Origin of the sequence: Bradyrhizobium sp. ERR14, assembly GCF_014198235.1 — a bacterium.
Classification (GTDB): Bacteria; Pseudomonadota; Alphaproteobacteria; order Rhizobiales; family Xanthobacteraceae; genus Bradyrhizobium.
In genome coordinates this window covers 1-56,152 of the sequence record NZ_JACIHD010000018.1, presented here as the reverse complement: position 1 = coordinate 56,152, position 56,152 = coordinate 1, and the positions used below count along the sequence as shown (strand labels likewise).

General features: G+C 65.3%; 55 protein-coding genes (1 of these 55 cut by a window edge). 43 read left to right on the top strand and 12 right to left on the bottom strand.

Annotated elements, in window-relative coordinates; translation table 11 throughout:
• From GGD62_RS31975 to GGD62_RS31940, 8 genes are all read left to right on the top strand, one after another.
• Positions 1–143, top strand: partial view of an acetolactate synthase 3 large subunit gene (locus GGD62_RS31975; RefSeq protein WP_018319720.1) — the 3' end only. 1,633 nt of this gene lie to the left of the window's left edge; 143 of the gene's 1,776 nt are visible here — the last part of the coding sequence; its start codon lies beyond the left edge, outside the window; it ends in the stop codon at positions 141–143.
• A gap of 4 nt (positions 144–147) precedes the next feature.
• A complete protein-coding gene (locus GGD62_RS31970; protein WP_092253331.1) occupies positions 148–1,119 on the top strand; it encodes a threonine dehydratase in 972 nt (323 codons plus the stop codon).
• 23 nt (positions 1,120–1,142) lie between these two features.
• A complete protein-coding gene (gene ilvN, locus GGD62_RS31965; RefSeq protein ID WP_011089241.1) occupies positions 1,143–1,685 on the top strand; it encodes an acetolactate synthase small subunit in 543 nt (180 codons plus the stop codon).
• Between the two features lie 3 nt (positions 1,686–1,688).
• Positions 1,689–2,384 carry a class I SAM-dependent methyltransferase gene (locus tag GGD62_RS31960; protein ID WP_091961418.1) on the top strand — a complete coding sequence of 232 codons (696 nt, stop codon included), beginning with the start codon at positions 1,689–1,691 and terminating at the stop codon, positions 2,382–2,384.
• Positions 2,385–2,429: 45 nt separating this feature from the next.
• Positions 2,430–3,320 carry an EamA family transporter gene (locus tag GGD62_RS31955; RefSeq protein ID WP_183712153.1) on the top strand — a complete coding sequence of 297 codons (891 nt, stop codon included), beginning with the start codon at positions 2,430–2,432 and terminating at the stop codon, positions 3,318–3,320.
• A 7-nt stretch (positions 3,321–3,327) separates the two neighbouring features.
• Entirely contained in the window at positions 3,328–3,930 is a 603-nt protein-coding gene (locus GGD62_RS31950; protein WP_183712152.1) for a LysE family translocator, read from the top strand.
• A 147-nt stretch (positions 3,931–4,077) separates the two neighbouring features.
• Positions 4,078–5,097 carry a ketol-acid reductoisomerase gene (gene ilvC / locus GGD62_RS31945; RefSeq protein WP_018319725.1) on the top strand — a complete coding sequence of 340 codons (1,020 nt, stop codon included), beginning with the start codon at positions 4,078–4,080 and terminating at the stop codon, positions 5,095–5,097.
• A 161-nt stretch (positions 5,098–5,258) separates the two neighbouring features.
• Complete coding sequence (locus tag GGD62_RS31940) at positions 5,259–6,107, top strand: SDR family oxidoreductase (protein ID WP_183712151.1); 849 nt, start codon at positions 5,259–5,261, stop codon at positions 6,105–6,107.
• 11 nt (positions 6,108–6,118) lie between these two features.
• Here the strand turns inward: GGD62_RS31940 and GGD62_RS31935 are convergent, their stop codons facing one another.
• Positions 6,119–6,739 carry a hypothetical protein gene (locus tag GGD62_RS31935; RefSeq protein ID WP_183712150.1) on the bottom strand — a complete coding sequence of 207 codons (621 nt, stop codon included), beginning with the start codon at positions 6,737–6,739 and terminating at the stop codon, positions 6,119–6,121.
• A gap of 107 nt (positions 6,740–6,846) precedes the next feature.
• On the opposite strand from GGD62_RS31935, the gene GGD62_RS31930 reads away from it, so the two are divergent.
• Complete coding sequence (locus GGD62_RS31930) at positions 6,847–7,500, top strand: TetR/AcrR family transcriptional regulator (protein ID WP_246783244.1); 654 nt, start codon at positions 6,847–6,849, stop codon at positions 7,498–7,500.
• Between the two features lie 215 nt (positions 7,501–7,715).
• Positions 7,716–9,428: a sulfatase-like hydrolase/transferase gene (locus tag GGD62_RS31925; protein ID WP_183712148.1), complete on the top strand. Its 1,713-nt coding sequence runs from the start codon at positions 7,716–7,718 to the stop codon at positions 9,426–9,428.
• A 147-nt stretch (positions 9,429–9,575) separates the two neighbouring features.
• Here GGD62_RS31925 and GGD62_RS31920 read toward each other — a convergent pair whose 3' ends face one another.
• Both GGD62_RS31920 and GGD62_RS31915 read right to left on the bottom strand, forming a co-directional pair.
• Positions 9,576–11,135, bottom strand: a complete 1,560-nt coding sequence (locus GGD62_RS31920) for a glycine betaine ABC transporter substrate-binding protein (protein WP_183712147.1) — start codon at positions 11,133–11,135, stop codon at positions 9,576–9,578.
• Positions 11,132–11,914: an ABC transporter ATP-binding protein gene (locus GGD62_RS31915; RefSeq protein ID WP_183712146.1), complete on the bottom strand. Its 783-nt coding sequence runs from the start codon at positions 11,912–11,914 to the stop codon at positions 11,132–11,134. The genes GGD62_RS31920 and GGD62_RS31915 overlap by 4 nt, the downstream gene beginning before the upstream one ends.
• 280 nt (positions 11,915–12,194) lie before the next feature.
• On the opposite strand from GGD62_RS31915, the gene GGD62_RS31910 reads away from it, so the two are divergent.
• Both GGD62_RS31910 and GGD62_RS31905 read left to right on the top strand, forming a co-directional pair.
• Complete coding sequence (locus tag GGD62_RS31910) at positions 12,195–13,013, top strand: ABC transporter ATP-binding protein (protein ID WP_018319733.1); 819 nt, start codon at positions 12,195–12,197, stop codon at positions 13,011–13,013.
• Positions 13,013–13,801 carry an ABC transporter permease gene (locus tag GGD62_RS31905; RefSeq protein WP_018319734.1) on the top strand — a complete coding sequence of 263 codons (789 nt, stop codon included), beginning with the start codon at positions 13,013–13,015 and terminating at the stop codon, positions 13,799–13,801. Before GGD62_RS31910 ends, GGD62_RS31905 begins: the two co-directional genes overlap by 1 nt.
• A 47-nt stretch (positions 13,802–13,848) precedes the next feature.
• Here the strand turns inward: GGD62_RS31905 and GGD62_RS31900 are convergent, their stop codons facing one another.
• A complete protein-coding gene (locus GGD62_RS31900; protein WP_183712145.1) occupies positions 13,849–14,298 on the bottom strand; it encodes a cupin domain-containing protein in 450 nt (149 codons plus the stop codon).
• A gap of 138 nt (positions 14,299–14,436) precedes the next feature.
• On the opposite strand from GGD62_RS31900, the gene GGD62_RS31895 reads away from it, so the two are divergent.
• From GGD62_RS31895 to GGD62_RS31805, 19 genes are all read left to right on the top strand, one after another.
• Positions 14,437–15,462, top strand: a complete 1,026-nt coding sequence (locus GGD62_RS31895; RefSeq protein ID WP_183257510.1) for an ABC transporter substrate-binding protein — start codon at positions 14,437–14,439, stop codon at positions 15,460–15,462.
• Positions 15,463–15,492: 30 nt separating this feature from the next.
• Positions 15,493–16,197: an NUDIX hydrolase gene (locus tag GGD62_RS31890; protein WP_179736073.1), complete on the top strand. Its 705-nt coding sequence runs from the start codon at positions 15,493–15,495 to the stop codon at positions 16,195–16,197.
• A gap of 93 nt (positions 16,198–16,290) precedes the next feature.
• Positions 16,291–17,601, top strand: a complete 1,311-nt coding sequence (locus GGD62_RS31885) for an ABC transporter substrate-binding protein (RefSeq protein WP_092253307.1) — start codon at positions 16,291–16,293, stop codon at positions 17,599–17,601.
• A gap of 14 nt (positions 17,602–17,615) precedes the next feature.
• Positions 17,616–18,383 carry an ABC transporter ATP-binding protein gene (locus GGD62_RS31880; protein WP_018319739.1) on the top strand — a complete coding sequence of 256 codons (768 nt, stop codon included), beginning with the start codon at positions 17,616–17,618 and terminating at the stop codon, positions 18,381–18,383.
• A gap of 3 nt (positions 18,384–18,386) precedes the next feature.
• On the top strand, positions 18,387–19,091 hold the full coding sequence (locus tag GGD62_RS31875; protein WP_183712143.1) for an ABC transporter ATP-binding protein: 705 nt from the start codon (positions 18,387–18,389) through the stop codon (positions 19,089–19,091).
• Between the two features lie 5 nt (positions 19,092–19,096).
• Positions 19,097–19,978, top strand: coding sequence for a branched-chain amino acid ABC transporter permease (locus GGD62_RS31870; RefSeq protein WP_018319741.1), 882 nt, complete (start codon positions 19,097–19,099; stop codon positions 19,976–19,978).
• The gene (locus GGD62_RS31865) at positions 19,975–20,994 is read left to right on the top strand and encodes a branched-chain amino acid ABC transporter permease (protein ID WP_183257508.1); all 1,020 of its coding nucleotides are present in this window, start codon (positions 19,975–19,977) and stop codon (positions 20,992–20,994) included. Before GGD62_RS31870 ends, GGD62_RS31865 begins: the two co-directional genes overlap by 4 nt.
• Positions 20,954–21,883 (top strand): polyphosphate kinase 2 family protein, encoded by a 930-nt coding sequence (locus tag GGD62_RS31860; protein ID WP_018319743.1) that lies wholly within the window; start codon positions 20,954–20,956, stop codon positions 21,881–21,883. Before GGD62_RS31865 ends, GGD62_RS31860 begins: the two co-directional genes overlap by 41 nt.
• Positions 21,880–22,917, top strand: coding sequence for a patatin-like phospholipase family protein (locus GGD62_RS31855; protein ID WP_183712141.1), 1,038 nt, complete (start codon positions 21,880–21,882; stop codon positions 22,915–22,917). The genes GGD62_RS31860 and GGD62_RS31855 overlap by 4 nt, the downstream gene beginning before the upstream one ends.
• 810 nt (positions 22,918–23,727) lie before the next feature.
• The gene (locus GGD62_RS31850; RefSeq protein WP_183712139.1) at positions 23,728–26,067 is read left to right on the top strand and encodes a mechanosensitive ion channel domain-containing protein; all 2,340 of its coding nucleotides are present in this window, start codon (positions 23,728–23,730) and stop codon (positions 26,065–26,067) included.
• A gap of 97 nt (positions 26,068–26,164) precedes the next feature.
• Positions 26,165–27,157 (top strand): tripartite tricarboxylate transporter substrate binding protein, encoded by a 993-nt coding sequence (locus GGD62_RS31845; RefSeq protein WP_183712137.1) that lies wholly within the window; start codon positions 26,165–26,167, stop codon positions 27,155–27,157.
• A 161-nt stretch (positions 27,158–27,318) separates the two neighbouring features.
• A complete protein-coding gene (locus GGD62_RS31840) occupies positions 27,319–28,971 on the top strand; it encodes an NAD-dependent malic enzyme (protein ID WP_312014315.1) in 1,653 nt (550 codons plus the stop codon).
• Positions 28,972–29,257: 286 nt separating this feature from the next.
• Positions 29,258–29,650 carry a BlaI/MecI/CopY family transcriptional regulator gene (locus tag GGD62_RS31835; RefSeq protein ID WP_018319749.1) on the top strand — a complete coding sequence of 131 codons (393 nt, stop codon included), beginning with the start codon at positions 29,258–29,260 and terminating at the stop codon, positions 29,648–29,650.
• Positions 29,647–30,402: a hypothetical protein gene (locus GGD62_RS31830; protein ID WP_183712135.1), complete on the top strand. Its 756-nt coding sequence runs from the start codon at positions 29,647–29,649 to the stop codon at positions 30,400–30,402. Before GGD62_RS31835 ends, GGD62_RS31830 begins: the two co-directional genes overlap by 4 nt.
• Positions 30,403–30,546: 144 nt before the next feature.
• Positions 30,547–32,019: a DUF1800 family protein gene (locus GGD62_RS31825; protein ID WP_183712133.1), complete on the top strand. Its 1,473-nt coding sequence runs from the start codon at positions 30,547–30,549 to the stop codon at positions 32,017–32,019.
• Positions 32,020–32,021: 2 nt separating this feature from the next.
• A complete protein-coding gene (locus GGD62_RS31820; RefSeq protein ID WP_183712131.1) occupies positions 32,022–33,272 on the top strand; it encodes a DUF1501 domain-containing protein in 1,251 nt (416 codons plus the stop codon).
• Between the two features lie 170 nt (positions 33,273–33,442).
• The gene (locus tag GGD62_RS31815) at positions 33,443–34,606 is read left to right on the top strand and encodes a serine hydrolase (protein WP_183712129.1); all 1,164 of its coding nucleotides are present in this window, start codon (positions 33,443–33,445) and stop codon (positions 34,604–34,606) included.
• Between the two features lie 167 nt (positions 34,607–34,773).
• Positions 34,774–35,292, top strand: a complete 519-nt coding sequence (locus GGD62_RS31810) for a septal ring lytic transglycosylase RlpA family protein (RefSeq protein WP_183235183.1) — start codon at positions 34,774–34,776, stop codon at positions 35,290–35,292.
• Between the two features lie 115 nt (positions 35,293–35,407).
• Positions 35,408–35,563, top strand: a complete 156-nt coding sequence (locus GGD62_RS31805) for a hypothetical protein (protein WP_018319756.1) — start codon at positions 35,408–35,410, stop codon at positions 35,561–35,563.
• Here the strand turns inward: GGD62_RS31805 and GGD62_RS31800 are convergent.
• The 3 genes from GGD62_RS31800 to GGD62_RS31790 form a co-directional block, all read right to left on the bottom strand.
• Positions 35,535–35,879, bottom strand: coding sequence for a hypothetical protein (locus GGD62_RS31800; protein ID WP_179736052.1), 345 nt, complete (start codon positions 35,877–35,879; stop codon positions 35,535–35,537). The two genes, GGD62_RS31805 and GGD62_RS31800, sit on opposite strands and share 29 nt — an antisense overlap.
• A gap of 86 nt (positions 35,880–35,965) precedes the next feature.
• Entirely contained in the window at positions 35,966–36,238 is a 273-nt protein-coding gene (locus GGD62_RS31795) for a hypothetical protein (RefSeq protein WP_179736050.1), read from the bottom strand.
• A gap of 131 nt (positions 36,239–36,369) precedes the next feature.
• Positions 36,370–39,057, bottom strand: coding sequence for an alpha/beta hydrolase fold domain-containing protein (locus GGD62_RS31790; protein WP_183712127.1), 2,688 nt, complete (start codon positions 39,055–39,057; stop codon positions 36,370–36,372).
• 228 nt (positions 39,058–39,285) lie between these two features.
• Here GGD62_RS31790 and GGD62_RS31785 point away from each other — a divergent pair, with 228 nt between their 5' ends.
• Together GGD62_RS31785 and GGD62_RS31780 are read left to right on the top strand one after the other, a co-directional pair.
• Positions 39,286–39,495, top strand: coding sequence for a hypothetical protein (locus GGD62_RS31785; RefSeq protein WP_026202245.1), 210 nt, complete (start codon positions 39,286–39,288; stop codon positions 39,493–39,495).
• Positions 39,496–39,576: 81 nt separating this feature from the next.
• Complete coding sequence (locus tag GGD62_RS31780; protein WP_183712125.1) at positions 39,577–41,067, top strand: carboxylesterase/lipase family protein; 1,491 nt, start codon at positions 39,577–39,579, stop codon at positions 41,065–41,067.
• Between the two features lie 21 nt (positions 41,068–41,088).
• Here GGD62_RS31780 and GGD62_RS31775 read toward each other — a convergent pair whose 3' ends face one another.
• On the bottom strand, positions 41,089–41,268 hold the full coding sequence (locus tag GGD62_RS31775) for a hypothetical protein (protein ID WP_028145412.1): 180 nt from the start codon (positions 41,266–41,268) through the stop codon (positions 41,089–41,091).
• 149 nt (positions 41,269–41,417) lie between these two features.
• Between GGD62_RS31775 and GGD62_RS31770 the strand changes: the two genes are divergently transcribed.
• Positions 41,418–42,212 carry a class III extradiol ring-cleavage dioxygenase gene (locus tag GGD62_RS31770; protein WP_179736044.1) on the top strand — a complete coding sequence of 265 codons (795 nt, stop codon included), beginning with the start codon at positions 41,418–41,420 and terminating at the stop codon, positions 42,210–42,212.
• Between the two features lie 118 nt (positions 42,213–42,330).
• Here GGD62_RS31770 and GGD62_RS31765 read toward each other — a convergent pair whose 3' ends face one another.
• From GGD62_RS31765 to glgC, 3 genes are read right to left on the bottom strand one after another with little or no spacing between them, the layout of a single operon-like run.
• Entirely contained in the window at positions 42,331–42,591 is a 261-nt protein-coding gene (locus GGD62_RS31765) for a SemiSWEET transporter (RefSeq protein ID WP_183235187.1), read from the bottom strand.
• A 38-nt stretch (positions 42,592–42,629) separates the two neighbouring features.
• Positions 42,630–44,084, bottom strand: a complete 1,455-nt coding sequence (gene glgA, locus GGD62_RS31760) for a glycogen synthase GlgA (RefSeq protein WP_183712123.1) — start codon at positions 44,082–44,084, stop codon at positions 42,630–42,632.
• A complete protein-coding gene (gene glgC / locus GGD62_RS31755) occupies positions 44,081–45,343 on the bottom strand; it encodes a glucose-1-phosphate adenylyltransferase (RefSeq protein ID WP_018319764.1) in 1,263 nt (420 codons plus the stop codon). The genes glgA and glgC overlap by 4 nt, the downstream gene beginning before the upstream one ends.
• A 367-nt stretch (positions 45,344–45,710) precedes the next feature.
• Here glgC and GGD62_RS31750 point away from each other — a divergent pair, with 367 nt between their 5' ends.
• A complete protein-coding gene (locus tag GGD62_RS31750; protein ID WP_183235189.1) occupies positions 45,711–46,151 on the top strand; it encodes a hypothetical protein in 441 nt (146 codons plus the stop codon).
• Between the two features lie 341 nt (positions 46,152–46,492).
• Here the strand turns inward: GGD62_RS31750 and GGD62_RS31745 are convergent, their stop codons facing one another.
• On the bottom strand, positions 46,493–47,473 hold the full coding sequence (locus GGD62_RS31745) for an ABC transporter substrate-binding protein (protein WP_183712121.1): 981 nt from the start codon (positions 47,471–47,473) through the stop codon (positions 46,493–46,495).
• Between the two features lie 488 nt (positions 47,474–47,961).
• Here GGD62_RS31745 and GGD62_RS31740 point away from each other — a divergent pair, with 488 nt between their 5' ends.
• The 8 genes from GGD62_RS31740 to GGD62_RS31705 all read left to right on the top strand — a co-directional run bounded on the left by GGD62_RS31740 (position 47,962) and on the right by GGD62_RS31705 (position 55,873).
• Positions 47,962–49,062, top strand: a complete 1,101-nt coding sequence (locus GGD62_RS31740; RefSeq protein WP_183712119.1) for an ABC transporter substrate-binding protein — start codon at positions 47,962–47,964, stop codon at positions 49,060–49,062.
• A complete protein-coding gene (locus GGD62_RS31735) occupies positions 49,040–50,062 on the top strand; it encodes an ABC transporter permease (RefSeq protein ID WP_183712117.1) in 1,023 nt (340 codons plus the stop codon). The genes GGD62_RS31740 and GGD62_RS31735 overlap by 23 nt, the downstream gene beginning before the upstream one ends.
• Positions 50,056–50,853: an ABC transporter ATP-binding protein gene (locus GGD62_RS31730; protein ID WP_183712115.1), complete on the top strand. Its 798-nt coding sequence runs from the start codon at positions 50,056–50,058 to the stop codon at positions 50,851–50,853. Before GGD62_RS31735 ends, GGD62_RS31730 begins: the two co-directional genes overlap by 7 nt.
• A complete protein-coding gene (locus tag GGD62_RS31725) occupies positions 50,847–52,019 on the top strand; it encodes an acyl-CoA dehydrogenase family protein (protein ID WP_183712113.1) in 1,173 nt (390 codons plus the stop codon). The genes GGD62_RS31730 and GGD62_RS31725 overlap by 7 nt, the downstream gene beginning before the upstream one ends.
• A 23-nt stretch (positions 52,020–52,042) precedes the next feature.
• Positions 52,043–53,143, top strand: a complete 1,101-nt coding sequence (locus GGD62_RS31720) for an LLM class flavin-dependent oxidoreductase (RefSeq protein WP_018319773.1) — start codon at positions 52,043–52,045, stop codon at positions 53,141–53,143.
• A gap of 254 nt (positions 53,144–53,397) precedes the next feature.
• Positions 53,398–54,252 (top strand): CmcJ/NvfI family oxidoreductase, encoded by an 855-nt coding sequence (locus GGD62_RS31715; RefSeq protein WP_183712111.1) that lies wholly within the window; start codon positions 53,398–53,400, stop codon positions 54,250–54,252.
• A gap of 93 nt (positions 54,253–54,345) precedes the next feature.
• Positions 54,346–54,660 carry a septal ring lytic transglycosylase RlpA family protein gene (locus GGD62_RS31710; protein WP_179736024.1) on the top strand — a complete coding sequence of 105 codons (315 nt, stop codon included), beginning with the start codon at positions 54,346–54,348 and terminating at the stop codon, positions 54,658–54,660.
• A 43-nt stretch (positions 54,661–54,703) separates the two neighbouring features.
• Positions 54,704–55,873, top strand: a complete 1,170-nt coding sequence (locus tag GGD62_RS31705) for a Gfo/Idh/MocA family protein (protein WP_183712110.1) — start codon at positions 54,704–54,706, stop codon at positions 55,871–55,873.
• The last annotated feature ends 279 nt before the right edge of the window (positions 55,874–56,152 follow it).

Below are 56,152 nucleotides of genomic sequence, written 5' to 3'. Positions count from 1 at the left end.
TGTTCGACTGTCGCGTCGCCGCGCTCGAAAACTGCTTCCCGATGATCCCCTCGGGCAAGGCGCACAACGAGATGCTGTTGCCGGAGCAGGCCAACGACGAGGCCACCGCCAAGGCGTTCGCCGGCGGCAAGGCGCTGGTGTGAGACCATGTTCGACCTGACCGAGCTCGAGCGCGCACATGCGATCGTGGGGCAGGCGGTGCCGGCAACGCCGGCACACGCCTGGCCTTTGCTCGCCGAGCGGCTCGGCGCGCAGGTCGTGGTCAAGCACGAGAACCACACGCCGATCGGGGCTTTCAAGGTGCGCGGCGGGCTGGTCTATCTCGAGCGGCTGAAGCGCGAGCGGCCGAAGACATCCGGCATCATCTCGGCGACGCGCGGCAATCACGGCCAGAGCCTGGCGTTCGCGGCGAGCCGCCACGGCGTGCCCGCAGTGATCTACGTGCCGCGCGGCAATTCGGCCGAGAAGAATCGCGCGATGAAGGCCTTTGGCGCCGAGCTCGTCGAGCATGGCGAGGATTTCCAGGCCGCGCGTGAGGAAGCCGAGCGCCGCGCGCAGTTTGCCGGGCTCCATATGGTGCCGTCATTCCACCCCGACCTTGTGCTCGGCGTCGCCACTTATGCGCTTGAGCTGTTCAAGGCCGCGGCGGACCTCGACATGCTCTATGTGCCGATCGGGCAGGGCTCCGGCATCTGCGGCTGCATCATGGCGCGCGACCTGCTCGGCCTGAAGACCGAGATCGTCGGCGTGCAGTCGACCGAAGCTCCGTCCTACGCGCTGTCGTTTGCGGCCGGCAAGATCGTGACGACCGAAACCAGCAACACGCTCGCCGACGGCATGGCGACGCGCATTCCGGACGCCGAGGCATTCACGCTGATCCGCAAGGGTGCCTCACGCATCGTAGAGGTCACCGACGCTGAGGTCGCGGCCGCGATCCGTGCGCTCTGGACCGACACGCATAATCTCGCCGAAGGCGCGGGAGCAGCCGCACTCGCCGCGGCGCTGCAGGAAAAGAGCAAGCTGAAGGGCAAGCGCGTCGGTCTCGTGCTGTCCGGCGGCAATATCGATTTCGATCTGTTCCGCCGCTGGGTCGGGACAGACGCGTCAGCGATGGCGTGAGGAAGAGACAAGAGGGGACGACAATGAACCAGCCCGCATCCGCCTACTTCATCGAGGATCGCCACGATCCCAACGAGACGCATACGCTCTCGGTGCTCGTGCAGAACGAACCTGGCGTGCTCGCGCGCGTCATCGGCCTGTTCTCGGGCCGCGGCTACAACATCGAGAGCCTCACGGTCTCGGAGACCGAGGCCCAGAAGCACCTGTCGCGCATCACCATCGTCACGACGGGTACGCCGATGGTGATCGAGCAGATCAAGCACCAGCTCGACCGCATGATCCCTGTCTACCGGGTCGTCGACATGACCCAGACCAAGCGCTCGATCGAGCGCGAGCTGGCGATGGTGAAGGTGCGCGGGCAGGGCGAGCATCGGGTCGAGGCGCTCAGGCTCGCGGATGCGTTCCGCGCCCGGGTGATCGACGCCACGACCGAGAGCTTTGTGTTCGAGATCACAGGCAATACGGACAAGATCAATCAATATATCGACCTGATGCGCCCGCTCGGCCTCGTCGAGGTGTCGCGCACCGGCGTTGCCGCGATCGGACGCGGGCCCGAAGGGATGTGAACCATGCTGGCGCGCGACTGGTACTATAACGAGCGGAACCGGATGGGGATCGAGCCCGCGGTCGCCTCGATCTACGACGCCCACGACGATGCCGATCTGCGGGCGCGCGCCGCGCTGAAAATGCTGGGAGTCCAGCGGGGCTGGCGCATCGCCGACATCGGCTGCGGCAACGGCGTGCTGGCGACCGAAGCCGCACTGCTGGGCGCGGAGGTGGACGCCATCGATATCTCGCCGGCAATGCTGGCGCTTGCCGAGATCTACGCGCGTGATCGCAAGGCGCCCGTGCGCACACAGTCCGCCGGCCTGCTCAGCTTCGCCTATCGGCCGGAATCCTACGACCTGATCGTCAGCGAATTCACGCTGCACCACCTGCCGGATTTCTGGAAGGCGGTGGCGATGTCGCGGATCTATCGTGCGCTGAAGCCGGGCGCGAGCTTCTATCTGCGCGACATCGTCTATGCCTCCATGCCCGACGCGATCGAGCGCGACGTCGAGCAATGGGCCGACTACCAGATCAAGAACCACGATTTTTCGCGCGAAGGCGTCGTCACGCATATGCGCGACGAATACTCCACCTTCGGCTGGGTGATGGAGCGGATGCTGACCGACGTCGGCTTCGCGCTGGTCTCGGCCGATTACCACGCACCGATGCACGGCACCTATCTGCTGCGCAAACCAAGAGCCGGCGAGCAAGGCTAGACGACAACAACAGGGCTGCACGACAGGGCAGAACCGAGAACAACAATGAAGCCGGCCGATATCCTCATCGCCATCCTGGTGGCGATCATCTGGGGACTTGCCTTCGTGGCGAGCCGGATCGCGCTCGACGAGCTTTCGCCGGAGCTGATGACGGCGCTGCGTTTTTCCATCGCCGCGTTGCCGTGCCTGTTCATCCGCAAGCCCAAAATCGCCTGGTCGCTGCTGATCGCGATCAGCTTTACGTTGTTCCTCGGTCAATTCCTGAGCCAGGCCTATGGTATCGCCCATGGCGTGCCGGTGGGGCTGACCAGCGTCGTCGTGCAGAGCCAGGCGCTGTTCACGATCGGCTTTGCCGCGATCGCTTTTGGCGAGCGGCCGACGCCGATGCAGGCGCTCGGCGTTGGTATCGCTGCGATCGGCCTTCTGATGATCTGCGGTACGGTCGGCTATGATTTCAGCGTCGCCGCGTTCGCGGTGCTGATGATCTCGCCGATCAGCTTTGCCGTCGGCAACCTGCTGCTGCGCGGCGCCCGCGGCGTGCCGATGTTCGATCTGTTCGCGTGGTTGTGCCTTGCCGCGGCCGTGCCGCTGTTCGTGCTGGCGCTGATCGCCAATGGCCCTGCGCCGACATGGACATCGCTGAGCGACATAACGCTGACAGCGGCTCTCTGCATGCTGGCGCTTGGCGGCATCTCGACCAGCATCGCCTATTGGCTCTGGGGCCGGCTGCTGCGCGACTATCCCGCCGCGCAAGTGGTGCCGTTTGCGCTGCTGGTGCCGTTCGTCGGCTCGGCCGCCTCCAGCATCGTGTTCGGCGAGCGGTTCGGACCCTCGCGGCTCGCCGGCATGCTGACCGTGATCGGTGGTATCGCGGTGATGGTGCTGGCGAAGCGGCCCAAGGCGTTACCCGAAGAACCGTTGCCGAAAACGGCGTGAGGTGAGCATGTCCCAGTCGCTGCTCTATGCCTTCCTGATCTTCATGGTCGTGATGTACTTCACGCCCGGGCCGAACAACATCATGCTGCTGTCCTCGGGCCTGACCTACGGCTTCCGGCGCACCGTTCCTCACATCGTCGGCATCGTCCTCGGCTTCGCCTTCATGGTCGCCGCCGTCGGCCTCGGGCTCGGCTCCGTGTTCCTGGCCTATCCGATCCTCCAGACCATCCTGAAATATGCCGGTGCCGCCTACCTGATCTATCTTGCCGTCGCGATCGCCATGTCCCGCCCGGCCAAGCCGGGCGAGGGGGATGGCCGCGGTCCGATGACCTTCTGGAGCGCGGCGATGTTCCAATGGATCAATGCCAAGGGCTGGGTGATCGTGATCGGCACCATCACCGCCTATGCGGCGATCGCCCAATTTCCGCTCAACATCGCGATCCAGACCCTGATCAGCCTGCTCGTCGGCACCGTCTCGACCGTGGTCTGGGCCCTGTTCGGCTCGGCATTGCGGCCGGTCCTGACCTCGGAGCGGCTGGTCCGCGCCTTCAATATCCTGATGGCGATCCTGCTGCTGGCCTCCCTCTACCCCGTTTTCATGGATGCATGATGTCGCGGATTTCCATGCAGAAACGGGTTTCCCAGCCGGCTGAAAATGCTCTAGACAGCCCCCGAAATCCGCAAATTTCACCGTCCAAGACTTGAGCAGTCGGACCTGACCAACGGCCGATTCTGGCCCCTAACGAGGAAACGACCCATGCGTGTTTATTACGATCGCGACGCCGACCTGAACCTGATCAAGGGCAAGAAGGTCGCCATCGTGGGCTATGGCAGCCAGGGCCACGCCCATGCGCTCAACCTGAAGGATTCCGGCGTCAAGGACGTTGCCATTGCGCTGCGCAAGGACTCGGGCTCGGTCAAGAAGGCGGAAGCCGCCGGCTTCAAGGTGATGGAAGTCGCCGAAGCCGCCAAATGGGCCGACCTCGTCATGATGCTGACCCCGGACGAGCTCCAGGGCGACATCTATCGCGATCACCTGCACGACAACATGAAGAAGGGCGCCGCCCTCGTGTTCGCGCACGGCCTCAACGTCCACTTCAACCTGCTCGACCCGCGCGCCGATCTCGACGTGCTCATGATCGCGCCGAAGGGCCCCGGCCACACCGTGCGCTCGGAATATCAGCGCGGCGGCGGCGTGCCCTGCCTGATCGCAATCGCCAAGGACGTCTCGGGCAACGCCCATGACCTCGGCCTGTCCTACGCCTCGGCTGTCGGCGGCGGCCGCGCCGGCATCATCGAGACCACCTTCAAGGAAGAGTGCGAGACCGACCTGTTCGGCGAGCAGGTGGTGCTCTGCGGCGGCCTGGTCGAGCTGATCAAGGGCGGCTACGAGACCCTGGTCGAAGCCGGCTACGCCCCGGAGATGGCCTATTTCGAGTGCCTGCACGAAGTGAAGCTGATCGTCGACCTGATTTATGAAGGCGGCATCGCCAACATGAACTACTCGATCTCCAACACCGCGGAGTATGGCGAGTACGTCACCGGCCCGCGCATCGTCACCGCCGAGACCAAGGCGGAGATGAAGCGCGTTCTCGCCGACATCCAGGGCGGCAAGTTCGCCCGCGACTGGATGCTCGAGAACAAGGTCAACCAGACCTCGTTCAAGGCGACCCGCGCCAAGCTCGCTCAGCACCCGATCGAGGAAGTCGGCGCGAAGCTGCGCGATATGATGCCCTGGATCAAGAAGGGCGCGCTGGTCGACAAGTCGAAGAACTAAGTCGTCTCCCGGACGCAGCGCATCACGCAGGTGGTGCGCTGCTGATCCGGGGGCCATTGCGGCTCCTGGGTCTCGGCTTCTGCGCTCCGTTTCGCTGCGCTTGTCCGGGACATGGGCAAAAATCCAAGGCATGATCGCAGGAACTCCAGGGGAGGAAGACCATGCGATCTGTCGTCGTCACCGGTGCGTCCACAGGCATCGGCTGGGCTACTGCCAAATTCCTGATCGGGCGCGGCTATCGCGTGTTCGGCAGCGTCCGCAAGCAGGCCGATGCCGACCGGCTTCAGGGTGAGTTTGGCGCCAATTTCACGCCGCTGCTGTTCGACGTCACCGACGAGGCCGCGGTCCTCGCTGCTGCGCGAAAAGTTCGCGAAGCGCTGAACGGTGAGACGCTGGCCGGCCTCGTCAACAATGCGGGCATCGCCGTCGCCGGTCCCGTGCTCGAATTGTCGGCGGATGATTTCCGCCGCCAGATGGACATCAACGTCATCGGCCCTGTCATCGCGACGCAGGCGTTCGGGCCGCTGCTCGGGGCCGACCCGTCGCTGAAGGGGCCGAAGGGGCGGATCGTGATGATCAGCTCGGTCGCAGGAAAGAACGGCAATCCGCTGTCGGCGCCCTACTGCACCTCCAAGCACGCCGTCGAGGGACTGTCGGAAAGCCTGCGCCGCGAATTGATGCTGTTCGGCATCGACGTCATTATCGTCGCCCCCGGCGCGGTGAAGACGCCGATCTGGAGCAAGGCCGAGCAGATCGATCTCTCCGTCTACCAGAACTCGCCCTATCTCCCGGCGCTCAACAAGGTCATGGCCTTCATGATGGACCTCGGCGCGAAGGGCCTGCCGGCCGAGCGGATCGCCGAGATCGTGTTCGAGGCGCTGACGGCGGTAAGCCCCAAGGTGCGCTATCAGATCACGCCGGACCCGCTGCGCCATCTGATCGGCGCCGTACTGCCGAAACGGACGATCGACCGGATCATCGCCAAGCGGCTCGGGCTGTTGCCGCAGTAAAGGCGGGCGCTTCAGCCCGCCGCAACGGTCTGCCCGCGCGGGTGGCGGGCCATCGCGATCATGCGCAGCGTCATCACGATCAGCAGCGGAATGAGGAACGCGGCATAGAGCGGCATCGCCGGCACGCGCTTGCCGAACGACACCATGAACTGAAACCAGAGATAATAGCCGCCGACCAGGTGCAGCGTACGCCAGGCGCGGCGCCCGATCAGCGCGGCGGCGCGGTCGAACGAGGTTGCGCTCATCGCGACGATGAAGCCATAGCCGATGCCGCCGAAAATGTAGGAGACGGCCGAGGTCGCCTCGGCAAAACTGGCAGGATCCATCCAGGCGAAAACAACGATCGCAACCGCGTGGATGGCGTGGGAGGCGGCAAAACTGAGGCCGAGATACCGGCGGTTGCGGCGCTGCCAGCGGGTCCATGCGTTGGGCCAGAGCCGCGCCATCGCTGCGGCGCTGAAGGCGAGGCAGAACAGCAGCAGCGAGCTGCGTGCGGTGAAGCGGATCACCATCCGCACGCCCTCGACCTCGAATTGCCGCATCGAGGCGATCCACGTGCTGAGAAGGATCAGGCTGAGGGCGAGGGCGGCGAGCAGCCGCCAGCCTTCGAACCAGCTTTGACGTTGCGGCATGGTGATCTTCCTCCGTTATGTAATCATCGATTACATTTCGGCGTCGCGCAGCGGTCAATGGTGTAATCACCGCTTACATTCACGTTCGGGTGATGCTAGGAAGCGCCATGTCCGCCCGCCAGCCGTCCAAGCCGCGCGCCCGCCGCCCTGCAGCCCAGGCTAGGCCGTATCACCACGGCGACCTCCGCCGTGTCCTGATCGATGCTGCGCTGCAATTGGCGGCGGAGGGAGCGGAGGTCTCCGTCCGTGAGGCCGCGCGCCGGGCCGCGGTGTCGCCGGGCGCGCCGTTCCGGCACTTTCCAAACCGCGATGCACTGATGGCGGCGGCGGCCGAGGAGGCGCAGCGGCGTTTCCGTGCCGAGATCGAGGCCGCGCTGAGCGAGGCTCCGGCGGCCGGCCCGCTTGCCCGTTTTCGTGCCTTTGGCCTTGCTTACCTGCGCTGGGCGATGCGCAATCCCGCCCATTTCGAGATCATCTCCACCGGGCGCTATTTCGCCCATGGCAGCTCCGCGGAATTGACGCGCGACAATGCCGAGTTGATCGCGCTGACCGAGGGAATCCTGGCCGAGGCGGCGGAGCAGGGCCTGCTGCGGTCGGCGGACCTCAAGCGCATCCAGATCGCCGGCCGCGCCCTGGTCTACGGCTTCGCCCGGATGAATCTCGATGGCCACTTTCCGCGCTGGGGCGTCGAGGAGAGGGCGATCGAGCGGATGGCGGAAGGCGTGCTCGACCTCTTCATCGCCGGCATCGCAAAGCCTTAACCGAGCGAGCGGCTCGGCCCGCCGCCGTGCGGGCTTCGCCGGTCACTAACAATAAGCGAAGGTCGGGTCACCGCATGCGTTGCCTGTCCTTGACCGTTCCGTTACAGTTTTATGACACGGTGCAGGCTTCCGGCTGCTCCGGACGCCCCGTCACCGTCTCGAGGACCAGACGGCCTGGCATCACCGCGCCGGACTTGAAGTATAGCGTGTCGTCGATGGCGTCCGCGCCCAATCCAGGTCCTTCTGCCACGACCGCCGTGCTGGCGAGCGTCGCCGCGCTCGGCATCTGGCGGCTGCTCGCGGTTGCCGCGCCGCATCTGGCCGCGCTCGCGCTGATGTACCAGACCGAGACCGATTTCGGCTCGCGGCTCTCCTTCGCGCTGGCCTGGGGCATCCTCAATTTTTTCTGGATCACCCTGCTGCGGCGGCCGGCGCTATCAGGCGCGCTGTCGCTGACCATGGTCGTCGTGCTGGTGCTGCTGTCGCGGCTCAAGCACGACGTCGTCCAGATGACGGTCAACTTCATCGACCTGATGATGATCGACCGCGACACCGTCGCGTTCCTGTTCACGATCTTCCCGAATTTGCGCTGGTCGGTGATCCTGGCCGGCTTCGTCACGCTGCCGCTGATGTATGCGCTGTGGTGGCTCGATCCGTTCCGCATCCGCCGTCTGCCGGCGTTCGCCTGCAAGCTGGCCTGCCTTGCCGCGCTGGTCGGCTATTCGCTCTATCATCCGGACGAAGCCTGGCGCGGCTATTACGACGACGGCTATCTGTCGAAGTTCTTCCGCTCCGGCGTCAGCTCGGTCTCCGATTTCGTGCAGTACGGCTTCATGGAATCGGCCGCCGCGACCAACGAGCGCCTCAACATGCCGCTGGTCGATTCCTGCCATCCTGCCGGACGCCGGCCGAACATCATCATGATCCATGATGAATCGAGCTTCGACATCCGCGCCGCCCAGGGCATCAAGGTGCCGCAGGGCTATGGCAGCCACTTCAAATCCTGGGACGGCAAGCAACGCACGTTCCTGGCCGAGAGCAATGGCGGGCCGAGCTGGTTCACCGAATACAACGTGCTTGCAGGCCTCTCCTCGCGCTCGTTCGGCCGCTTTGCCTATTTCGTGACGCGCATCGCCTCGAACCGCGTCGAGCGCGGGCTGCCGCTGGCGCTGCGCCGTTGCGGCTACGACACGATGTCGCTCTATCCCGCCCATGGCGGCTTCATGGCCGCGCGCAGCTTCCAGCTGACGACCGGCATCGAACGCTTCCTCGACGCCAAAGACCTCGGTGCCAAGGACGTCGAGCCCGACGGCTTCTTCTACGACAAGGCGCTCCAGCTGATGGGCCAGCAGCCGCCCAACAAGCCGCTGTTCACCTTCATCTATCTCGGTGCCAATCATTTCCCGTGGGAGACGCGCTTCCGTCCCGACCTGCTGCCGACCTGGCGCGCGCCGGGCAATGTGCCGTCCATCGACGAATATCTGCGTCGGCAGGCGATCAGCGCCGAGCAATACAAGGCGTTCGTCGCGGGCCTGAAGAAGACGTTCCCGGGCGAGCCCTTCCTGATCGTGCGCTATGGCGATCATCAACCCGAGTTCGCGCCTGCTATCCTCGAGCCCGGGCTCGACGAGGGCGCTCTCGGCAAGAAGCTGGACGCCTACGATCCGCGCCTCTACGCGACCTATTACGCGATCGACGCCGTCAATTTCGAGCCGGTGAAGAGTGCTGCCGTGATGGACACGATCGACGGCCCTTATCTGCCGCTGGTGATTCAGGAGGCCGCCGGCATCCCGCTCGATCCGTCCTTCGCCGAGCAGAAGGAGATCATGCTCCGCTGTAAGGGCGTGTTCTACAGCTGCAAGGACGGCATCGAAGCGCGGCGGCTGAACCGCCTGCTGATCAACGCGGGGATCATCAGGGGGCTGTAGGCTCTACCGCCATCCTGAGTGGGCAAAGCGACTTGTCCGCCGTAGCTCGAAGAGCGAAGGCGGAAGCGTGCCCACCACCTCTCACACGCATCCAGCGACCGTGGGCACGGCGCTTGCGCGCCTCTGCCCACCCTACGAAATCTCAACCTACCGCCCGCCCACCTTCTCCCACAGCCACTTCGCCACCGCATCCGGCGAGGAATTCGCGTCATTGCCGCTGGCGCGCAGGTTCGCCTCGCGCATAGTGGCGATGTCGATCTTGCCGAGCAGCGGTTGCAGTGCCGCCTTGAGCCGCTCGTCCCCGGCGCGCTTCGGTGCGAGCAGGAGGATCGCGTCGTAGGGCGGTATCGCGTGCCTGGGATCGTCGAGCGCGACAAGGTCGTATTTCGCGATCAACCCGTCGCTGGTGTAGCCGGCGATCACGTCGACTTCGCCGCTCGCAACCGCTGCATACATGAAATCCGGCTGCATCTGGCGCTGGGCGCGGAACGAAAGGCCATAGGCCTTTTGCAGCGCCGCCCACTCCGGCCGCGAGAAGAACTCGTAGTCGCCGGCAATCGATAGCGTCGATGCGTGCCCCGCGAGATCGGCAATGGTCCGGATGCCAAGCGCTTCGGCGCGCTTCTTCGGAAGCACCAACGCATAGGCGTTCTCGAAGCCGAGCTCGCCGAGCAGGGTGATGTTGTCCTTTGCCAGGCTTGCCTTCAAATCCGTCAACAGCTCTGCGCGCGGCTTGATGTTGGTGCGATGCAGCTGATTGGCCCAGAGCGTGCCGGAATAATCGACATAGAGATCGATGTCGCCGGCCTTCAACGCCCCGAAGATCACGCTGGAGCCGAGACCCGAGCGCGTCGTCGCGGGCAGACCGGCGGCCTGGAGGCGGTCCCTGAGCAGGGCCGACAGCACATATTGCTCGGCGAAGGTCTTGGCGCCGACGACATAGCCCTGCGACGAGCGTCCCATCGTCGGCACCAGCGTTGCAGCGACCAGCGCCGCGATACCGGCTGCGCCGAGCGCGGTGCGGGCGCGGCTGCGTTGGCGCAGGCCGCCCTCGATCAGGCCGAGCAGCTGATCGACGGCGAGCGCCAGCAGCGCCGAGGCAAAGCAGCCGAACAGCACGAACACCCAGTTCTGGGTTTGAAGCCCGGCAAAGATGTAATTGCCGAGGCTGGTCTGCCCGATCGGCGTCGACAGCGTCGCGGTGCCGATCACCCACACCGCGGCGGTGCGGATGCCCGCCATCATCACCGGCAGCGCCAGCGGCAGCTCGACCATGACGAGCGATTGCCGCGCGGTCATGCCGACGCCCTTGGCGGCCTCGATCAGCGCGGGATCGATGCCGTTGAGCCCGGTGATGCCGTTGCGCAGCACCGGCAGCATCGAATAGAGCGCCAGCGCCAGCATCGCCGGCAGGAAGCCGAACGCCGAGAAGGATACGCCGAACCAGGCCAGCGTCACCGAGGCGGCCAGCAGCAGCAGCGGATAGAACAGCGCGAGCAGCGCCAGGCCCGGCACTGTCTGCACGATGCTGGCGATTGCGAGCAGGATGGCTCGCGGCGCCGGGCGATTGCGTGTCAGGATCGCCAGCGGCAGGCTGACGGCAAGGCCAAGCGCGAGCGCGGCGAGACTGACCCGCACATGATTGCCGAGATAATCGGGCAAATGCGCCAGCGCCTCGCCCCAGCGTGGATCGGCGAGGAAGCTCATGCCGCACCGCTTTGTGGCAGCAGCGCGTTCAGCCGCTCGACCTGGCGCCGCGGCGTACGCAGCAGCTCCAGCACGTAAGCGTCGCTGTTGTTCGAGAGCTCGGTGGGGGTGCCCTGCGCGAGCAGCTGTCCGCTGCGCATCACCGCGATGCGGTCGGCGAGCAGGATCGCCTCCGTCATGTCATGCGTGATCATCACGGTGGTCAGGCCGAGCTTGCGATGCAGCGAACGATAGTCGTCGCCGAGCGCATCGCGGGTGATGGGATCGAGCGCGCCGAACGGCTCGTCCATCAGCACGATGCGGGGCCTTGCCGCCAGCGCCCGCGCCACGCCGACGCGCTGGCGCTGGCCGCCGGAGAGCGCCTCCGGCAGACGGCTGCGATGCGCGTCACGGTCGAGCTGCACGAGCTCCAGCAGCTCGTCGACGCGCGCTGCGATATCGGCCGCCGGCTGGCCCAGCAGTTTCGGCGTGATCCCGATATTGTCGGCGACGCTCAGATGCGGAAACAGCCCGCCGCTCTGGAACACGTAGCCGATCCGCCGCCGCAGCGCGACCGGATCGACGTTTTGTACGTCCTCGCCCTCGACCGTGATCGCGCCGACATCGGCCTCGATCAGCCGGTTGGCGAGCCGCAGCAGCGTGGTCTTGCCGGAGCCCGAGCCGCCGACGATCGCCACAAATTCGCCCTCGGCGATGTCGAGCGACAAATCGTCCACGGCCTTGAGCAGGCCGAAGCTCTTGGTGACGTGGGCATAGCTGATGGCTGGCTTGGAAGGCATCGCAGGCGAGCTCGCTTTTCTCTTACCCTGCCCTGGAGGGGGAGGGTCGATCGCGCGCTGCGCGAGCGGGGTGGGGTGGTCTCTCAACCCGGGCAGTGTTGGATGTGGAGAGACCGTCACCCCACCCCGTCTCACATTTCGCTGGCGCTCATGTGAGCCGACCCTCCCCCTCCAGGGAAGGGTAAGAGCGCGGCGACGCCCATCCGTAGCACGCTTGGCGGCTTGATTGAACTTGGCCGCGCGAGCGGCTAAGGCATCGGGCCAGGTTCGGAGGGAATATATGTCAACGCCAACGGCAGTGGCGCTGGAAGATGCCAAGGTTGCGTTCCGGCTCGGGGACGGGCGGGTCTATACAGCGGTGGAAAAGGCCCACCTCACAGTGGCGCAAGGCGAGTTCGTCGCCATCGTCGGGCCCACGGGCTGCGGGAAATCGACGCTGCTCAACGTCGCGGCCGGGCTGCTGAAGCCGGCCGCCGGCAGCGTCAGGATTTTCGACCGGCCGCTCGCGGGACTGAACCGGGATGCCGGCTATCTGTTCCAGGCCGACGCGCTGTTCCCGTGGAAGACCGCGCTCGACAATGTCGCGATCGGGCTGGAGATCAAGGGCACGCCGCGCGCCGAGGCACTGCCGCGCGCGCAGAAATGGCTGACCTCGGTCGGCCTTGGCGCGTTCGCGGGTCGCTATCCGCACATGCTCTCGGGCGGCCAGCGCAAGCGCGTGGCGCTGGCGCAGGTGCTGATCCGCGATCCGAAAATCCTCTTGATGGACGAGCCGTTCGGGCCGCTCGATGCTCAGACCCGCCAGGTGATGGGCAACCTGCTGCTCGACCTCTGGAATGCCGACCGCAAGGCCGTGCTGTTCGTCACCCATGATCTCGAAGAGGCGATCGCGCTCGCCGACCGCGTCGTGATCATGTCGGCGGGGCCGTCCTCGCGTATCATCGGCGACTGGCAGGTGAGCCTGCCGCGGCCGCGCGACATCTTCGAGGTGCGACTGGACAAGGAGTTCCATGCGCTCCACCGCGAGATCTGGAGCGTGCTCAAGGACGAGGTGATGAAGGGCTACGCCCAATCCACCCAAGCGGCGGAGGCGGTCTGATGTCGCGCCCGACGCTGTTTGCGCTGCAAGTCCTGGTCGCGGTCGTCTGCATCGTGCTGTGGCAGGTGCTATCGACCGTTCCCGTGTTCGGCAAGATCCTGCTGCCGCCGTTCTTCTTCTCCAACCCGTTCGACGTCTTCAGCCAGATCGTGAAGTGGTTCTCTTCCGGCGTGATCTGGAAGCACCTCGGCATCACGTTGGCGGAATCGATCCTCGCCTTCGTGATCGGTTCGCTCGGCGGCGTGCTGGTCGGCTTCTGGTTCGCGCGCCAGCCGATTGTAGCGGCAGTGTTCGACCCCTACGTCAAGATGGTCAACGCGCTGCCGCGCGTGGTGCTGGCGCCGATCTTCGCGCTGTGGCTGGGCCTCGGCATCTGGTCCAAGGTCGCGCTCGGCGTGACCCTGGTGTTCTTCATCGTGTTCTTCAACGTCTATCAGGGCGTCAAGGAGGTCAGCCGCACCGTGCTCGACAATGGCCGCATGCTCGGCATGAGCGAGCGGCAGCTGATGCGGCACGTCTATTGGCCCTCGGCGCTGTCCTGGATGTTCTCCTCGCTGCACACCTCGGTCGGCTTTGCCGTGGTCGGCGCGGTCGTCGGCGAATATCTGGGATCGGCAGCGGGCCTCGGCTATCTCATCCAGCAGGCGGAGGGCGTGTTCGACGTCGCCGGCGTGTTCGCCGGCATGTTCGTGCTGTCGGCGTTCGTGATCCTGATCGACTATGGGGTCACGCTGGTGGAGCGGCGCCTGTTGGTGTGGCGGCCGACCGCATCGGATGGGCGCGGCTAGGCGCGAGGCGGGACCCGCGTATCGGCGCGGGCCCCAATCGCGAAGCCTCAATCCAGCAGCTTGGTGTCGTCGGGTGCCTGCGGCGGTGTCTTGATTGCGATCGCCTTGACCTGTCCGCTGATCGGCTTGGTGCCGCCATGCGGCGTGCCCTTCGGGATGATGACGAGGTCGCCCGGCTTGACCGTGACTTCCTTGTCGCCGAGCCAGATCGTGCCGGTGCCGTCCAGGATGTACTGGATCTCGTTGGTGTTGGGATGCATGTGCTTGGGCACATTGCCGACCTGGATCGAGATCGTGGCGCCGTCGGCGCTCGCGAACATTTTTGAGCGGTAGCCGACATTGTTGGCGGCGCCGAGCGCATCGCCTTCCATCTCGCCGGTGTGGATGATCTGCGCGGTGATGTTCTCGGCGGCCAGCGCCGGCCGGAGCAGCTGGTTCGCGCCGCATCCGGCGGCAAAGGCGGCGGCGATCGACAGCCCGGTTGCAAGGCGATTCATGGATGATCCTCCCCATCACGAGTTTGTTGTTGTACCCGCATGCTATTGCGCCAAAAGGCCGAAGGCCAGTGCCTTAGGCCACGCTTCTCAAGCCCGTCGCGCTGCTCTATGGTGCCGCCGGCCGAACGGAGGAAACCAATGAAGAACACGATTGCCAGGCTCGCCGCGGCGCTGCTCGCGCTGACGCTCACCACCGGATTTGCGGCGGCGCAAAGCAAGGTCACCATCGCGGTCGGCGGCGGCTCCTGCCTGTGCTATTTGCCGACGGTGCTGGCCAAGCAGCTCGGCGAATACGAGAAGGCCGGCCTCGATGTCGAGCTGGTCGACCTCAAGGGCGGCTCGGACGCGCTCAAGGCCGTGCTCGGCGGCAGCGCCGACGTCGTGTCCGGCTATTTCGACCATTGCGTCAATCTGGCCGCCAAGAAGCAGGAGCTCCAGGCTTTCGTGGTCTATGACCGCTATCCCGGCCTCGTGCTCGTGGTCGCGCCCTCGCGCACCAACGACATCAAGTCGGTCAAGGATCTCGCCGGCAAGAAGGTCGGGGTCAGCGCGCCCGGTTCCTCGACCGACTTCTTCCTGAAGTACATGCTCAAGAAGAACGGCGTCGATCCGACCAGCGCCGCCGTGATTGGCGTCGGCCTCGGCGCCACCGCGGTCGCCGCGATGGAGCAGGGCCAGATCGACGCGGCCGTGATGCTCGATCCCTCCGTCACCGTGCTGCAGGGCAGCCACAAGGATCTGCGCATCCTCTCCGACACGCGGACGCAGAAGGACACGCTCGAGACCTTCGGCGGCGAATATCCCGGCGGCGCGCTGTACTCGACCGCGGCCTGGGTTGCCAAGCACGAGAAGGAGACACAGGCGCTCACCAACGCGATCCTCGCCACGCTCGCCTGGATCCATTCGCACAGCCCTGAGGAGATCATGGCGAAGATGCCGGAGGAGACAGTCGGCAAGAACAAGGATCTCTATCTCGCCGCGCTGAAGAACACGATCCCGATGTACTCGGAGACCGGCAAGATGGACCCGAAGGGCGCGGATGCCGTGCTCGCGGTGTTCAGCGTCGGCTCGCCCGAGGTGGCGAACGCCAAGATCGACGTCAGCAAGACCTTCACCAACAAGTTCGTCGAGCAGGCCAAGAAGACCACGGGGAACGCCAAATAGCTGACGCGAAGGCGTGATAGTCGCCCCCTCATGACGTCACCGATCATTCATCGCGTCACGACGCTTGCTCTTGCCGTGCGGCCGATCGTCTGGCCGTTCGCCGAGGAGCGTCGGGCCGAGATCGCGGCGCACTTCGCCGAGAAGCAGCGCGAGCGGCCGAAGATCTGGAACGGCCGCGTCCTGATGGGACGCGATCCCGTATTCGCGGACGGTCATTTCACTGCTACCTATTTCGAGACCGACTTCGCAAGCTTCCTTGCCTGGCGCGACTGGGGCTTTCCCGGCGCGCCCGTGTTCAACGGGTTTGGCATGGGCGCGCTGCGCACGTCCGACGGCGCCTTCCTGATGGGCGAGATGGCGCAGCACACCGCGAACGCAGGCCGCATCTATTTCCCGTCGGGCACGCCCGATCTCGACGATGTCAGGGATGGGATGCTGGACATTCCCGGCAGCGTCGTCCGCGAAATCCAGGAAGAGACCGGCTTGACGGCGGCGGACTATCGGGCCGAGCCGGACTGGTATTGCGTCGTCAGCGGCCCCACGATTGCGATGATGCAGGTGCTCAACCTCGATATGCCCGGCGACGAGGCTCGCGCCCGGATCGAAACCAATCTCGCCCGTGAGCACGAGCCGGAATTGTCGGCGATTCATCTCGTGCGCGGGACGGGTGATCTCACGCCGACCATGCCGCGATTTGTCACGGCCTTTATCGAGCAGCAGTTCGCCTCGCGCTGATGCGCGAGGCTTGACATCCCTGCGCTCTGCCCATGTGATGGGGGCAACCAAAAGCAAGACGAATGCAATGCACAATCGTCCAGGGAGGTTTTGATGCGCCTGCGCATGGCTGCCCGATTGGTACGTGGGCTGGTGATCGCGATATCCGCGACGAGCCTGGCGGTGGCCGCCCAGGCTCAGGACAAGAAGATCAAGATCGGCGTCGTTTTTGATTTGACCGGACCTCTGGCCGGCGGCGGTTCCGAACTCGGCTATATCGGCGCGAAGATCATCCTCGACCATTTCGCCAAGACCGGCGTCGAAGGCTACAAGATCGAGGCGGTCTATGCCGATGCGCAGAGCAAGCCCGACATCGCCATCAACGAATCCGTCCGCCTGCTCGAGCAGGAGAAGGTCGACATGGTGCTCGGCTTCTTCTCCTCGGCGCAGTGCGTGCCGGTGGCCGCCCGCGTCGAGCAGCTCAAGAAGTTCATGTGGATGACGACCTGCATCTCGTCCGCCGTGTTCAACGAGAAGGGCTACAAATACGTCTTCCGCCCGCAGGCGAGCGGCGACCAGTTCGGCATGATGACGATGGATTTCATCGCGCAGAACGCCAAGGCGAAGTTCGACAAGGAGCCGAAGGACCTGCGCGTCGCCATCATCCACGAGGACGGCGCCTATGGCGTCGACGTCTCCAAGGGCAACGAGGCAGGCGCGAAGAAAGCCGGCTTCAACGTCGTGATGAAGGAGGGCTATTCGGCGACCGCGCCCGATCTATCGGCGCTGGTGACCAAGCTCAAGCGTGCCAAGCCCGACGTGATCTTCCACACCGGCTACAACCCCGACATCACGCTGCTGCTCCGCCAGGCCCGCGAGCAGGGCCTGAAGTTCGGCGCGCTGATGGGCCATGGTGCGGGCTACGGCGTCTATGAGAAGCTGAAGGAAGGCATGGGGGCCGACGCCACCTACATCTTCAACGCCGACCCGATCTCGATCTGGCTCGCCAACCAGAAGACCATGGATCCGAAGCTCCCGCCCGTGATCAAGATGGTCGGCGAGGAGTTTGACAAGATCAGGCCCGGGGTTGCCATCCGCTCCGCCCATGTCGGCATCGGCGCGTCCAACACTTACGTGTTCATGGCCGACGTGCTGCCGCGCGCGATCAAGAAATATGGTGGCGTCGATCCCGAGGCGCTGCGCAAGGCGGCGCTCGACACCGACATCCCCGAAGGCGGCACCATGCTCGGCTTCGGCGTGAAGTTCTACGGCGAGGGCAGCCCCATGGCCGGGCAGAACGAGCGCTCGTTCCCCGTCGTGATCCAGTACATCGACGACAAATCCTCCGTGGTGTGGCCGAAGAGCCAGGCGCAGCGCGAAGCCGTGCTGCCGCTGCCGAAAGGCACCACCTACAGCAACCAATAGCGGCGGAGTGTCTGGTGCTGGAAGTCAGTGGGCTGGTGAAGCGGTTCGGCGGCTTCACCGCCGTCAACAACGTGTCGTTTCGGGTTGATCAGGGCGAGATCCTCGGCTTGATCGGGCCGAACGGTTCGGGCAAGAGCACGATCTTCAACATGCTCTCCGGCACGCTGGCGCCGACATCGGGCTCGATCGTGTTCGGCGGCTCCGAGATCGCGGGACTCGCACCGCACCGGATCATCAACAGCGGAATCGGCCGCACCTTCCAGATTCCGCGGCCGTTCCGCCGCCTGACCATCTTCGAGAACGTCGCGCTCGCCGGCTTTTACGGCCAGGGTCGCCACAGCCGCATCAAGGCCGAGGAAGCGGCCGAACGGTCACTTGCGATGGTCGGCCTGCCGACCGATCGCCATGCCAGCGTCGATGGCCTCGGCGCAGCGGGGTTGAAGAAGCTCGAGCTTGCGAAAGCGCTCGCCACGGCGCCAAAGCTGCTGCTGGCCGACGAGAGCCTCGGCGGTCTCGACGAAACCGAGATGGATCAGGCCGCCGACATGTTGCGCAACATCCGCGACGAGCTCGGCATCACCATCATCTGGGTCGAGCACATCATGGGCGTGCTGATGCGCGTCGTCGATCGCGTCATGGTGCTTGATCACGGCGAGAAGATCTCGGAAGGCCTGCCGAGCGCGGTTGCGGGCGATCCGCGCGTCATCGAGGTCTATCTCGGCACAGATGCCGAGACCACGCAGGCCGCGGCCGCCGAAGCGCGCCGCCGCGCGGGAGGCTAGACGATGCTGGAGCTCCGCGCGGTCAATGCCGGCTATGGCACGTTCCAGGCGCTGTTCGATGTCAATCTCGACGTGAAGGCCGGCGAAGCCGTCGGCGTCATCGGCCCCAATGGCGCCGGCAAGACCACCCTGATGCGCGTCATCTCCGGCCTGATCCGGCCCTCGCGCGGCTCGATCCGGATGGAGCGGACCGACGTCGTGGCGACTCCGCCGCACAAGATCGTCAGCCTCGGCATTGCGCATGTGCCGGAAAACCGGCGGCTGTTTCCGCAGCTCTCGGTCGACGACAATCTCAAGATGGGCGCCTTCATGAAGGAGGCGCGCAGTCAGTATGCCGAGCGGCTCGAAGTGGTGTTCGACCTGTTTCCACGCCTGAAGGAACGGCGCCACCAGATGGCTGGCACCATGTCCGGCGGCGAGCAGCAGATGTGCGCGATCGGCCGTGCGCTGATGTCCAATCCAAAGCTGCTGCTGCTCGACGAGCCATCGGCCGGCCTCGCGCCGGTCGTGGTGCAGCAGGTGTTCGAGCTGGTGAAGCGGATCCGCGCCAGCGGGCTCACCGTGCTGATCGTGGAGCAGAACGTGCAGCAAGTGCTGAAAGTGGTCGATCGCGCCTATCTGATCGAGGCGGGCACCATTCGCGCATCCGGCACGTCCGCCGAGATGCTGGCGAGCGACACGGTCAAGGAAGCGTATCTCGGGGTGTGAGGGGCATGCAGGCATTCTTGGACGTCTTCGACATCTATCTGCTGGAGGCCGTGATCAACGGCATCCTGCTCGGCGGCGTGCTGGCGCTGCTCGCGCTCGGGCTGAACCTGATCTTCGGCGTGATCGACGTGACCTGGATCTGCTATGCCGAGCTGGTGATGATCGGCATGTACGCCATGTATTTCATGGTGCAGTATTACGGCGTCAGCTATTTCGTCGCCGCGCCCTTCACTATCGTGCTGGTCGCGATCCTCGGCGCGGCGCTGCATTACCTCGTGATCGCGCCGCTGTTGACTGCGCCGCCGATCAACCAGCTGCTTGCGACCGGCGGCGTGCTGTTCGTGCTGCAGAGCTTTGCCACCGTCGCCTTCGGCATCGATTTCCGAAATCTCGGCATCCGCCTGCCGGTGCTCGCCCTCGGCGACATGAATTTCAGCTACGCGCGGCTACTGTCGTTCCTGGCCGCGCTGGTCGGCATGGTCGCCGTCTATCTGTTCATGACGCGCACCTTTACCGGCACCGCGATCCGCGCCATCTCGCAGGACCGGCAGATCATGGCGTTGATGGGCGTCGACACCAAGCGGATCTATCTCATCACCTCCGCGCTCGGCGGCGCGCTCGCGGGGCTCGCCGCCTGCCTGCTGGTGCTGCAATATGACGTGCATCCATTCGTCGGCCTGTCCTTCGGGCCGATCACCTTCCTGATCTGCGTGCTCGGCGGGCTCGGCAATTTCATCGGCGGCTTCATCGCCGCCTTCGTGTTCGCCGAGATCATCTCGCTCGGCGGCCTGTTCTCCGACCTCGAATGGGGTTATGTGCTCGCCTTCGCCTTTTTCATCGTCATGATGTTCATCCGGCCCGCGGGCCTGCTCGCGAGGCGCCGATGATGGGGCAGGGGCGGCTTGCGGCATGGGGGATTGGTCTGGCGGCGCTGGTCGCGCTGCCCTTCGTCTATCGCGATCCCTATCATCTGCACATCCTGGTGCTGATCCTGATCTGGTCGTTCGCCTACACGTCGTGGTCGATGATGGGGCGGTTCGGCCTCGTCTCGCTCGGCCATGGCGGCTTCATGGGGATCGGCGCCTATGTCACCGCGCTGCTCTGGAATCACCTCGGCGTGTCGCCCTGGATCGGCATTCCCGTCAGCATGGTCGCTGCCGGCGCACTGGCGCTGATCGTCGGTTATCCCTGCTTCCGCTTCCGCATCACCGGACACTATTTCGTGCTGGTGACGCTGGCGCTGTCGGGCATCGTGCTCCAGGTTATCACGGCGACGCGCGACTACACCGGCGGCTCGCTGGGCTACACGCCGAATCGAACCTCGGGCAACAAGCTGCTGGCACTGCAGTTCGACGACAAGACGACCTGGTATCTGATTGCGCTCGGGGTCTGGCTGTTCGGCATCGTGGTCTGGCACTGGGTCGACCGCAGCATGAGCCGCTACGCGCTGGAGGCGATCTCGGAGGACGAGGACGCAGCCGCCGCCGCCGGCGTCGACGTCACCGCGGAGAAGCTGAAGATCACGCTGCTCAGTGCCCTGATGACGGCGCTCGCGGGCGCGATCTACTGCCAGTACCAGATGTTCATCACGCCCGACACCGTCAGCGGCATCGCGGTGTCGCTGCAGATGGTGTTCGCGGCCATCGTGGGTGGCCTGTTCGTCTCGCTCGGTCCGACCTTTGGCGCCGTGATCACCATCCTGCTGGCGGAAACCCTTCGCATCGGCTTTGGCACCAAGGCGGTCGGCTGGGACAATCTCGTCTACGGCGTGCTGCTGGTCCTTTTCATCATATTCCTTCCCAAGGGCATCCTTGGTAGCTTGCTCGACCGACTGAAGCCGCAACGCAAGGTGCCCCGCGCTCATGAGCAAGAAGCCGTCCAAATCGCTCGCCCAGGAACTTGACCGCTACATCACGCCGTTCCGCTACGATGGATCGGGCAAGTTTCATCTCAAGGCGCACAAGACCGACGAGAAGGGCGATCTCGACAAGGAGAAGTCGTTGGCGATTCTCGACGCCAACAAGAAGCGGCTGATCGGGTTTCAGGAGAAGCTCTATGCCCAGGACCGCTGGTCGCTCCTGATCGTATTTCAGGCCATGGACGCCGGCGGCAAGGACAGCGCCATCAAGGCGATCTTCGAGGGCATCAACCCGCAGGGCTGCGAGGTGACCGCCTTCAAGGCGCCGAGCAAGAACGAGCTTGACCACGATTTCCTTTGGCGGCACGCGGTCGCGCTGCCCGAACGCGGCCATATCGGCATCTTCAATCGCTCGCACTACGAGGAATGCCTCGTCACGCGCGTTCATCCGCAACTTCTGGCCAACGAGAAGCTGCCGTCAAAGCTCCTCACCAAGAACATCTGGAACGAGCGGTTCGAGGACATTGCCGCCTGGGAGCGGTATCTCTGCCGCAACGGCACCGTGGTGCTGAAGTTCTTCCTCAACGTCTCCAGAGAGGAGCAGCGCAAGCGTTTCCTCGACCGGCTGGAGGAGCCGGCCAAGCAATGGAAGTTCTCGATGGACGACATCAAGGAGCGCGCGCTGTGGCCGCGCTACCAGGCGGTCTACCAGGATATCGTCCGGCACACCTCTACGCCGCATGCGCCGTGGTATGTCGTGCCGGCGGACCACAAATGGTTCGCGCGCGTCGTGATCGGTTCGGTGATCAATGCCGCGCTCGAAAAGCTCGACCTGCGTTTCCCCCGCGCCGACAAGGCCTCGGTGGCGGAGTTCGACGAGGTGCGCAAGGCCTTGGAGAAAGAGGGGACGGGAGGCAAGAAGAAAGCAAAGTGACAGCCAATCGGACCGCCGACCGCAAGACCATCAATTTCGCGCTCCAGGGCGGCGGCGCGCACGGCGCCTTCGTCTGGGGCGTGCTCGACCAGGTGCTCGAAGACGGCAGGCTCGCGATCGAGGCGGTCAGCGCGACCAGTGCCGGCGCCATGAACGCGGTGGCGATGGCTTCCGGCATGGCGCACGGGGGCGCGGAGGCCGCGCGAGAGAGCCTGCACGCATTCTGGTACGAAGTGTCTCGCATGGACATGGCATACGATTTGATGTCGCCGCTGAACCAGTGGATCCAGGCCCTGAAGCTGCCGCCGGAATATCATCCGGTTCACGCCGTCATCCACACGTTGACGCACACGCTGCCGCCGGGTCTGCTCAATCCCTTTCATTTCAATCCGCTCCGGTCGCTCTTGCAGCGGGTCGTCGATTTCGATCGGCTCAATTCCTCGCCCGAGGCACCGCAACTGTTCCTCAACGCGACCAACGTCCGCACCGGCAAGATCAAGGTATTTCAGAGCCCGCATCTCACCGCGGAGACCGTACTGGCCTCGGCCTGCCTGCCGCCCTATTTCCAGGCCGTCGAGATCGACGGCGAGCATTATTGGGACGGCGGCTATCTCGGCAATCCCGCGATCTTCCCGCTGATCTACCGCAAGGGCAGCCACGACGTCGTCGTCGTGCAGGTCACGGCGATCCGGCGCGACGAGCTGCCGACGAGCGCGGCCGACGTCCTCCATCGCATCAACGAGATCAGCTTCAATTCGTCCCTGATGCGTGAGATGCGCGCGATCGCCTTCGCCACACGGCTGATCGACGATGGCGAGCTCGACAGCGGCAAGCACAGCCGCATGTACATGCACTGGATCGGCAACGACCAGCTGATGTCGCAGCTCGGCACGGCCACGCAATTCCATCCCGAATGGAGCCTGTTGTGCCGCCTGCGCGACGAGGGCCGTTCGGCGGCGCGAAGCTGGCTCGCGCGCAACTTCGACCAGGTCGGGATCGCCTCGACAGTGGACCTGGCCGACATGTTTCTCTAGGCCTCAGACAAAAACTACGAAAACAACCCCATGCACAGTAGCCGGGCGCAGCGAAATCAATGGCTTGCCGGCGGGTGTCGTATGAATGCGGATTTTGCGAAATGGAGTTGATGCGTCGGGCAAAACAGACCCTGCGCCAAACCCTGCGGAACTAACGCCTCCAATTGTGATCGCGCGCTTGTCGATCCCGCTTGACAGTTTTGTGGCACAGGAGGAGCATTCCGCTGGTCGCAAACAAGCGACGCGCAACGTCCACCTCATGAGCAAGGGGAGGTCTATGACTCCACCTCCGCAAATCCAGCCGCGTTAAGTGCGATGGAGCTCGTTCGGACTATCGCATAGCGGCGGAAACCGCGAACGGCACGCCGGGTCAAGGTTTAGCGGGCTGCATCAGTGAGGCAGAGCCCCTACCTTCCCGGCGCTGTATTTTGCATCACATCGATCGTGTCCGGATGGCCAAGACGAGGCTGACCGCGACAGGTGGTTTTGACATCCTGCTTTTCTCCTCCACCTTCCTCCTTGCCGTCATTCCGGGCCGACTCCCGGAATGACGGAGGGTGTTGCATGGCACGTCGGCTGGCCCGAGCGCGTCTCGAACCATGGCCGCAGCGCAATTGCCAGGCAATTGACCCGCGCCGATGTTGCGGTTCCCCGATCTTCGCATTGCGGCAAATGCCAAGAGAATGTCGCCTCAAAGGCCAACTTCCGACACAGGCCGGAGGCGAATAGCTGCGATCCGACATGACGCGTGTGCTTCGGCGGCGACGGTCCTGACGCCGCCGGCTCATTCATTTTTTCCAGGGAATCCTCGTGTCGCATAAGCTTGCCCCGGCGGTCCTCGCCGCTCTCTTCCTCGCGATCTCCTCTTTCTCCGGCCTCCGCGCCGAAACGCCTCGGCCGGCGGCCAACAATGCTGCCGCACTGTCGCCCGACGAAGCCAGGCGCGCGCTGGATACGCTCCAGGATGACAAGAAGCGCGCGCAGATGATCGACACGCTGCGCGCGATCGCGAGTGCGTCCGGTCAGCAGCAGCCTGCGCCGCCCGCGCCTGAGCAGAAGTCGCCGATCCCGCTCTCCGCCGACGGCCTTGGCGCGCAACTCCTGCTCACGGTGTCGGAGGAGATCGGCGCGATCTCGAGCGAGATCGCCAGCATGGCGCGGACGCTCACGCACTTCCCGGCCTTCTACTACTGGTTCCTGCGGACTGCGAACGATCCTGCCGCCTACAATCTCCTGATCGAGATCGCCTGGAAGCTGGCGCTGGTGCTCGGCTGCGCCCTTGCGGCCGAGTGGGTGATCTTTCGCCTGATCCGCCGCCCGGTTGCGTTCCTGGAAGGGCGCGTGCCGCAAACCGCGCACCTGCCGGCACAGGTGATCCCCATTGCCGACCCGCCGTCCTCAACCGCCGATGTCACGCCCGCGCCCGACTTGAACAAGCGACGCCACAGCCTCGCGCGCGTGTGGCAGGTCCTGTTGCGGCTGCCCTTCGTGCTGGGACGTCTCGTGCTCGAACTGCTGCCGGTGGTCATCTTCGTCGGCGTCGCCACCGCGCTGCTCGGCACCGAGATCGGCGAGCCCACGACCGTTCGCCTCGTGATCCTCGCGGTGGTCAATGCCTATGCCTTCTCGCGCGGACTCATCTGCGTGATCCGGGCGCTGGCGGGACCGTTCGGGCTGTTTCCGGTCCGGGCCGAGACCGCGGCCTATATCGAGATCTGGGCGCGCCGCATCGTCGGCGTCGGCGTCTCCGGCATCGCCTTTGCCAATGTGGCCCTGCTGCTCGGCCTGCATCGTACCGGTTATGCGGCGCTGCTGCGCATGGTGATGCTGGTCGTGCACCTCTTCATCGTCGTCATCATCCTGCAATGCCGCCGGCAGGTCGCCGAGGCCATCCGTGCGCCGGCCGAGCGGCAGGGCATCGCCGCCCGCCTGCGCAACCGCGTCGCCGGCGGCTGGCATTATCTTGCCATCGCGCTCGATCTTGCGCTGTGGGCGGTGTGGGCGCTCAACATCCGCAACGGCTATTCGCTGCTCTTGCAGTATTTCGTCGGTACGGTCGTGGTGGCGCTGGTCACGCGCGTCGCCATCATGCTGACGCTCAGCCTGATCGACCGCGGCTTCCGAATCAAGCCGGAGATCCTCCAGCGCTTTCCCGGTCTCGAGATCCGCGCCAACCGCTATCTGCCGCTGCTGCGCAAGATCGTATCCGGCGTGATCGGCTTCATCGGCTTCGTCGCCGTGCTCGAGGTCTGGGGCGTGGACGCCATCGTCTGGTTCTATGGCGGCCAGATCGGCAGCCGGCTGATCTCGGCCGTGGTGACGATCGGCCTTGCCGTCCTGATCGCGGCGGCGATCTGGGAAGCCAGCAACGCGCTGCTGGACCGCCAGATCAACACGCTGTCGCGGGACGGGCACTACGCCCGTGCCGCGCGGTTGCGCACCTTTCAGCCGATGCTGCGCACGGCGCTGCTGTGCCTGATCGCCACCGTCGTCGGCCTCACCGCGTTGAGCGAGATCGGCGTCAATGTCGCGCCGCTGCTCGCGGGCGCCGGCATCGTCGGCATTGCGATCGGCTTCGGCTCGCAGAAGCTGGTGCAGGATCTCATCACCGGTCTCTTTTTGCTGCTGGAGAACACGGTGCAGGTCGGCGACAATGTCAGCGTGTCGGGGCTGTCGGGCGTGGTCGAGAACGTCTCGATCCGCACCATCCGTCTGCGCGCCGGCGACGGCGCCGTGCACATCGTGCCGTTCAGCGCGGTCACGACCATCACCAATGCCAGCCGCGGCGCCGGCAACGCCTCGGTCAGCGTCAACGTCGCCTACAAGGAAGACACCGACCGCGCCGGCCAGATCCTCAAGGACATCGTCGACGAGATGCGCCGCGAACCGGAATTCCGCCCGCTGATCCGCGGCGACCTCGATCTCTGGGGCATCGACAAGGTCGACGGTGCGATGGTGTCGATCGTCGGCCAGATCCGCTGCACCGAGGCCGGGCGCTGGCCGGTCCAGCGCGAATTCAACCGCCGCATGAAGCTGCGCTTCCAGCAGAACGGTATCGACGTCGCTTCCGCCACCCAGACCATCCTGATGCACGTCGTGCCGCCGGCAGATGGCGCGGCCAATCTGACGCCGCGGCGGGCGGCCGGATAGCAGTCAACTTACCGCTTGCCTCGGCCCGTCCGGCAGCGTTCACTCGCCCTCCAGCCCGCTGCCGACATGCGGGCGGCAAAAAGGGTGGGAGAGGCTGATGCGGGGGCTGTGGGCCGTGTTGCGCGGTCATGTGTTCGTCGTTGGCGCGTTGATTGGATGCGCGATGTGGTGCGCACCGGCAAGCGCCCAGTCATCGCGCCCCATAACCCTCATCGTACCGTTCGCGGCGGGAGGCCCGACCGACACGCTGGCGCGAATCCTGTCCGAGCGAATCGCCGCCGAGCTGCACACCACGGTCGTGGTCGAGAACGTGGCCGGCGCCTCCGGCAGCATCGCCGGCGCGCGTGTGGCGCGTGCGACACCCGACGGCACCACCATCACCATCGGTCATTGGGGCACCCATGTGCTGAACGGCGCGATCTTCAAGCTGCCCTATGACGTGGTCGCCGATTTCGAGCCGGTCGCAATGATCGCGATGGGGACGCAGCTCATCGTCGGCAGGAAGTCGCTCGAGGCGAACAGCCTGAAAGAGATGATCGCCTGGCTGAAGGCCAACCCCGGCAAGGCCACCGCCGGGACGGCCGGGGCCGGCACGGGCGCACACGTCGCCGGCGTCTTCTTCAAGGACAAGACCGGCACCGACTTCCAGTTCGTGCCCTATCGCGGCGCAGGACCTGCCATGATCGATCTCGTCGCCGGCCAGATCGACATCATGTTCGACCAGGCCTCGAACTCGCTGCCGCACGTCAAGAGCGGTGCGATCAAGGCCTTCGCGGTGACCTCGCCAACGCGGCTCGCATCTGCGCCTGATGTGCCGACCGTCGACGAAGCGGGCCTGCCGGGTCTCTACATCTCCTACTGGCACGGCATCTGGGCACCGAAGAACACGCCGAAGGACATCGTCACCAAGCTCAACGCGGCCATCATCGCCGTGCTCGCCGAGCCCGCCGTCAAGCAGCGCTTTGCCGAACTGGGGCAGGAGATTCCGCACCCGGCGCAGCAGACGCCCGCAGCGCTTGCGGCGTTCCAGAAGGCCGAGACCGAGAAATGGTGGCCGATCGTGAAGGCTGCCGATATCAAGCCGGAATAGCCTTGCGACGTTAACCTTTTCGCGTGCGACTGCCTGTCGTTCGCGAGAGTCTCGCTGCGGTGCGAGATCACAATCGATGCCTCCGTCGCTACGTCCTTGATCTCAATGGAGCGCTGGCCGACAATGTCGGCGGTTCAATATGAAGCTTCTTGGGGGAATTCGTGAATAGACCTGCCCGGGTCGTTGCCCAACCGACATCGTCCAATCCGCCGCAAGGCATGACACTGCTGCGCGATCCCTTGCTCAACAAGGGGACCGCCTTCACGGAAGCCGAGCGCGAGGAGCTGGGCCTGCGCGGCCTGTTGCCGCCTTGCGTGCTGACGATGGAGACGCAGGCTCAGCGCGTCCTCACCAATCTGCGAACGCTGCCGACCGATCTGGAAAAATACGTCGCGCTGAACGCGCTGCATGACCGCAACGAGGCGCTGTTCTTCCGCGTCGTCGTCGACAATATCGACGAGATCCAGCCGATCATCTACACCCCGACGGTCGGGCTCGCCTGCCAGAAATTCGGCCTGATCTTCCAGCGGCCGCGCGGCATGTTCATCTCCTCGCGCGACCGCGGTCAGATCGCGGACATTCTGAAGAACTGGCCCTATGCGGCCAAGCTGATCGTCGTCACCGACGGCGAGCGCATTTTGGGACTGGGCGATCTCGGTGCCAACGGCATGGGTATTCCGGTCGGCAAGCTCTCGCTCTATTCGGCCTGCGCGGGCGTGCATCCGGAAGCGTGCTTGCCGATTGTGCTCGACGTCGGCACCAACAACGAAGAGCTCTTGAACGATCCCTATTATCTCGGCCTGCGCGAGCGGCGGCTGACGGGCGAGGCCTATGACAGCTTCGTCGACGAATTCATGCAAGCCGCGCGAAAAACCTTTCCGGGCGTGCTGATCCAGTTCGAGGATTTCGCCAATCATTCGGCGTTCAAGCTGCTGCATAAATACCGGGATGAAGCCTGCGTCTTCAACGACGACATCCAGGGCACCGCGGCGGTCGCGCTCGCCGGCCTGTTCTCGGCGCTACGCGTGAACGGCGGCAAGCTGAAGGATCAGCGCATCCTGTTCCTCGGCGCAGGCGAGGCGGCAACCGGCATTGCCGATCTCGTGGTCTCCGCGATGATGGCGGAGGGTGCTTCGGAAGCCGAAGCACTCCGGCGCAACTGGCTGGTGGATTCCCGCGGGCTCGTCGTCGGCGGCCGTGAGGGCCTTTCCGGCCACAAGCTGCGCTATGCCCACACCGGCCAGGCCCCGATCAGCAACTTCCTCACCGCGATCAAGACGCTGAAGCCGACCGCGATCATCGGGGTTGCCGCGGTTGGCGGCGCCTTCACGCCCGAGGTGCTCAAGGCGATGGCCGAGCTCAACGAACAGCCGATCGTGTTCGCGCTGTCCAACCCGACCTCGAAGGCCGAATGCTCGGCGGAGGACGCCTATCGCTACACCGATGGGCGCGCGCTGTTCGCCTGCGGCAGTCCGTATGATCCGGTGACGCTGAACGGCCGCAGTTTCGTGCCGCGCCAGGGCAACAACTCCTACATCTTCCCCGGCGTCGGCCTCGGCGTCATCGCCAGCGGCTCGAAGCTGGTGACCGACGAGATGTTCATGGCGGCCGCCCATACGCTCGCCGATTGCGTCGGCAAGGAAGATCTCGCGCAGGGCAGCCTCTATCCGGCCCTGCCGCGCATCCGCGAGGTCTCGGTCCGCATCGCCGCGGCGGTGGCGGATGTTGCCTATCAGCGCGGCCTCGCCGACGGACCCGCACCCAACGACGTCAAGGCGCTCGTGCAGTCGCAGATGTACGAGCCGCATTACTAAGCCGCCATCCCCGGCCAAGCGGCGCGGTTAGGGCGCGTCACGTGTCCGCCTCGTCATGGCCGGGCTTGTCCCGGCCATCCTCGTCTTGACGCGCGGTACGAACGTGGATGCCCGGGACAAGCCCGGGCGTGACGACCTCGCATATTTCGACTTCCCTCAAATCACGAGCCGGCAACTAGGTCAGCACACCGGCACCATCCCAGGTGGAATCGCCATTGTGCCGCGCGGCCGCATATGCGACAGTCTGTAGCGCTACAAGAAAACTCAATCCGCAAGGTAAGTCGCCATGGACGATCGTTTGCCCGAACTGGGCGACCTCGAGCACGAGGTCATGCAATTGGTTTGGGCCCATGGTCCTGTCACGGCCGAAATCGTGCGCGAGCGGTTGTCGCGGCGTCTGAAGGAATCGACGGTGCGCACGGTGCTGCGGCGGCTGGAAGAAAAGGGCTATGCTAACCACACCGTGGACGGACGTACCTACGTCTACCAGGCCGCCGAGCCGCGCGCGAAGGTGGCGGCCAAGGCGGTGCAGCGCATCGTCGACTGGTTCTGCAACGGCTCGATCGAGGAGGTCCTCGTCGGCATGGTGGACAACAAGATGCTCGACCAGCAGCAATTGCGCACGCTGGCCGACCAGGTGGCCAAGGCGAAGAAGGCGAGGGGAGTGAAGAAAGAATGATCGCAACTCTGGCGGAGGCGGCACTGCGCTCCCTTGTGCTGGGAGGCGTCGTCTGGTTCGGTCTCAATCTGTTTCGCGTGCGCAACCCGCACGTTCACATGACGGCCTGGGTCGTCGTGCTGCTGGCCTCGCTGGCGATGCCGTTCGTGATGCATTGGCCGACGCTCACGATCACCCGGCTGCCCTTGCCGGTCGCCGTGCCGGATGATTTTCTGCCGGCCGACGTCTCGATGCTGGAGACGCCGCAGCCCGCGCTGCCAGTCGCGCCCGGCATTGCCATCGCGCCGCAGGCCAGAAGCGGGCTCTCGATCAATTGGTGGCTCGTTGCCACCGTGATCTATGCCGGCGTCGCTGGCCTGTTGCTGCTGCGGCTCGCGATCGGGCTCTGCCTGACCTGGCGTCTGGCGCGCGCAGCCTCGAATATCGGCGCGCATCCCGGTCGCGCCGCGCGCCGCGCCGTTCCGATCGCCAATGGCGAGGCGATGCTGCGCCGCTATATCGAGGGCGTCGGCAGAGGACAGCCGGACTATGAGCACATGACCTCGGAAGTGGCCGACATCACGCGTCAGCAGTTGCCGTTCGACCAGGCGATCCTGGCGCGGCTCGGTGCGTTGCGTGCGGTCTCCTTCCGCGGCGTCACCGCGCTCGACAGCGACATCTACATCGCCCAGTTCGCCAACGGCTCGGCGGAATGGCGCATCGGCGTCAGGAACGACACCATCACGAAGATCGCGCTCGGGCCGAATTTCTAGGGCCGCCGGCCGCTCCCGATGTCTTGATGGAGGTGTTTCAATCTCCGCTTGTCTGCCAGTCCCACGAATGCTACGATATGTAGCATTACAATTCGTAGCCTCGAGCGATGCCGTCGGGCGGGCTCGTAGAATCGGGCATTCGCCATGAGCAATTCCGCAAAGGCCGAAGCCGTGCTGGCGCTCCATCGCTTCGGGATGGGGCCGCGGCCGGGCTCGATTGCCGCGCTGGGAAGCGACCCGCGTGGCGCGCTGATCGCCGAGCTCGACCGGCCGCTCGTGCTCGCCGCGGCGGCCAGCCTGCCCTCCAGTGCGAAAGCCTATCGTATCGTGGCCGATGCCAATGCGCGGCGCACGGCCCGCGCCAAGCAAGCGCAGCAGCAGGCCAAGAAGCAGCAGATGGCGTCGGCGCCCACCGCAGCTGACGACCAGGCTCAGCCGCAATTGCAGACGCAGGGGCAAGCGGGCCAGGAAAAGGACGCCGCCGAGATGGCGGCGAAGCAAGCCGCCGACGCTATTCCTGATCCCGGACGTCCGATGTATTTGCAGGAAGCCAAGCTGCGCACGGAGGCGGCGCTTGCAGCCGATATCGGCTTTGCCGAGCGGCTGGTCTGGTTCTGGTCAAATCATTTCTGCGTCTCGGCCAACCGGATCCAGAGCATGTCCGGCGCCTATGAACGCGAGGCGGTTCGCGCCAATGCGCTTGGCCGGTTCGTCGATCTCCTGCTGGCCGTCGAAGGCCATCCGGCGATGCTGTTCTATCTCGACAATCTCGGTTCGATGGGGGCGAATTCGACCGCGGGCATCAACCGCAGCAGCGGCCTCAACGAGAACTTTGCCCGCGAGATCATGGAGCTGCATACGCTCGGCGTGCGCTCCGGCTACACCCAGGACGACGTCATCAACTTCGCCAACGTGCTGACCGGCTGGACGCTGGTGCCGCCGGGCGCCGATCCCCAGCATGGCGGCGAGTTCACCTTCAATCCGCGGCTGCACGAGCCCGGCGGACAGACCGTGCTCGGCAAGCGCTATGAGCAGGAGGATGTCGAGCAGGGCCGCGCCGTGCTGCGCGATCTCGCTACGCATCCGGCAACGGCGACTCATGTCGCGACCAAGCTCGCGCGCCACTTCGTCGCCGACGAGCCGCCGCCTGCGCTGGTCGAACAGATGGCGAAGGTTTTTCGCGACACCGATGGCGACCTCAAGCAGGTCGCGACCCTGATGGTGTCGTCGGACGAGGCGTGGCGCGCGCCGCCGTCGAAGCTCAAGCGTCCCGGCGAATGGGTCGTCGGGATGGTGCGCGCAACCGGCATCACGCAGGTCGATCCCGTCCGCTTCACCGGCGGCCAGGAGCTGCTGGGAGAGGCGCTGTGGCGTCCGCCCGCGCCCAAGGGTTATCCGGATGATGAAGCAAGCTGGATCGACGGCGTCGGCCGGCGGCTCGACGTGGCCAACAATTTCGCGGAGCGCATCACCGGCATGGCCGATCCGCAAGCCATCATCGAGGACGTCTTTGCATCGCAGATCGCCCCCGAGGTGAAGCAGGCGGTCGGCCGCGCCGAGAGCCGGCAGCAGGCGCTGGCGCTGCTGTTCATGTCGGCGGATTTTCAGAGGAGGTGAGCATGGGCGTCGTCAATCATTTGCCCACGCGACGCGAGCTTCTGGTCGGCTCCGGTGCGCTGTTCGCATGGAGCCAGATGCCCAGGATCGCGCGTGCGGAGGGGCGCGATCCGCGCCTGCTCGTCATCGTGCTGCGCGGTGCGCTCGACGGTCTCGGCGCCGTCGCGCCGGTCGGCGATCCCGACTGGATCTCATTGCGCGGCGATCGCGCGCTGGTGCTGGACGGCAAGCCGCCGGCGCTGCCGCTCGATGCCTTCTTCGCGCTCAATCCGGCGATGCCGAATTTGCACCGGCTCTACAAGAGCGGCAAGGCGGCGATCGTCCACGCAGTTGCGACGCCCTATCGCGAGCGCTCGCATTTCGACGGCCAGGACGTGCTGGAGAGCGGGCTCGTCAAGCCCGGTATGACCAGTTCGGGATGGCTCAACCGCGCGCTGCTCGCGCTGGAATCGGGCGGCCGCGTCGATCCACGCGGCAGCCGCGCGCTCGGCATCGGCTCGGTGACGCCGCTGGTGGTGCGCGGTTCGGCGCCGGTCATGACCTGGGTGCCGCAGAAATTGCTCCCGGCGAGCGAGGACACGCAGAGCCGCCTGCTCGATCTCTACCAGCACACCGATCCGAAGCTCGCGACCGTGCTGCAGGCGCGCATGAAGCTCGCTTCGCTCAGCGGGGCACCCAGCGCGGGCGACGTTATGTCGGACGATCCGACCCTGGCGCCGCCGGGCATCGCGCGCGTGCGCGCCTACTTCGCCGACGCCGCCGGCACCGCCGCGCGCTATCTCGCCAAGCAAGACGGTCCGCGCGTCGGCGCCATGGGCTTCGTCGGTTGGGATACGCACATCGCCGAAGGCGCGGCCTCGGGCCAGCTCTACAATCTGCTCGGCGCGCTCGACGGCGCCTTCGCCGCGATCGAGAGCAACATGGGCGAGGCCTGGGGCGAGACCGTCGTCGCCGTGGTCACCGAGTTCGGGCGCACCGCGCGCATCAACGGAACGCAAGGCACCGATCACGGCACCGGCACGGTCGCGTTCCTGATCGGCGGCGGGCTCGCCGGCGGCCGCGTGATCGCGGACTGGCCGGGACTGAAGCCGGCGCAACTGTTCGAGGATCGCGACCTCAAGCCGACCACCGATCTGCGCGCCGTGCTCAAGGGCCTGCTCAGGGATCATTTGCGCGTCGAGGAGAAGGTGCTGGCGGATGCGGTTTTCCCCGGCAGCGCCGACGTCAAGCCGATGGGGGGCCTTGTGGCCTGAAGGCGCAATGTGCACGCTGACGCAAAGAGAGCTCGATTTTCTCGCCAGCTTGAAGACGAACTGGCAAAGGCTCTATTGGCGTGAGTTCGCGCGCATCCTCAGAGAGAACGCGCAGCCCCGATACGCCGGCGCCGAAGCTGGCTCCGCGCCGCAACAGGGATGAGGCTCGCATGAGGCGGCGCCAGTTCATTTCGCTTCTCGGCGGCGCCGCACTGGCGCCGCTCTCCGCGGTCTGCGCGAACGCAGCCGACGGTTGCGGTGTTCCGCCCGAACGGGGCGACGGCTGGCCGGGCGGCTCCGTCGCTGGCGACAGTCTCGTCAATCGCGAGGCGCTGTGCGGGATGGCCGACCGGCTCGCCACGAGCGATGCCAATATCCATGCGGTGCTGGTCGCCCGCGACGGCAAGCTGGCGTTCGAGCGTTACTTCAAGGGCGCCGACGAGATACCCGGCTACATCTACGGCCGCCGGGTGGAAACCATCGCCTTCGATGCCGATACGTTGCACAACATGAAGTCTGTTTCGAAGAGCGTTGCATCACTCGTCGTCGGGATTGCGATCGATCGCGGGCTGATACGCGGCGTCGACGAGCCGATCTTCAGCTTCTTCCCCGAGCTGTCCGACTTGCGTTCTCCCGAAAAGGACCGCATCCGGCTGGTGCATGTGCTCACCATGTCGATGGGCCTGAAGTGGGTCGAGGCGACGCCCGCGACGGGAGACGACGACAATGACGAGACGCGCATGCATATGGCGTGGGATCCGTGTCGTTACGTTCTCGGTCTTCCCGTGACCGCCGCGGCGGGGCAGGAGTTCTTCTACAACACCGGCGCGCTCACGCTTGTGTCGGCCATCATCCGCAAGGCGACGGGACGTCCTCTCGATGAATTCGCGCGCGAGAATTTGTTCGAGCCTCTGGGTATCACCGGCACGGCGTGGGGCCGGTACAGGGGGGATACCGATGCCGGAGGAGGATTGCGCTTGCGACCGCGCGACATGGCCAAGATCGGCCAGCTCGTGCTTGCGGGCGGTCGCTGGAACGGCCGCCAGATCGTCTCCAAGGCGTGGATCGAGGCTTCGACGGCAGAGAAGATCAAGGCGACGGACTCTCAAACCTACGGATATCTGTGGTGGCGCGGCCAAACGCGCCTCAATGACCGCAAGATCAACTGGATCGGCGCGCTTGGCCGCGGCGGGCAGTCGATCCGCATCGTCCCGGAGCTCGATCTCGTCGTCGCGGTGACTGCGGGTTACTATCAGGACTACAGCTCGCAAGCGTTTCGATTGCAGTTCGGCGTCTTCCGGGACGTGTTGCGCTCGATCCCGCCTCCGGCCTGAACGGGAAGGGCCCCTCTGGGGCGGTCACCGTCCCGATTCAGGACACGCTGGTGTGGTGGAATCGTCACAGCTGACGCGAAACGGCGGCGGCCCCAGGCCCGCTTTTGTTCCGACAAGGTTCTGCCCTCATTGCCCACCGAAATTCCGGGCAGTTCGGAGGGCGCATCATGTCTTGCATTGCACGTGCCGAAACTGCCCGGATTTCGCTGGCAACCTCGAGCCGGCTGCTGCTGGCCATCGTCGGGGCAGCCTCGCTCGCCGCCTGCGCGCAATCGCCGGTCGGCCGTCAGAAGGCCGATCTCGGGGGCACCGGCCGGCAGGCCGCGATCGAGCGGCCGCACCGGGTGGCGGCGCTGCATCCAAGGCCGATCAGCAGGGCGCGCATTCCCAATGGCGATGCAAAGCAAGCGACCTCACACGGCGTTGCCAGCTTCTATTCGGATACGGAGACTGCGAGCGGCGAGAAGTTCGACAAGAACGAATTGACCGCGGCCCATCCGACCCTGCCATTCGGCACCAAGCTGCGCGTCACCGACGTTTCCTCCGGCCGCTTCGTGACCGTCAGGGTCAACGATCGCGGTCCCTATATCCGCGGACGCGTCGTCGACGTCTCGCCTTCCGCGGCCGAGGCGCTCGGCATGGTCGACAGGGGCATCACCAATGTCCGGCTCGACGTCGTGCAATGAGGCCCGGCCCGTCGAGATCGACCCGCGCACTTAACCGGCTGTTAGCTGCTCTGTCGCACCATGGCTGTCCAACAAGTCGAGGCTCCAGGTTCGGGGTCTTCTGGGGAGGCGGCGCTTGAACACGATCCAGTATCTCGAAGATCAGGCTGCGCGCGCCGAGCGGCTCGCCAAACGGATCACGGATACGCTGACGATCGAAAGGCTCCTGACCTTCGCGGGCGAGCGTCGCCGCGAGATCGAAGTCATCGCCGGCAAGCATCGCCGCGCTTAACTCCCGCATTCATGCTATGGCTCTCGACGAAGTCGCTGAGATAGTCGGGCAGCTCTATGCCATAGATGTCGCAGCGCGCCTTTATCGCGCCGGCGACATCGGTCGAGATGTCCTTCATCCAATGTTCGAGCGTGTTGAACGAAATCACCTTGATGGGGTCGTTGAAGCAACCGGCGACGAACTCGCCGATCGTGGCTTCGAGATCGCTCCGCTCGATGCGAATCTCCGTCGCCTGGTCGAGGCGATCGATCACCACGAACAGGGTCTTGTCTGCGCCATAGGGCACGACCGGGGGTAGTACGCCAGTTGCAAGCATGTGAGGCACTCACGCCTTGACTTCCGATTTCCACCAACGGGAAAAACCGGCAGAAGGTTCCTAACGCGCCTGCATGTGAAGCGCCGTCAGAGAAATTCTCTCCAGCGCGAGAGTTCGATAACGTGTTCGGGCGAGAGGATGCCGGTCACGAGCGGCGGCTGCGCCGCTGTCCGGATCTCATAGAGATGCCGGGTCGTCGCCGGCTTCCCCATGAACGCCGAGATGCACTCGTCGAGCGTGCCTTCCCTTATCGGGTATGATTCCCGGTCCGGCCGGCGCTGGTTTGCCAGCGATGGCCATTTATGCAGGGCCGCCAGCGCATCGAAATCGACCTTTGAAGCCGCAACCACGTCCCCCATCGTCCCACCTCACGCAAAAACACCCCAGCACGCGGATTTGCGTGCCGGGGCCCATACCTGTCGCTGCATCTCAATGCCACACGCACTTAACGGGGCAGCGGGGAAAAGGTTCCCGGCCGCTCCGTTTCCGCTCAACTCGCGGCCGCCGCGATTTTGTGCCCTGGGCTGGCGTTGCCGTGATTGTCCTCGTCACCGCGGCCGATCTCCGGCGGCAGCCCGGCGAAGCGTCGCAAGGCTTCCGCCATTTGCACGCGGCCCGGCACGCCCGTGATCACCACATCGACCATTGTGAAGGACGAGTGGAAATGGCCGTGCGCCCTGAGCTGCTCGACCGGGACGCCTGCGGCCGCCATCGCTTCGGCATAAGCGATGCCTTCGTCGCGCAAGGGATCGAACTCGCAGGTCGCCACGAAAGCAGGCGGCAACCTTTCGACCTTGCCGCGGAGCGGCGAGGCGCGCGGATCGGTGCGGTCCGCCGGCGAGCAGTAGAGGTCCCAGAACCAGTACATCAGCGATCGCGTCAGGAAGTAGCCGGTCGCATTGTCGTTATAGGACGGGCGATCGAAGGTGCAGTCGGTGGCCGGGCAGATCAGGAGCTGGCCAGCGATCTCCGGCCCGCCGCGGTCGCGCGCGAGCTGGCAGGTGACGGCGGCGATGTTGCCGCCGGCGCTCCAGCCCGCCACCATTACCGGGCCCGGCTTGCCGCCGAGTTCAGTGGCGTGTTCGGCGATCCAGCGCGTGGCCGCATAGCCGTCTTCGGCAGCGGTCGGGAAGCGATGCTCGGGCGCGTGGCGATAGCCGACGCTGACGAACGTCATGCCGGTCCGCCGCACCATGTCGCGGCAGAACGGCTCGTCCGACTGCTCGTCGCCGAGCACCCAGCCGCCCCCGTGGAAATAGACCACGACCGGATGCGGTCCCGGCGTCGCCGGCTTGTAGACGCGGTAGGGCAGCGCGCCGCCCGTGACGGGCAGGGTGCCGTCGATGATGTCGCCGATCGGCCGTCCGGCGGGCCGGCCCTTGTTGAACTCGTTCACGAACTCGCGCGCGCCGATCGCGCCCATCGACTCGATCGGCGGCAGATTCAGCGACGCGAGCAGGTTCATCACCAGCCGCACGTCGGGCTGCAGCCGCACCACCTCGCCGTCATTGCATTGCTCCGTGCCGCCAGGGCCGGTGAGCCTGAAGCCGAGCATGCCGCGGCTGACCACCTCGTCGCAGATGCTGCGATAGGGGCCGACGCCGCCGGTATAGGGCATCAGGCCCTGCACCTTGCCGGGGACGTTGGCGCCCGTGTACCAGGTGTTGGCGAGCCGATGCAGCGTCAGCATCGAGCAGTCGGCCATGTGTCTGTTCCACCCGGCCTGCGCCGTCTCGGTCGGCTCGATCGTGGTGAAACCGGCATCGCGCAGAGCAGCCAGGCGGTCGACCACCCAGTCGACATGCTGCTCGATCGACACCGCCATGTTCGACAGCACCGACGGGCTGCCGGGCCCGGTGATCATGAAGAAGTTGGGAAAGCCTTCGACCGTGAGCCCGAGATAGGTCTGCGGCCCCTGCGCCCAGACATCGGTCAGCGACTTGCCGCCGCGCCCGGTGATCGGATGCACGGCGCGGATCGCGCCGGTCATGGCGTCGAAGCCGGTCGCGAACACGATGACGTCGACGTCGAAGCTGCGGCCGTTCGTGGAGATGCAACTTGCCGTGATCGCCTTGATCGGCTCCTGCCGCAGATTGACCAGCGTGACGTTCGGCCGGTTGTAGGTGGCGTAGTAGTTGGTATCGAGGCAGGGACGTTTTGCGCCGAACGGATGGTCGTGCGGCATCAGCGCCGCGGCGGTCTCGGGATCCTTCACGGCCGCCGAGATCTTCTCGCGGATGAGATCGCAGATAAGCTTGTTGCCGTCGACATCGACCGCCTGATCAGCCCAGAGCTGGGTCAGGATATAGACCAGATCGCCCTTGCCCCAGGCTTCCTCGAAGCGCGCGCGGCGCTCGGTGTCGCTGAGCTGCCAGCTCACTGCCATCTGCTGCGGATAGGGCACGCCCGCCATCGACTGGCGCGCCTGCTCGCGATAGGCGGCGCGATCGCCCTGCAAAAGGCTCATGCGGTCCCATGGCGCCGGGCCGTTATGCGCGGGCAGTGCGAAGTTCGGCGTGCGCTGGAACACGGTCAGATGCGCGGCCTGCTCGGCGATCAGCGGGATCGACTGGATCGCCGACGAGCCGGTGCCGATCACGGCGACGCGTTTTCCTGCGAGATTGACGCCGCCATGCGGCCAGCGTCCGGTGAAATAGACCTCGCCTTTGAAATCCTTGACGCCGTCGATCTCCGGCGGCTTCGGCGCCGAGAGGCAGCCGGTGGCCATGATGTAATGGCGGCAGGAGACCGGCGGGCCTTTGTCGGTGGTCAGCTGCCAGCGCTCGGCCTTCTCGTCCCATTTGGCTTCGGTGACCTTGGTGCTGAAGCGGATGTCGCCCCTGAGGTCGTAACGGTCGGCGACGAAGCCGAGATAGCGCAGGATTTCGGGCTGGGTCGCGTATTTCTCCGACCAGGTCCAGGCCGCCTCGAGCTCGGGATCGAAGGTGTAGCTGTAGTCGATGGTCTGGATGTCGCAGCGCGCGCCCGGATAGCGGTTCCAGTACCAGGTGCCGCCGACGTCGCCGGCCTCTTCAAGCCCGACCGCCGAGAGGCCGGCCTTGCGCAGGCGATGAAGCAGGTAAAGGCCGGCAAAGCCGGCGCCGACCACGGCGACATCGACCTGCTGAGCGGTTCCGCGCTCATCGGAGGCACGTGTGGCAACCATCGCGTCAGGCATGGCATCCTCCCGTATGTTTTGTTTTGCCGGCAGGCTATCGCCACATGCACGGCTTGTCATCACGGCATGTGCAATCTTGGGTAGGCGTTTGCGGCGTCATCGTGGCCGCGTGAATGTTGCGGCACTACACGCACCGCGATGCACAATGGCCGTGATTGCCCGGGCTAATCATGCCCGATCCGCCTCTGTATGCTTGCGGTTACAAGCCACGCGTAACGATCGAGCGTCATGCCAGAGTTGAGTGAGCGGACCAAAGCGAACATGGACGTCGTCCTGGAGCAGACGTGCCGGCAATTGCCGCATGGCGGCGATCACGACAGCCGCAGGTTCATCGCCGAACGCCTGATCGAAGCTGCGCGGGCCGGGCACACCACGCTTGGCGAGCTCGGCATCGTCGCGCGGCACGCGCTGGCGGAGATTCTCGCAAAGCGCGGTTAGTGCGAGCCGGCAGGCTTGCCCCGCCGACGGCGGCGGACGTAACCTGCAGGAAACCGTTCCGCGCATCGAGATGCACCGAAGATGCGATCCCTGCTCGCGCTTCTTGCGGCCTCCATTGTCCTGTGTTGCGCCGGCCCGGCCGTGGCGCAGCCGGTCGGACAATTTCCATTCGCGCTGACGCGTGAAGGACAGATGCTCGGCGCCGTCGAAGGCGAGGTGGCCTCGTTCAAGGGACTGGCCTACGCCGCGCCGCCGGTCGGCGCGCTGCGTTGGCGCCCGCCGCAGCCGACGCCCGAAAGTTCGGAGATGCACACCGCCTACGATTACGGCGCGCCGTGCCTTCAGCCGTCCTTGCCTGATGCGAGCGAGGATTGCCTGACGCTGAACGTGTTTCGTCCCTTCGGGGTCGACGGCCCGCTGCCGGTGATGATGTTCATCCATGGCGGCGGATTCATTAGCGGCACCGCGAATGAGCGGCTGTTCGACGGTGCCAGGCTGGCGCAGGCCGGCCTCATCGTGGTCACCGCAAATTATCGCCTCGGCGCGCTCGGCTGGCTCGCTGATCCCGCGTTGGCGGACGGCGGCTCCGGCAATTACGGCCTGATGGACCAGATCGCCGCGCTGCGTTGGGTTCATGACAACATCGCGGCCTTCGGCGGTGATCCGCACAACGTCACCTTGTTTGGCAGCGACGCGGGCGCGACATCGATCGCGCTTCTGATGCTGGCCGCGCAGTCGCGCGATTTGTTCCAGAAGGCCATTCTGCAATCGGTGCCCGGTCGCGCGCCTCTGCGCTCGGTGCAGGACGCGCAGGCGACCGGCCGGCAGTTCGTGGCGGCGCTCGGACCGCAGGCGGATTTGCGCGCCGCCGAACCGCGCCGCCTGCTTGCCGCCGAAAGCCGTCTGCTGGAGCAATCGCGGTATGCCTTCGCGCCAATGATGGATGGAAGTCTGGTGACCGAGGATATCGCTGCCGGCTTTGCGGCCGAACATCAAAGCCGCATTCCTCTGATGATCGGCTCGAACGACGACGAGACGGGTTTCGACGGCGAGTTCGATACCAGGGAGGAGCTTGCAGCGTCAGGCCTCACAAGCGATGAGCTGCGCAAGCTCTATCCCGATCTCGCCAAGCCTTCTCTCGACAGGCCTTCTCTCGCCAAGCCTTCGGATATTGCGGCAAGATTTTACACCGACAAAGTTTTTTCCGAGCCCGCAAGGCTGCTGGCCCGCCTGCATGCCGCAAGCGGCGCGGCGACCTTTCGCTATCGCTTCGCTTACGTGCCCGAGGCGCGCCGCGCCAATCCTGGGGCTGGGCACGGGCGCGAGTTGCAGTTCATCTTCGGTGCAGAAGGCGTGCCGGGCGCGGGCATCTTCTCGCGGGCTGATCGCGAGGTCGCAAGCCGCATGCGGTCCTATTGGATCAACTTCGCCAGAAGCGGCGATCCCAACGGTCCCGGTCTGCCGCATTGGGACGCAGCCGCAGGGAGCGATCGCCTGCTGCTGATCACCAACGAGCGCATCGCGAGCGGCGACGATCCCTTGGCGGAGCGTCTCGACCGGCTCGCGCGCTAGCGCCGACAAAAATGGTTGGACTTAAGCCGCGAGCTCGACGCGGGGCGCCGGCGTCAGCCGGCCTTCCTCCAGGTAGTCCATCGCGCCGTCCTTCTCGACGGCGTAGAACTGCTGGCCTTCGCGCGACTTGAAGGCGGCGCGAACGATGCCGCGGCGGCCCTTGTCACTGTTGACGACGTCCCCCAGCGCAAACTTCTTCATCTCACGTCTCACTTGTCTTCAGGCCGACTGCTTCGGCCACGCCGGGGATTTTGGGCGGCAAATCGTTAACGACTTGCTAACCATGCCGGTTTGCCTATGCTCGCCGCCGGACGCGCGGGCACGCGCAGAGTGCCGATGAGACGAGCCCCATGACGCGATTTCCGACCCTGTTCCTGTCGCACGGCGGCGGCCCCTGGCCCTTCATGGAGGACCGGCGGGTGCAATATGCCAGGACCGCCGAAGAGTTCGGCCGGTTGCCGCAGCTTCTCCCGGAGCGGCCGAAGGCCGTGCTCGTCATCACCGGCCATTGGGAGGCCGATGCCTTCACCGTCTCGACCTCGGCGCAGCCGCCGATGGTGTACGACTATTACGGTTTCCCCGAGCATACCTATCACCTCAAATATCCGGCGCCGGGCCGGCCCGAACTTGCGACCGAGGTGAAGGCGCTGCTCACGCGCGCGGGCCTCGAATGCCGGGAAGATCCCAACCAGGGTTTTGATCACGGCACCTTCGTGCCGCTCGGCCTGATGTATCCGAACGCCGACATGCCGATCGTACTGCTGTCGCTGAAGTCTGCTTACGATGCCGCCGAGCACGTCAAGGTCGGCGAGGCGATTGCCCCGCTCCGCGATGAAGGCATCCTGATCGTCGGCAGCGGGCTGACCTATCACAACATGCGCGGCTTCAACCGGCCGGAGTCCAAGCCGGTCTCGTATGACTTCGAGGCCTATTTGAACGAGGCGATCAGCAACCCCGATCCGGCCCGCCGCAACGCGATGCTGGTCGATTGGGAGAATGCACCGAGCGCGCGCCTGGCGCATCCGCGCGAGGATCATCTGCTGCCGCTGATGGTGGCTGCCGGCGCCGCCGGCAGCGATATCGGCAAGCGCGTCTTCGTCGACGAGGTCGCGAGTGTGGCGATGGCGTCGTATGTGTTTGGGTGATTCCGTAGGGCGGATTAGCGAAGCGTAATCCGCCGTCGTGCGGCAAGGTGGCGGATTACGCCCGCGGACTGCGCTTCGCGCAGCCGGGGGCTAATCCGCCCTACGGCATCCCGCGACCTCACCCGTATTTCAGCTTCATGAACAAAATGCCGCCGGCGAGCAGCATGGTGACGGCGTTCGAGGCAATCAGCGGCCCATCGCCGGAGAGCAGGCCATAGATCAGCCAGAGCAGAAGGCCGAGCACCATCACAAGAAACATGCCGAGCGAGATGTCTCCGGTGGAGCGCGTCTTCCACACCTTGATGGCTTGCGGCGCATAGGCCACGGTGGTGCAGGTGGCGGCGGCAAAGCCGATCAGCTTGATCACGAACGGGTCCATGCCGGCTCTATAGCATGGATTCGACGACGGTCATCGCCTCAGGCACGCTCCGTCATGAGCCCGCGATACAGCGCGGCATAGTCGCCGGCGCGGTTGCGCCAGGAGACGTCGGTCGCAAGGCCGTTTCGTTGCAGCCGGCGCCAGGTCTGCTTGTCGTGGAAGGCGGTGTTGGCCTTGCGCAGCGTGCCGGCGAGGGCAGCCGCCGTCACGGGTGCGAACTTGAAACCGGTGGCATCGCGGTCGGCGGCGTCGGCTTCGCTGATGTCGACGATGGTGTCCTCGAGCCCGCCGACGCGTGAGACGATCGGAACGGCGCCATAGCGCAGCGCGCAGAGCTGGGTCAGGCCGCACGGCTCGAAGCGTGACGGCACGATCAGCGCGTCCGATCCGGCCTGGAGCAGGTGCGCCAAAATCTCGTCATAGCCGATCACGACGCCGATCCGGCCGGGATTGGCGCGGGCGGCGGCCTGATAGCGATCCTGGAGATCGCGGTCGCCGCTGCCGAGCAGCGCGAGCTGCATGCCTTCGGCCAAAATGGTCGGAATGGCCTCGAGCAGCAGATCGAGCCCCTTCTGCCAGGACAGCCGGCTAATGACGCCGAGCAGCGGCGCCTCGTCGGAGGAATCGAGATTGAACTGCTGCTGGAGCACCGCCTTGTTTGCCGCCCGGAAGGTCAGGTCCTCGGCGCCGTAGCGGTAGGCGATGTGCGCATCGTCCTGCGGATTCCACACCGAGATGTCGATGCCGTTGAGGATGCCGCTCAGCACGTTCGCGCGTGCGCGCAATAGGCCACCGAATCCCATGCCGCCTTCGTCGCTCTGGATCTCCTGTGCGTAGGTCGGCGACACCGTCGTGATCCGATCGGCGAATTGCAGGCCTGCCTTCAAGAAGCTGATGCCGCCGAAATATTCGATCTCGTTGACGTTGAACGCGTGCCAGGGCAGCCCGATCGCACCGATCAGCTCGGGAGCGAACTTGCCCTGATAGGCCATGTTGTGGATGGTCATCACGGTGCCGGGCCGCGGGCGATTGTCATAGTGCAGATAGGCGGGCGCGAGCCCGGCCTGCCAATCATGGGCGTGCACGACATCGGGAACGAAGGCGGGGACGAGGCCGTGGCCGATATCGGCGGCGATGCGCGACAGCGCCGCGAAGCGCACGCCATTGTCCGGCCAGTCGACACCCTCGGTGGTGACATAGGGATTGCCCGGCCGCGCATAGAGATGCGGCACGTCGAGCACGAACAGGTCGAGCCCGTCATGGGAGCCCGCGAGCAGCCGGCCCGGCCCGCCGAAATAATCCGGCCAGCTCCGGATCTCCTCTGCGTTCGATACGATCCGCGTCACGTCGGGATAGCCCGGCATCAAGGTGCGCATCTCGACGCCATGCGCCTTCAGCGCGATCGGCAGCGCGCCGGCGACATCCGCGAGGCCGCCTGTCTTGACGATGGGGTAGACTTCAGAAGCGACCGCGAGGACGCGAACAGGCCTCATGTATTGAGCCTGTCGATCATCGGCTGGGTGACGAGCGAAATCCCCTGCTCGGTGGTGCGGAAGCGCTTGGCATCGAACGCGGGATCCTCGCCGATCACGAGTCCTTCCGGAATCTCGACGCCGCGGTCGATCACGACGTTCTTCAGCCGCGCGCCGCGGCCGACATTGACATAGGGCATGATCACGGCGTTCTCGACATTGGCATAGGAGTTGATGCGCACGCCGGTGAACAGCAGCGACCGGCGCAGCGAGGCGCCGGAGATGATGCAGCCGCCCGAGACCAGCGAGCTCACGGCCTGGCCGCGCCGGCTCTCCTCGTCATGGACGAATTTCGCCGGCGGCGTGATCTCGGCATAGGACCAGATCGGCCAGGAGCTGTCGAACAGGTCGAGCTCGGGCACGACGTCGGTGAGGTCGATATTGGCGGCCCAATAGGCATCGACCGTGCCGACGTCGCGCCAATAGGCGCGGGGGTCGCTGCCGGAACGCACGCAGGAGGTGGAATACTGGTGCGCCATCGCGCGGCCGTTCTTGACGAGGTAGGGAATGATGTCCTTGCCGAAATCGTGGTTCGAGTTCGGGTCATCGGCGTCGCGCTTGAGCTCCTCGAACAGGAACTTGGCGTCGAACACGTAGATGCCCATGCTGGCGAGCGAGACGTCCGGCTTGCCCGGCATCGGCGGCGGATCCTTCGGCTTCTCCAGGAACTCCTGAATCCAGCCGTTCTCGTCGATATGCATGATGCCGAAGCCCGAGGATTCCGTCCGCGGCATCTCCAGGCAACCGACGGTGACGTCGGCGCCGCTGTCGACGTGCTGGCGCAGCATCACCTCGTAATCCATTTTATAGATGTGGTCGCCGGCCAGCACCACGATGAAGCGGCAGGCGTGGGATTCGATGATGTCGATGTTCTGGTAGACCGCATCCGCCGTGCCGACATACCACATGTTCTCGGAGACGCGCTGGCTCGCGGGGAGGATGTCGAAGCTCTCGTTTCGCTCAGGGCGGAAGAAGTTCCAACCCATCTGAAGATGCCGGATCAGGCTGTGCGCCTTGTACTGGGTTGCGACCGCGATGCGGCGGATGCCCGAATTGACGGCATTCGACAGCGCGAAATCGATGATGCGGGACTTGCCGCCGAAATAGACGGCTGGCTTGGCGCGGCGGTCGGTCAGCTCCAGGAGCCGGCTGCCACGTCCGCCAGCCAGGACGAACGCCAGCGCCTGACGGGCAAGCGGCTCGGGTCTCGCGGCACTCATGTCATTCCTCCCACTCACACCCGGCGCAGGCCGAGGCTATTTGTCGCGAGAAGCCTCGCGCCATTGGAACCGATAGTAGCGGTACGAATAGTCAATCGTGAAGTAGGTTGTTGGTTGCGCGGGCGAGAAGCTTAATGCTTTGCCTTGGCCGCGGGGCTCCGGCATCGCACCGGTGTCACGTCGGGCAGAGCGGGCGCGTCGGCTCGCCTCGCATGCCGGCAGCCGGCTCGCAGCGAGGCTTGGACGAGGCTTGTGCGCCGCACGCAAATCCGGGCTTGGAAAATCCGGGCTTTGACTTGGCGCAAAGATGCCCGATCATGTCGCTGCGATCCTTTTCCAAGCAAGACGTTAGACAGGGAGCAAGTCGATGAGGATCTGGAAAACGGCAATTGCCTGTTCGGTCGCCGGCGTGGTCATCGCCGGTCAAATTCAACAGGCGGCAGCGGCCCCGCTGCCGACCAACGTAGCGGCCATGAAGGCCGCGGTTGGTGACGATGTCGCGCAAGTGCATTGGCGCGGCGGCGGGTGGGGTTGGGGCCTTGGCGGTCTCGCGGCCGGCGCGATCATCGGCGGCGCGATCGCGGCCGGCGCGCCTTACGGCTACGGCTATTACGGCGGCGGACCGTATTATGGCGGCTATGGCTATCCGGGTTACGGCTACGGTTATGCCCCCGCCTATTACGGCGGCTACGGCTACGCGCCGGTGTATCCGCGCTATTATCGGCCCTATCGTCCGTATTACGGCTATGGCTACGGCTACCGGCCGTACCGGGTCTATCACCGGCACTATTATCGCCGATATTGGTGAGAACCGCGCGCGGCTAGAACGAGAACCACACGATCAGGCTCATGCAGGCCAATTGCGTGAGCACGATCGCGGCGAGATGCAGCGGACCGGCCTTGAGGCGAGGCCTGCGCATCCCGCTACGTTCCACCTTGTTGGGTTTGCCTATTGCCGCGAACACGGCGCGCTCCCTCTCCCGCTTGCGGGGGAGGGCTGGGGTGGGGGTGTCTCCGCGGGCGACAACCCCCAAGAGGAGAGAGCTCCGGCGCGCGGGTCGATGCTTCGCATCGCCCGGAACGCGCCGACCTCTCCCGCAAGCGGGAGGGGCCGAGCGAGCCCGCGGCTCAGTCCGCAATTCATCTCGCTCAATTCGATCCCGCCGCCGCGGCGGTGAAGCTGCGGTCGACGGCTTTGCTCACGTCGAGCTTCTTGGGCAGGATGCCGTAGCGCGTCGAGCGGTCGGAGGCTTCCTGCACCTCCTTCACCACGTTCTCGTCGATCAAGATCGGGCTGGTACGCTGCGCGGTGTAGGCTGACAGCAGCACGTCTTCCGGCAATTTGGTCAGCTCGGCGGTGTTCCTGGCATATTCGGATACGTGATCCAGCGACCACAGCCGCGCCTTGTTCAGCCGCTGCACCAGATCCTGCACCGCCGCGCGCTTGGTGGCGATGGCGTTGTCGGAGGCGACGATGAAGGTGATGGTCGGCGTCAGCCCTTCGCCGTCGGCGATCACGCGCGCCTTGTCCTTCAGCGTGGCGAACGAGACGTAGGGCTCCCACGCCGCCCAGGCATCGATCGAGCCGGCGACCAGCGCGATCTTGGCATCGACCGGGCCGAGCGGCGCGAAGGTCGCATTCTCGAGCTTGATCTGTGCCTTTTCCAGCGTCGCGTCGATCAGGAACTGGCCCCAGCCGCCGCGCGTGCCGGCGAGGCGTTTACCCCTAAGGTCGGCGGCCGATTTGATCGGCGAATCCTGACGCACCAGGATGGCTTGCGTCCTCGCATCCGACCTGGTGCCGCCGATCGCCTTGATCGGCGCGCCGGCGGCGTAGACCGAGAGGAAGGAGAGATCGCCGGTGTAGCCGACGTCGAGCGCGCCGGCGTTGAGCGCTTCCAGGATCGGCGCCGCCGCGGGGAATTCCGACCATTCGATTCTGTAGGGCAGGTCCTTCGCGTAGCCGGAGATTTCGAGCAGCGAGCGGTTGCCGCCCTTCTGGTCGCCGACGCGCAGCACGACGGTGTCCGCGGCAAACGACGCGGCAGTCGTCGACAGCGTGATGGCGGCGGCGAACAGCGAAGCGGCGAGCCGGCGGGTGATGGAATGATCGTGGGAGTTGATGCTCATATAGCCTGTCTTGTTGCTTGCTTGTGACTTTGGCTCACGACGCGTGAGCGAGCGATGCAGCGAGACGATCAAGTCTATGACCGCGCGAAGTGCAGTCAATGAAATGGCCAACCGTATTGCGCGCGCATCGGGCAAGGACGTTTCATTAAAGCCTTGCGCGCGAGAACACGACGGTCTTGCGAGAGAAGGATGCACGGGATCCAAGCAGATGCGCGCTCGTGGCGATGGTCGGGAGCAACCGCATTCGCGAAAATCGTTTCATCGTTCCCGCGCGCGCCGATGGAGAGAATGACCTCGCTTCGCATCACATTCGAAATTCCATTTCATTGACGATACGGCGAGTGCGCCGCATGATTTGCGCATCGCATCAACGCGGCGCGACAAACGCCGGCGGAATAATTTTCTCTCAACGCAGCTCCGTACGGACCATGCGCAACGCGAACCGTTGCGCACATGGCGGAGCCGTGCCAGCGCAGGAGTGGGGACTGATGAACAACGACGACAGGCGCGCCGGACGGGGGCTCGACCGGCGCCATCTGCTCCAGGCGGGGCTTGCGGCAGCCTTCGCCGCGCCGCTCGGCGCGCTGGGCGCGCAGGCCTTTGCGCCGCGCGGGATTGCATCCGGCATCGACTTCTCGGAGTTTCCGCTGTGCCGGACGGCGTCCGATGCGCCCGCGCTCACCGGCGCGCCACGCAAGCTGAAACTGTCGTGGAACGCCGGCGCCGTCTGCCTCGCACCGGTGCCTGTTGCGATCGAGCATGGCTTCTTCCAGAAGCACAATCTCGACGTCGAGCTCGTCAACTATTCCGGCTCGACCGACCAGCTGCTCGAAGCCATCGCGACGGGCAAGAGCGACGCTGGTCTCGGCATGGCGCTGCGCTGGCTGAAGCCGCTGGAGCAGGGCTTTGACGTCAAGATCGCCGCCGGCACCCATGGCGGCTGCATGCGCGTGCTGTCGCGCGCTGATTCCGGCGTCGCCAGGCTCGCCGATCTCAAGGGCAAGATCGTCGCGGTCGGGGATCTCGCCGGTCCCGACAAGAACTTCTTCTCAATCCAATTGGCAAAGCTCGGCATCGATCCGAACAAGGACGTCGACTGGCGCGCCTATCCCGGCAACCTCCTTAACGTCGCCGTGGAGAAGGGCGAGGTGCAGGCGTTCCTGTCCTCCGATCCGCTAGCCTATCTCTGGCTCAAGGACACCCAGTACAAGGAAGTCGCCTCCAATCTCGACGGCGAATTTCGCGAAAAGAGCTGCTGCATTCTCGGCCTGCGCGGCAGCCTGGTGCGGGAGGAACCGCTGGTCGCGCGCGCCATCACCCAGGCGCTGCTCGATGCCGCGATGTTCAGCTCGCAGAATGCGACGATCGCGGCAAAGTCGTTCCAGCCCTATGCGCCGAAGGCGGCCACGCTCGCCGATATCGAGGGCATGGTACGCTACCATACCCACCATCATCATCCCGTCGGCGACGTGCTGAAGCGCGAGCTCAAGGCCTATGCCGACGATCTCAAGAGCGTGCAGGTCTTCAAGTCGAGCACCGACACGGCCAAATTCGCGGAGCGCATCTATGTCGACGTATTCGCTGTCTGACGGCCTCGCCTCCGGTGCGCCGCGTCTTTCCCGCACGCCGCTGCTGGCGAGCTGGGCGAGGGAATCCGGCGTCGGCGTGCTCGCCAGCATCGCCTGGATCGCCTTCGGCCTGTCCTGCCTGTGGTGGGAGGATGTCGGCGATTGGTCGCGCACGCATTCGCTCGGCATCGCCGCCTTCGTCATCGCGGCGATCTCCCTGTTCGGAACGGTCGGCGCCGATTATCTGGGATCGGCTGGCCGCGGCCTGCACAAGCGCGCGCCCTGGCTGGTTGCGCTCGGCGCCTTCCTGACACTGTGGGAAGTCGCGACGGCAAAGTTCGCCTGGCTGCCGCTGCCGTTCTTCCCGCCCCCGCAATCGATCATCGAGGTCTACACCGATGATCTGCCAAAATTGCTCGACAGCGTCTTCGCCTCGGTCAAGCTGCAGCTCGGCGGCTATCTGATCGGTGCCACGGTCGGCTTTTTGACCGGCGTCTCGATCGGCTGGTCACGTGCGGTCGGGTACTGGGTGCATCCGGTGCTGCGCTTCATCGGCCCGCTGCCCGCGACGGCCTGGCTGCCGATCGCCTTCTTCACCTTCCCGTCGAGCTGGAGCGCCTCGACCTTCCTGATCGCGCTGGCAACTGGCTTTCCCGTCACCGTGCTGACCTGGTCGGGCGTCGCGAGCGTCAACAATGCCTATTACGATGTCGCGCGCACGCTGGGCGCAAAGCCGTCCTTCCTGGTGCTGAAGGTCGCGATCCCCGCCGCGCTGCCGCACGTCTTCGTCGGATTGTTCATGGGGCTCGGCTCGTCCTTTGCCGTGCTCGTCGTCGCCGAGATGATCGGCGTCAAGGCCGGGCTCGGCTGGTACCTGCAATGGGCGCAGGGCTGGGCCGCCTACGCCAACATGTATGCGGCGCTGATCGTGATGTCGCTGCTCTGCTCCGGCGCGATCACGCTGCTGTTTGCGATCCGCGATCGGCTGCTGGTCTGGCAGAAGGGGACCGTGGAATGGTAGCCACAGCTCTCGCCGAAACCGTTACGCATCCCGCCGCCGGCGCCGCGCTCGACATCGAGCAGGTCAGCCACGCCTTCGACATCGACGGCACTGAGCTGCCTGTTCTCAGCGACGTCAGCATTTCCGTGGAGCCAGGCGAGTTCGTCGCGCTGCTCGGCCCCTCCGGTTGCGGCAAGTCGACCTTGCTGCGGCTGGTCGCCGGCCTCGACAAGCCCAAGGCAGGAAGGTTGCGCGAGGACGACAGCCGCATCAGAAGCCCGCATCCTTCGCGCGTGGTCGTGTTCCAGGATCCGACCCTGTTTCCCTGGCGGTCGGTCTGGGACAACGTCGCCCTGGGCCTCGAGGCCCAGGGCATCCTCAAGAGCCAGCGACACCGCGTCGACGACGCGCTCGATCTCGTCGGACTGGCCTCGTTCCGCAACGCCTTTCCGCACCAGCTCTCCGGCGGCATGGCGCAGCGCGTCGCGCTGGCGCGCGCGCTGGTCAACGATCCCAAGATCCTGATCCTCGACGAGCCGCTCGGAAAACTCGACTCCCTGACCCGCATCACCATGCAGGCCGAGCTCGTCTCGCTCTGGCAGCGCAAGGGTTTTACCACGCTGCTCGTGACCCACGATGCCGAGGAGGCCCTCGTGCTCGCCAACCGGGTTATCGTCTTCAGCGATCGGCCCGCGCGCGTGAAGGCCGACATCCGCGTCGACCGGCCCTATCCCCGCCATCGCGGCGATCCCTATCTGGCGGACCTGCGCCGCCAGATCCTCGGTCTGCTGGGATTGGACGCGACATGGTGACATCCGCAGCCAAAGGGCGCACGGCCCAGAGCGAGCCCGACTACATCGCGCGAGCCGAAGCACTCGCCGAAGGTTTCGCGGCACGCGCAGCCGAGCATGACCGCAGCGGCAGCTTCCCGTTCGAGAATTTTCGCGAGCTGTCCGAGGCGGGCTTGCTGTCGCTGACCGTGCCGGCGGTCCATGGCGGGGCCGGCGCGGGTGCGCGCTACGCCGCGCGCGTCCTCGGCATCATCGGCAAGGCCGACCCGTCGACCGCGCTGGTGCTGTCGATGCACTACATCAACCATCTCGTCATGGCGCGCAGCCCGACCTGGCCGGCGCGGCTGTCGCGCAAGCTTGCGCGCGAGAGCGTCGAGGGCCTCGCGCTGGTCAACGCGCTGCGGGTCGAGCCGGAGCTCGGCTCACCCGCCCGCGGCGGCCTGCCGTCGACGATCGCGCGGCGCACCGAGACCGGCTGGCGCCTCTCCGGCCACAAGATCTATTCGACAGGCTCGCCGATCCTGAAATGGTATCTGGTCTGGGCGCGGACGAATGAGGCCGAGCCGCGCGTCGGGCAGTTCCTGGTGCCGGCGGGCCTGCCGGGCACGCGCATCGTCGAGACCTGGGATCACCATGGCCTGCGCGCGAGCGGCAGCCATGACGTCATCTTCGACGACGTCGTGATCCCGCTCGATGCCGAGGTCGATCTGCGCAAGCCGGCGGACTGGCGGACGCTCGACGTCACGCAGGCCGCCGTCCACACGGTCTTCGTCGCCGCGATCTATGACGGCGTCGCCCGCGCCGCGCGCGACTGGTTGATCACGTTCCTGAAGCGGCGCGTTCCCGCCAGCCTCGGCGCGCCGCTCGCGACCCTGGCCCGCGCACAGGAGATCCTCGGCGCCATCGAGGCACGGCTCGCGGTCAATGCGCGCCTGATCGCCTCCTTCGCCGGCGATTTCGACGACGGCGTCGCGCTCTCTGCGGCCGAATCCAACGTGATCAAGCTCACCGTCACCAACAACGCCGTCGCCGTGGTCGAGGATGCACTGTCACTCACCGGCAATCACGGCCTGTCCCGCGCCAATCCACTGGAGCGGCACTATCGCGACGTCTTGTGCGGTCGGGTGCATACGCCGCAGGACGATTCCACGCGCATCGGCCTCGGCCACGCCGCACTGGGCCTCTAGGACATCAACAGGGAGACCGGATCATGTCGATCGAGTTCATCGGCTTCATCAGCAACAACAATTCGTCCGAGACCGTCGTCCGCGAGGGACCGGTCCTCAACCCCACCCACATCGAGACAGTGGCGAAGGCGCATGAGAATGCCGGCTTCGACCGCGCGCTGCTGGCATTTCATTCGACCTCGCCCGACGCGCTCCAGGTGGCGCAGCACGTCCTCAACGTGACCTCCCGCCTCAACGTGCTGATCGCGCAGCGGCCGGGTTTCACCGCGCCGACGCTGCTGGCGCGGCAGTTCGCGGTGCTCGACCAGTTTTCCCGCGGTCGCGTCGCGCTCCACGTTATCACCGGCGGCAATGCCACCGAGCTCAGGCAGGACGGCAACACGCTCGACGACAAGGACGAGCGCTACGCCCGCACCTCCGAATTCCTCGACATCCTCAAGCTGGAATGGACCAGCGACAAGCCGTTCACCTACAAGGGCAGGTATTACCAGGTCGAGAATGCGTTCTCGCAGGTGAAGCCGTATCGCCCCGAGGGCATCCGGGTCTATTTCGGCGGCGCCTCGGATGCGGCGATCGATGTTGCCGGCAAGCACGCCGACACTTTTGCGCTGTGGGGCGAATCCTACGCGCAGGTGCGCGACGTGACCTCGCGCGTCCACAACGCCGCTATCAGGCAGGGCCGGCCGACGCCGCGCTTCAGCCTCTCGGTGCGTCCGATCATTGCCCCGACCGAGAAGCAGGCCTGGGAAAAAGCGGAGGAGATTCTGGCACGCGCTACCGCGCTGCAGGACAAGACCGGCTATCGTAAGCCCGCCGACGGCCACGCCACTGCCGGCGCGCGGCGCCTGCTCGCGCTCGCCGATCAGGGCAGTCGCATCGACAAGCGGCTCTGGACCGAGATCGCAAAGCTCACCGGCGCCAACAGCAACACCACCGCGCTGGTCGGCACGCCCGAGCAGGTCGCCGAAGTCTTCGGCGATTATTACGATCTCGGCATCAGCCATTTCCTGATCCGCGGATTCGATCCCTTGATCGACGCGATCGAGTATGGCCGCGAGCTGATCCCGCTGACGCGCGAGCTGGTCGCCAGGCGCCAGGCCGTTCGCGGCCAGGCCGCGGAATGATCCGCCGCTCGTGTCCCGGACGCGGTGCAGCGTGCAACGCTGCGTGATGCCCTGCGTCCGGGGCACGAGAACTCACAGGGCGCTCAAGCATCCGTGAAACGAGGGTGCGCCTTCCAACCCGATCGCCATCCTCGACACGTTCGTTCTGCGCTTCAGGCCGCCGACAACATCCCCATTGCTATTTGCACCGCCTCCCTTGCGCCGCTTCGCACCCCGTCAAAAATCAATCCGACGACCACATCGGGAGACCGGCCATGGGCCTGCAAGAAACGAGAATCGAATCGCTTCCCTTCGTCACTGCCGAATTGAACTATCTCGCGCCGACCGCGGGAAAACCGCGCACCTACGCCTTCGATCCGCCGGCCGGAGAGCCCAAGAGCACGTCGCTGCCGGAGCCGCATCAGGTGCCGATCTTCGATGCGCGCCTGATCGCGAACAATTTCTCGCTCGACCGCGAGGGCTTTGCGCTGGTGCGTCATCCGACCCAGGTGAAAGACTTCTACGACGAGGCGGAGGTGAGAGCGCTCTACTATCCCGCCGTCGAGGCGTTCCTGCGCGCGACGCTGAAGGCCGACCGCGTCGTCATCTTCGACCATACCGTGCGCAAGCGCGTCGAAGGTGCGGCCGACATCCGCGGCGGCGGCCCGCGCCAGCCGGCCACGCGCGTTCATGTCGACCAGACCGCCGTCTCCGGCGCCAACCGCGTGCGCGAGCATCTGCCTGATGAAGCCGAGGAGCTGCTGAAGGGCCGCGTGCAGGTGATCAATCTCTGGCGGCCGATCCGCGGCCCCTTGCGCGATTCACCGCTGGCGATGGCCGACGGCACCACGGTTGCGCCCGGCGATCTCGTGGCGTCCGACCTGATCTATCCCAACCGCCGCGGCGAGACCTATTCGGTGAAATACAATCCTGATCATCGCTGGTTCTATTTTCCGGAGATGACGCCGGACGAGGCGCTGCTGCTCAAATGCTACGATTCCGCCACCGACGGCCGCACCCGCTTCGGGCCGCACACCGCCTTCGTCGATCCGACCACGCCTGCTGATGCCGCGCCGCGCGAAAGCATCGAGGTGCGCACGCTGGTTTTCACAAACAGTAACAATCTTTGATGGCGCTGCCGGGATCCGTCCCGGCAGTTCCAGGAACTGAAGGGAACAAATCGACGTTTGCGGGACGGGTTTGGGCCAACCCGGAGCGGTGCCGTGCGCGCGCAGCCGACGCTATTGTTTTGTCTCGCTACTTTCTCGTTTTCACCATTTTCTGTTGCACATGCCGAAAGCGGGCTCGCCTCGTACTACGGCTACGCAAAAGCCGGCAAAGGTGGCGAGCTCACCTGCGCGCACCGGACGCGCCCGTTCGGCAGCGTGCTCAGGGTCTCCTATGGCAGCCGCACGATCCAGTGTCGCGTCAACGATCGCGGCCCGTTCATCCGCGGCCGTATCGTCGACCTCTCGGTGCCGGCCGCCCGCGCGCTCGGCATGATGAGCGCCGGCGTGGTGCGAGTCTCCGTGGAATAGGCCGGCCAGCGCGCTATAGTGCCGCCCAAAGCAAGGGGGCACTATGGTTGGGATCAGGGTCGGACTCGTCGGCTGCGGCTTTGTGTCGGAGCTGCATATGTATGCGTTCCGGCGCGTCTATGGCGTGGACGTCGAGGTCGCGGCGGTGGCCGCGCGCGGCGACCACGTCGTCGAATTCGCTGGCCGTCACAACATCCCGCGCGTCTATCGCAGCTTTGCCGATCTGATCGCCGACCGCGAGATCGAGGTCGTCGACATCTGCACCCCGCCCAACCTTCATGCCGAAATGATCGTCGCGGCGATGCAGGCCGGCAAGCATGTCATTTGCGAGAAGCCGTTCGCCGGCTATTTCGGCCGCGACGGCGACAAGCAGCCGATCGGCAAGCACGTGCCGAAGGCGCTGATGTATGAGCGCGTGCTGGAGGAAATGGACAAGACGCGCGCCGCGATCGAGCGCACCGGAAAGCTCTTCATGTATGCCGAAGACTGGATTTACGCGCCCGCGGTGACCAAGACTGCGGAGATCATCAAGGCGACCAAGGACAAGATCCTCTTCATGAAGGGCGAGGAGAGCCATTCCGGCTCGCACGCGGCCCACGCCGCGCAATGGGCGATGACCGGCGGCGGCTCGCTGATCCGCATGGGCTGCCATCCGCTCTCCGCCGTGCTCTACCTCAAGCAGGTCGAAGCCAAGGCGCGCGGTGAGAGCATCCGTGTCGCCAGCGTCACCGGCGATGTCGGCAACGTCACCGCCGGCCTCAAGCCGGAGGAACGCACCTACATCAAGGCCAATCCCGTCGACGTCGAGGATTGGGGCACGCTGACGGCGACGTTCTCGGACGGCACCAAGGCCACCGTGTTCTCCGGCGACATGATCATGGGCGGCGTGCGCAATCTGGTCGAGACATATACGTCAGGCGGCTCGCTGTTCGCCAACATCACCCCGAACAATCATCTGATGAGCTACCAGACCTCCGAGGAGAAGCTCGCCAGCGTCTACATCACCGAGAAGGTCGACCGCAAAACCGGCTGGCAATATGTCTGCCTCGAGGAGGAATGGACGCGCGGCTATCTGCAGGAGATCCAGGACTTCATGGAATGCGTGGCGACTAGCCGGCAGCCGCTGTCCGACCTCGCGCTGGCCTATGAGACGATCAAGGTGAACTACGCAGGGTACTGGGCCGCGGAGGAGGGGCGGAGGGTGGTGTTGTGAGAGTGTGATGAACTCGCTGAGCTAGCCGCGAGCAGGCTGCCAATCCTTCTCCCCTTGTGGGAGAAGGTGGCGCGAAGCGCCGGATGAGGGGTTCCATCCGCGAATTCAATCGCGAGAGGCTCGCCTGCGGAGGCAACCCCTCACCCGTCTCGCCGCTGCGCTTCGCGCCACCTTCTCCCACAAGGGGCCTGTTGCGTTATCGGTCTTGGAGGCTGAGGACATGAGGAGAGAGGGGCGCGGTCACGGCAATTGCCAGCCAAGTCTGTAGTGTTCGCCCTC

Bases quoted from the DNA above. Each gene is read 5' to 3' on its own strand.
- GGD62_RS31970 (WP_092253331.1), top strand. From the start codon at position 148: ATGTTCGACCTGACCGAGCTCGAGCGCGCACATGCGATCGTGGGGCAG.
- ilvN (WP_011089241.1), top strand. From the start codon at position 1,143: ATGAACCAGCCCGCATCCGCCTACTTCATCGAGGATCGCCACGATCCC.
- GGD62_RS31960 (WP_091961418.1), top strand. From the start codon at position 1,689: ATGCTGGCGCGCGACTGGTACTATAACGAGCGGAACCGGATGGGGATC.
- GGD62_RS31955 (WP_183712153.1), top strand. From the start codon at position 2,430: ATGAAGCCGGCCGATATCCTCATCGCCATCCTGGTGGCGATCATCTGG.
- GGD62_RS31950 (WP_183712152.1), top strand. From the start codon at position 3,328: ATGTCCCAGTCGCTGCTCTATGCCTTCCTGATCTTCATGGTCGTGATG.
- ilvC (WP_018319725.1), top strand. From the start codon at position 4,078: ATGCGTGTTTATTACGATCGCGACGCCGACCTGAACCTGATCAAGGGC.
- GGD62_RS31940 (WP_183712151.1), top strand. From the start codon at position 5,259: ATGCGATCTGTCGTCGTCACCGGTGCGTCCACAGGCATCGGCTGGGCT.
- GGD62_RS31935 (WP_183712150.1), bottom strand. From the start codon at position 6,739: ATGCCGCAACGTCAAAGCTGGTTCGAAGGCTGGCGGCTGCTCGCCGCC.
- GGD62_RS31930 (WP_246783244.1), top strand. From the start codon at position 6,847: ATGTCCGCCCGCCAGCCGTCCAAGCCGCGCGCCCGCCGCCCTGCAGCC.
- GGD62_RS31925 (WP_183712148.1), top strand. From the start codon at position 7,716: ATGGCGTCCGCGCCCAATCCAGGTCCTTCTGCCACGACCGCCGTGCTG.
- GGD62_RS31920 (WP_183712147.1), bottom strand. From the start codon at position 11,135: ATGAGCTTCCTCGCCGATCCACGCTGGGGCGAGGCGCTGGCGCATTTG.
- GGD62_RS31915 (WP_183712146.1), bottom strand. From the start codon at position 11,914: ATGCCTTCCAAGCCAGCCATCAGCTATGCCCACGTCACCAAGAGCTTC.
- GGD62_RS31910 (WP_018319733.1), top strand. From the start codon at position 12,195: ATGTCAACGCCAACGGCAGTGGCGCTGGAAGATGCCAAGGTTGCGTTC.
- GGD62_RS31905 (WP_018319734.1), top strand. From the start codon at position 13,013: ATGTCGCGCCCGACGCTGTTTGCGCTGCAAGTCCTGGTCGCGGTCGTC.
- GGD62_RS31900 (WP_183712145.1), bottom strand. From the start codon at position 14,298: ATGAATCGCCTTGCAACCGGGCTGTCGATCGCCGCCGCCTTTGCCGCC.
- GGD62_RS31895 (WP_183257510.1), top strand. From the start codon at position 14,437: ATGAAGAACACGATTGCCAGGCTCGCCGCGGCGCTGCTCGCGCTGACG.
- GGD62_RS31890 (WP_179736073.1), top strand. From the start codon at position 15,493: ATGACGTCACCGATCATTCATCGCGTCACGACGCTTGCTCTTGCCGTG.
- GGD62_RS31885 (WP_092253307.1), top strand. From the start codon at position 16,291: ATGCGCCTGCGCATGGCTGCCCGATTGGTACGTGGGCTGGTGATCGCG.
- GGD62_RS31875 (WP_183712143.1), top strand. From the start codon at position 18,387: ATGCTGGAGCTCCGCGCGGTCAATGCCGGCTATGGCACGTTCCAGGCG.
- GGD62_RS31870 (WP_018319741.1), top strand. From the start codon at position 19,097: ATGCAGGCATTCTTGGACGTCTTCGACATCTATCTGCTGGAGGCCGTG.
- GGD62_RS31865 (WP_183257508.1), top strand. From the start codon at position 19,975: ATGATGGGGCAGGGGCGGCTTGCGGCATGGGGGATTGGTCTGGCGGCG.
- GGD62_RS31860 (WP_018319743.1), top strand. From the start codon at position 20,954: ATGAGCAAGAAGCCGTCCAAATCGCTCGCCCAGGAACTTGACCGCTAC.
- GGD62_RS31845 (WP_183712137.1), top strand. From the start codon at position 26,165: ATGCGGGGGCTGTGGGCCGTGTTGCGCGGTCATGTGTTCGTCGTTGGC.
- GGD62_RS31835 (WP_018319749.1), top strand. From the start codon at position 29,258: ATGGACGATCGTTTGCCCGAACTGGGCGACCTCGAGCACGAGGTCATG.
- GGD62_RS31830 (WP_183712135.1), top strand. From the start codon at position 29,647: ATGATCGCAACTCTGGCGGAGGCGGCACTGCGCTCCCTTGTGCTGGGA.
- GGD62_RS31825 (WP_183712133.1), top strand. From the start codon at position 30,547: ATGAGCAATTCCGCAAAGGCCGAAGCCGTGCTGGCGCTCCATCGCTTC.
- GGD62_RS31820 (WP_183712131.1), top strand. From the start codon at position 32,022: ATGGGCGTCGTCAATCATTTGCCCACGCGACGCGAGCTTCTGGTCGGC.
- GGD62_RS31815 (WP_183712129.1), top strand. From the start codon at position 33,443: ATGAGGCGGCGCCAGTTCATTTCGCTTCTCGGCGGCGCCGCACTGGCG.
- GGD62_RS31810 (WP_183235183.1), top strand. From the start codon at position 34,774: ATGTCTTGCATTGCACGTGCCGAAACTGCCCGGATTTCGCTGGCAACC.
- GGD62_RS31800 (WP_179736052.1), bottom strand. From the start codon at position 35,879: ATGCTTGCAACTGGCGTACTACCCCCGGTCGTGCCCTATGGCGCAGAC.
- GGD62_RS31795 (WP_179736050.1), bottom strand. From the start codon at position 36,238: ATGGGGGACGTGGTTGCGGCTTCAAAGGTCGATTTCGATGCGCTGGCG.
- GGD62_RS31790 (WP_183712127.1), bottom strand. From the start codon at position 39,057: ATGCCTGACGCGATGGTTGCCACACGTGCCTCCGATGAGCGCGGAACC.
- GGD62_RS31785 (WP_026202245.1), top strand. From the start codon at position 39,286: ATGCCAGAGTTGAGTGAGCGGACCAAAGCGAACATGGACGTCGTCCTG.
- GGD62_RS31780 (WP_183712125.1), top strand. From the start codon at position 39,577: ATGCGATCCCTGCTCGCGCTTCTTGCGGCCTCCATTGTCCTGTGTTGC.
- GGD62_RS31775 (WP_028145412.1), bottom strand. From the start codon at position 41,268: ATGAAGAAGTTTGCGCTGGGGGACGTCGTCAACAGTGACAAGGGCCGC.
- GGD62_RS31770 (WP_179736044.1), top strand. From the start codon at position 41,418: ATGACGCGATTTCCGACCCTGTTCCTGTCGCACGGCGGCGGCCCCTGG.
- GGD62_RS31765 (WP_183235187.1), bottom strand. From the start codon at position 42,591: ATGGACCCGTTCGTGATCAAGCTGATCGGCTTTGCCGCCGCCACCTGC.
- glgA (WP_183712123.1), bottom strand. From the start codon at position 44,084: ATGAGGCCTGTTCGCGTCCTCGCGGTCGCTTCTGAAGTCTACCCCATC.
- glgC (WP_018319764.1), bottom strand. From the start codon at position 45,343: ATGAGTGCCGCGAGACCCGAGCCGCTTGCCCGTCAGGCGCTGGCGTTC.
- GGD62_RS31750 (WP_183235189.1), top strand. From the start codon at position 45,711: ATGAGGATCTGGAAAACGGCAATTGCCTGTTCGGTCGCCGGCGTGGTC.
- GGD62_RS31745 (WP_183712121.1), bottom strand. From the start codon at position 47,473: ATGAGCATCAACTCCCACGATCATTCCATCACCCGCCGGCTCGCCGCT.
- GGD62_RS31740 (WP_183712119.1), top strand. From the start codon at position 47,962: ATGAACAACGACGACAGGCGCGCCGGACGGGGGCTCGACCGGCGCCAT.
- GGD62_RS31735 (WP_183712117.1), top strand. From the start codon at position 49,040: ATGTCGACGTATTCGCTGTCTGACGGCCTCGCCTCCGGTGCGCCGCGT.
- GGD62_RS31730 (WP_183712115.1), top strand. From the start codon at position 50,056: ATGGTAGCCACAGCTCTCGCCGAAACCGTTACGCATCCCGCCGCCGGC.
- GGD62_RS31725 (WP_183712113.1), top strand. From the start codon at position 50,847: ATGGTGACATCCGCAGCCAAAGGGCGCACGGCCCAGAGCGAGCCCGAC.
- GGD62_RS31720 (WP_018319773.1), top strand. From the start codon at position 52,043: ATGTCGATCGAGTTCATCGGCTTCATCAGCAACAACAATTCGTCCGAG.
- GGD62_RS31715 (WP_183712111.1), top strand. From the start codon at position 53,398: ATGGGCCTGCAAGAAACGAGAATCGAATCGCTTCCCTTCGTCACTGCC.
- GGD62_RS31705 (WP_183712110.1), top strand. From the start codon at position 54,704: ATGGTTGGGATCAGGGTCGGACTCGTCGGCTGCGGCTTTGTGTCGGAG.